The sequence below is a fragment of the Sulfuricurvum sp. RIFCSPLOWO2_12_FULL_43_24 genome (assembly GCF_001829605.1).
GTDB lineage: Bacteria > Campylobacterota > Campylobacteria > Campylobacterales > Sulfurimonadaceae > Sulfuricurvum.
In genome coordinates this window covers 1-41,889 of the sequence record NZ_MIBT01000122.1, presented here as the reverse complement: position 1 = coordinate 41,889, position 41,889 = coordinate 1, and the positions used below count along the sequence as shown (strand labels likewise).

Below are 41,889 nucleotides of genomic sequence, written 5' to 3'. Positions count from 1 at the left end.
AGAGATGTTCAACGGCTTTGCAGGCGGCGGACGCAAACAATCTCGTGCGGCAGCGGATAAATTCCCTCTCGATATGGGTGTCGAGATGCGGGTCAGTTTTAAAGAGGCCGTTTTCGGATGTGAGAAAGAAGTAACCTTTAGCGCAAAAAGTTCATGCAAAACGTGTAAAGGGACCGGAGCTAAAGAGGGGAAAATAACTTCTTGCAGCCAATGCGGCGGCAAAGGGCAAGTCTACGTACGCCAAGGGTTTATGACGTTCTCTCAAACCTGTCCTGCTTGTCATGGTGAGGGGACGATGGCGAGTGAGAAATGCGGTGATTGTAAAGGCAAAAGCTACACGGAGACCAAAGAGAGCGTCACGATCAAAGTCCCTGCCGGAATCGATACCGGAAACCGTTTACGCGTATCGGGTCGCGGCAATATCGGTAAAAGCGGTGTGCGAGGGGATATGTACGTGACATTTGAAGTCGAAGAAGACAGTCACTTTATCCGTAACGGAAACGACATCTACCTCGAAGTTCCGGTATTTTTCACCCAAGCCGTTTTGGGCGAAGATATTACTATTCCCTCTTTAAACGGCGAAGTCACACTCGAACTCGAAACAGGGACCAAAGACGGCCAACAGTATCGATTCCGTGGTGAAGGGGTCGCCGATGTTCATGGACGCGGGAAAGGGGATTTGATCGCACAAATCCACCTCACCTACCCAAATCGGCTCAATTCCGAACAAGAAGAGCTTCTCCAAAAGCTTCAAGAGAGTTTCGGAATCGAATCCAAACCTCATGAATCCCTTTTCGAATCAACCTTCGAAAAAGTAAAAGGTTGGTTTAAATAAACAGCCGATATTATTAATATAACTAATACGTTTTTATGGAAAGGCGTTTATGAAAAAAGACAAAAAACAGCTTTTCAGAATCTTTGCAACAATTGGAGTAATATGGACGGTCTTTATTGCTCTGATACTTGTCTATTTAACCTACCAAAAATATGAGCAAGTCAAAGAGCTCGCTCTGCTCGAAGCAAAAACCAGTATTAATAAAGATATTGCATTTCGAAAATGGGTGGCAACACACGGCGGTGTTTATGTCCCTATTACTGCAGAGCTACTCCCGAACCCCTATCTAAAAGTCAAACATCGCGATCTCAATACCACAACGGGAGTCCAACTTACCCTCATTAATCCAGCCTATGCATTACGTCAAATGACGGAACAATACAGCTCACTTTACGGTATCAGAAGCCATTTATCAAGCGATAAAAACATCAATCCAAAAAATATTCCTGATTCATGGGAAAAAAAATCGCTCAAGACACTCCTTAAAACCAGACAAGAAGTCTATGAATTTCATACCGTTGGAAACCAAAAGTCTCTTAGCTACATGATCCCTTTCTTTATAAAATCTGAGTGTATGAAATGTCATGCCGATCAAGGATACAAGATTGGGGATATACGTGGTGCACTGACCATCACCCTCCCTATGAACCGTTATGATGACGTATTTCAAAAAGGGCTTATAACAACCGCCCTCATTTTAGTTTGGGTATGGATATTGGGCGTATTAAGCTTTCACTGGGGGTACAAATCCTCCGTATCACGAATTCAGGAAAAAATCGACTTATACGAACAAAATCTTTTTTCCCTTGTCTCCTTGATTGAACAACGCGATAACTATACGGCCGGACATGGACGGCGTGTCGGTGAATATTCACGTCTTGTTGCAGCTCAAATGGGACTTTCACAAGAGATACAAGAAGAACTCTACCGTGCCGGTGCGTTGCATGATATCGGTAAAGTATCTATTCCCGATTCAATTTTACTCAAACCCGGTCTCCTTGATCCGATTGAACGGACACTTATTGAAGAACATGTGGATGCCGGTTATGCCCTTTTAAAACGGGTTGATATCTTTGCCTCGATTGCTGAAATCGTTCGATACCATCATGAACGTCTCGATGGAAGTGGATATCCCCATAAAATATCCGGTGATGCGATCCCTCTGCTCTCTCAGATTATGGCGGTATCCGACTGTTTCGATGCTATGACGACCAACCGAATCTATAAAGGGCGAAAGACGCTGCAAGAAGCGTTAGAAGAATTGAGATCCGTCCGAGGAATTAAATTCCGTGCCGATGTGATCGATGCAGCACTCATAACACTCAGTACCATCTCTTTGGAAGTTGCCCATTCTCAACGCCCTACTACCCCTATGGAGATGGAACGTTTCTCCTATTTTTACAAAGATTCCCTCACGGGACTTTATACCTCTGCCTATCTCAATTTTCTCTTTTTTGAACCGGATTTTAGCCAATATCGACAGCTATGGTTCATCAATCTCGGGAATATCGGTCACTTTAATAAAATATACGGATGGGACAAAGGGGATGATTTGCTTAAACATTATGCGCAAATGCTTCAAGAATATTGCCCACAACTACCGATTATCCGCTTTCAAGGGGATGACTTTATTATCTTTCGAAAAGATGAAGAGATACCCAATATTGATGATTTCTATGCCCAATGGCTCAAAGAGGTAGGGATAACCGTCTCGGTATCCGTTATTATGTTAGATGAAAAAATGGTTAGCAATTTAGAAACCTTACAATCATCTCTGGCGAAACGATAAAAGAGAAAATTTCGTTTAGATGATCCACTCCGACTCTTCGTTTATTGGCGGTGCAGGTATCATTTGGACAAAAGTACGTACTTCTTTAATCAGTTGAAGTTGTTTAGAGTTCAGCCATTCACGCAACAAACTTCCATTATGCAGATCATATCCGATGGTAAAAGCCGTTTTCATCAGCGTTCCCGCTTCTAATGCGATGGTATAAAGCCAAACCGCGTGAACCGTTATTGTGATATTTGCAAAACTCAGCTCCGCATTCAGAGTTTTCCCCTTTGCTGAGGATAAAGCAATTAAAAGTGCCGCATCGTCCGTTTGAATCGATACCCCTTTTTCCGAAACATCATGTAAAGAAGAGGTATATCTTTTACCGTTAATGCTCAGCATCATTTTATCTTCCAAAGAGGCACCGTAACGTATAACCTGACGTATATGGAAACCATCTGCAACCATCTGAAGATTTTTTAACCACACTACCGATTGATTCAAATCGTATTTGCTCACTTCACCCGAAAGCATTTTTTCCCGATTGCTGCCAATGAGCCATAAAATACCGATCGCAGCTGCGGAAAGCTGTTTCTTTTCAACTCTGATCGCAATTTCCCCATTGTGAGCATGGACGATTGTACAATCTCCTTTGATCGGAATCCCCTTATACAATACTACCGATGGGAAATGGTTCTTTTCCCAATTCCCCAATGCTTTATTCAATAATTGATAAGAATCATCACTTAGTTTGGCATCAACGGTTATTTTATCTTGACGCAGTTCTCTCAAAGAACGTGTTTTATCGATAGTATTAATCGATTCATCGGTTACGCGGACGATCACAAAAACATCGGTATTATCAAAATGTTGTTGATCGATCTGTAATATCCGATCACGATAAAGAAAAAAGCCGTTGCAAGATAAAAAATCACAAAGAGATTCGTGTGAGGCGTTCTCAAGTCCGACCATATCCCCTATGATATGGATAACTTCATCACTCCCGAGATTCTGAAGAAGCAAAACCGTACGCAGATGATCATTTACAAAAAAGAGTTTATGTTCTTTAAAAAACATCACCCCAACGGGGAGATGTTTATACGCGTCAAAAAGTTCTTTTAACGCTTCGCTCATTTATCGTGTACTCCGTTTCGGATAAGCCATCGCAATAACGATAGCGATTACAGCATAGGTCCACGGTACAAAATCCGGTACCGGGACAGGGTCACCTTTTGCATACGAGTGCATACCGGCAAGATAATAGTTTACCCCGAAATAGGTCATTAACACCGCAGTAAATGCCAGTAATGATACCACACTAAAGATATAGTCACTGTAAGCGCCTTTAATCATGCGTAAGTGGATAACCACAGCATAAACCAAAATTGTTACGAGCGCCCACGTCTCTTTCGGGTCCCATCCCCAGTAACGTCCCCAGCTCTCATTCGCCCAGACTCCCCCGAGAAAGTTCCCAATGGTTAGAAGGACCAAACCGACGATAAGACTCATTTCATTGATGGCATTAAGCTCTTTAATCGCGAGGTTCAAACGATTCGAATTTTTTTCATTTTTCAGGATGAAAAGTATAAGGGTAATCATCCCCAGCAACGCTCCCAAACCGAGGAAACCGTAACTCGCCGTAATCATTGCAACGTGGATAGCCAGCCAATACGATTGAAGAACCGGAACGAGGTTTGTCACCTGAGGGTCCATCCAGTTGAGATGAGCAACAAAGAGGATAAGCCCTGTCATAATCGCCGTTGCCGCCATTGTCATCATAGAACGTTTAGAGAAAATGAATCCGGCGAGTACGCTCGCCCACCCGATATAAATCATCGACTCATAGCCGTTTGACCACGGAGCATGTCCTGAGATGTACCAGCGCATAACTAAACCTGCAGTGTGTGCCGCAAAGAAAAGAACCAACAGAGAAAAAGAGACTTTACTCAACCACTCTTCTCGGAAAGCCGGTTTGATAATTTTGATAAAAGACAAGATGAGCAATGTGAATCCGACTACGAAATACAGAGGCCATAATTGTTCGAAAACATTCGCTTTGTTGTAGAAAATCTCCACTTTTGACTTGGTATCGTTCGGATAGACACTTGCCCCGACAAATCGTTGAAATTTATCGATACGCGCTAATGCTTCATCCGCCTTCTTCCAATCACCGCTCTTCATCGCTTCATCAATCGAGCCGAAATATCCGATAGCCAAAAGACGGACCATTTCGGATTCTTTCGGACTCAAACCTTGTAAGGCCTCAATCGTTGCGTCCCATTTGTGATTTTTATCATTCGCTTTAGGCCACATACGTACCAATGAGCCGGTATACACCATATAGGCGACATTTACCCGTTCATCCACCTGCAACAATGCTTTATCGAACTTATCGCGTTTACCCGGTGCTTTACGGTTGGCTTCATCAACGAGCTGCGCAAGTTTGTATCCGCTGATCTCATCGGGAAATTCAAAAAACTGTGCAAATGCAGCCGTTTTAGCCCCTTCAGGGAGTCCAATCAGTTTATTAACCTCTTTGTCTCCTGTACGGATAATCGCAATCTCACGCCACGCATCGGGACGAAGCATCATCCCAAGAACCACTTGGTTGGAAGAGAGCCCCATAAACGTATCGTTTCGGTTTAGTTTTGCCAAGATTTCATGGCTTAGCGTATCCATCGGTTTCATACGTCCGCTGGAATCTTGAACGATCAAATGACCGAATTTATCGGCATGCGCTTTATCAAATCCTTTGGCAACTTTAATGACCGGATTTTCAGCTTCGGCAGCGATAGAGTTGGTTGTCCCCAATGTCATAACGATGATCGCCAAAGCTGCGGCTGCTTTTTTCGTATCCAAAGATTTGAGTTTTTCACCCAAAGCTGCAAATCGACCATTTTTTACGATTAATACGCCAAACATACCGATAGCAAGTAATAAATAGCCGATATAGGTAATCAGCGTCCCCGGATCACGATTAACGGAGAGAACGGTTCCGAGTTCATCCTGATCGAATGACGATTGGAAGAAACGGTACCCTTGGTAATCAAGAATATGGTTCATGTAGATACGAAAATCAAATTTTTCCTGATTGGCAGGATCGATCACACTCACTTCACTTGCGTACGATGCCGGAGACATTGATCCTGGATAACGTTCTAACTCAAAATCGCGCAATGCGACTGCAAATGGAATTTTACGTTCGATTGAGCCGTAGGCAACCTCAATGACCATATCATCCAAAGCTACCTTTTTGCCTTCTCCAATCTCTCCAACAGATCCAAGTACCACGATACTCTCTTTTTTATCTGCACGTGAAAGCGTTAAAGTAATAGCGTCCTCTCCCTGCACCATAGGCCCTTTCGCAGGCTTCGAGACCAACTGCATCGATGCTTTAGGGAGGAAATCACGGAAAACAAACCCGCTTTGGGCACTTTGGAACAAAGTACGTTTCAGTATTTCGTGTTTACCTGCATTCAAAGAAGCCGTCTGCTGCGTATCCATACTAAGCGTCGAAAGAGCAGCCGGAGTCGTCACATACGCCTTCTCCCCTTCAACACTTAACGCAATCACCGGTTTATCAAAGGTTTTGTTGGAGTCAAAATCGATTACGATATCGTTCGCTTCAACAAACTCACCTTTTTTAAGGGATACTTGCTGTGCCCCCTGTGCTCCGGTAACCATTAGATTAAAGAGTGGAGACCCTTTTGGATCTGCAACTGCTTCATAATGGGCATCACCCATGTAGCTCTCTAGTTTCACATGAATTTGTTCGCCATCAACGTCCAAAATTCGCTCAAAATGGTTGGAAGTACGTTTTGAAAGAAAAAGATTCTCTTTGAAATCAAAAGTTTTCTCACCTTTGACTACGTTAAACGTTACGTATGGCTCAGCACTGATGATCACATCGCTGCTCTCACCTTCACGAATATGCATCGCCCCCTCATATCCCATGTAACGGGTTACCGCCGCACCGACAAGGATAATCAAAAAAGCGGCATGAAAGGTAAATACGAGCCATTTACCACGACGTGCCATGTTGAAATTTATAATATTGAGCGTCAAATTGACTGCCAATAATGCAAGAAGAATCTCAAACCAACGTGCGTTATAAATATCAGCTTTGGCTGTCATAGAGCCATAATCATTTTCGACAAATGTAGCATAGCCGATTGCAACGGCAAAAACGAGCATAAGAGCTGCCATGGTTTTCATGGAGCTTAGAAATGAGAGAACTTTGTTCATGGGTAACCTATGTGAAAAATATTTGGTATTGTAGTGGGTGTTGGGTAAATATTTGTTAATTAAAAATTAATACTCAAACTCCCTCAAGCAACATAGCCTCTGCAATCCGTTTAAAGGCCGCAATATTCGCTCCGTCAACGAAGTTTCGTTCCACTCCGTACTCTTTTGCAGTCAATGAAACCCGTTTGTATATCTGACGCATCAATTCATCGAGTTTACGATCCACTTTATCAAAATCCCATTTCTCCATTGAGGCATTTTGGGACATCTCAAACTCGCTCACCGCTACCCCTCCGGCATTCGATGCTTTGCCCGGGGAAAACAACACACCTTCTTGCTGTAAGAGTGCGATGGCTTCGGGCTCCGTCGGCATATTCGCCCCTTCCACTACTGCAACGCATCCATTCTCTATTAATTTTTGTGCATCGGATACACTAAGTTCATTTTGAGTCGCGCACGGAAATGCCGCGAAACACGGATAATTCCAAACCGCATGTCCGTCTTTAGGGTAATCTGATTTTTTGGTATACACAGCATGAGGGATTTCTCGAACATACCCTTCCAATGAGAGCCGTTTCCCCTCATCTTTGAGATGTCGTAAGAGGGGCAAATCAATCCCGTTCGAATCATAGATCGTCCCATAACTATCACTGCATGTCACCACAATGGCACCCAACTGTTGAAGTTTTTCGATGGTATGAAGGGCAACATTCCCCGCACCGCTCACCGTACATATTTTCCCTTCCAATGACTCTTGCAACTCTTCTTTTAACATTTCCCGTGCAAAATAAACGACGCCGTATCCCGTCGCCTGCGGACGCATGAGTGATCCACCGAAAGCATACGGTTTGCCGCTGAGTACCCCGTCATAATTTCGGGTAATGTGTTTGTACTCTCCAAACAGGTATCCGATCTCACGGCTCCCTACTCCGATATCACCCGCCGGAACATCGACACGTGCACCGATATAAGGGTGAAGTTCACGCATAAAGGCATGGCAAAACTTCATAATCTCGAAATCGCTTTTACCTTTGGGATCGAAATCCGATCCCCCTTTGGCTCCGCCGATCGGAAGACCCGTCAAAGAGTTTTTAAAAATCTGCTCGAACGCCAAAAATTTTAAAACCCCTGTCGTGACACTGGGATGAAACCGCAATCCCCCTTTGTAGGGTCCGAGAGAATTGTTAAACTGGATACGGTAGCCGTTGTTGATATGAACTTGATTGTTATCATCGAGCCATTGAACTTTAAACTGGATAACACGATCAGGAGTTACCAAACGTTCCAAAATGGCGAACTGCTCATAGCGCGGATCGCTTTTAACGATTGGCTCCAGTGAAGTAAGGACTTCACTCACCGCTTGCAGAAATGTATCATCGCTCACACAATTGGATTTTTCGAGATTGGCTAAGATTTTTTCGACCACGTTACTCTCCTGATTGTTATTTCAACTCACCCCAGTGATTCCCGATATGCATCGAGGTTTTCAGCGGGACACGCAGTTCTAAAATGCTTTCCATCACCTCGACAAAACGGCGTGCATATTCCTCTGCCATATCCTCATCCACCTCAAAAATCAGTTCATCGTGGATTTGTAATAGCATTCGGGCGCGAAGAGCCTCGGTGCGGATCATCGTATCGATTTTGTTCATCGAGAGTTTGATGAGATCGGATGCAGAGCCTTGGAAGACCGTATTGACCGATTCGCGCTCATACGCCGCTTTGAGCATCGGAGTGGCAGAAGCGAAATCAAAATAACGTCGTCTATGCAGCAATGTTTCAACATAACCCATCTCCTTAGCCTGCTCGACGATGCCGCTGAAATATCCCTTGACACTCGGAAACGTCTCGAAATAGCGCTCGATGATCTCTTTTGCCTCTTTCGTCGTAATCCCCAGTGTATCGGAGAGCTTTTTCTGTCCCATCCCGTACAATAGACCGAAATTGACTGTTTTAGCGATGTTACGTTTACTCGCGGCTTCGGTTTCACCGAAAAGGGCTATCGCCGTTTGCATATGGATATCGTGCCCCTCATTAAAGGCGTTGACCAACACAGTGTCTTCGCTAAAATGGGCCAAAAGACGCAATTCAATCTGCGAATAGTCGATTCCGATCAGTTTTTTCCCCTTAGGGGCAATAAATGCTTCTCGGATACGCATTCCCAGTGCCGTTTTGACGGGGATGTTTTGGAGGTTTGGATTTTTAGAACTGAGCCGTCCCGTAGCCGTACCGCTCTGAACAAACGAGGTATAAATACGGGAAGCGGGATCATTTTGCGCTAACGCAATCAACGGTTCGATATACGTAGAAAAGAGCTTATGATACTCACGGTATTGAAGCAACATCGCTATGACCGGATGTTCATTTTTCAATCCTTCCAAAACCTGCTCATCCGTACTGTATCCCGTTTTGGTTTTTTTGCCGTGCGGCAATCCAAGCGTTTCAAATAGGATAACTCCCAGCTGTTTCGGAGAATTGAGATTAAAGACCGTGCCGCACGCACTGTGGATTTGCTCGGTAAGCGTTGCAATCTCTAAGGCTACCTCTTTTTTAAAGAGTTCCAATACTGCCGTATCGACGGCAATCCCCTCTCTCTCCATACCCAGTAACGTGATGGTAAACGGAAACTCAACATTAAATGCTTCATCGAGTGCTTCCTGACCCCCTTTAAGCAATAGTTGCTCACGGAGTACGTCGTAGAGACGATAGGTGATATAGGCATCTTCTCCGGCGTATTTACACGCATCCTCGATCGCTACGGAGGCGAAGTTTTCCCCTTTTTTGACTGTGTCTTTAAAATGGATCATCTCATGATTCAAAAGATTCTGAGAAAGATTATCCATAGAGAGTGAGCGTGCCGAATCGGTAAGCCACGCCAACACCATCGTGTCAGCATAAATAGAGAGACGATCCACCTCTAAAAATCGGGTAACGAAATGGAGATCAAATTTGATATTATGCCCTATGACTTTATGGGTAAAAATTTCTTTGATCGCTTTTTTGGCAGAATCGGCAGTAACCTGATTCCCAACACCAAGATAGCTGTGATTCATAGGGACGTAATACCCCGTTTTACCATCCAGACTAAAACTAAACCCGACTAAATGGTCTTTAATAGGATCGAGTCCGGTGGTTTCGGTATCAAATGCCACAAGGGTATCTTCAGAGATCGAAGCAATGATACTCATTAAATCGGCATCATGATCAATCAATACACTGCATCCATCAATACTCTCACATTGTGTCGGTATAGGGGTTTTAACCTCATTTACAACCAACGAAGGTGAAGAAGATGATTGCGACTCTTCAAACAGTGCTTTCGCTTTAAGAGTACGAAGTACCGCATTCATCTCATAATGGACCAAATCATCGTAAATCGGTAAAAACGGATTATCAAAGTGCATCGAAAACTCAGAAAAATCGAGAGTCTCAAACACATCATCTTTAAGGCGAACCAACTCACGAGAGCGGAACGCATCATCCCTATAGGTTTCCAATAGCCCTTTGATCCGAGGCGGTGTCACCTCGTCCAGCCTCGCATACATCTCATCCAATGTCCCAAACTGTTCAAGAAGCTTTTGCGCCGTTACTTTTCCAATCCCTTTAACCCCGGGGACGTTGTCGGCAGTATCTCCAATCAGGGATTGATAATCAATAAACTGACGCGGATGAACCCCGTATTTTTCATCGCAATGGCGTTCATTCATCACTTTTTTGCTGATCGCATCGACCAATACAACCCGATCGTCATCGATCAGCTGATAGAGGTCTTTATCGTGGGAAACAACGCGTACCAAGAATCCGTGTTGTCGCGCTGCTCTCACAACCGAAGCAATCATATCATCCGCTTCATAGCCGCTCATGGAAAGCGATTTATACCCCATTTTATCGATCCAATCAATCGCGATAGGAAGTTGCATGACCAACTCTTCGGGTGCCGGAGAGCGGTTGGCTTTATAATTGGGGTCAATTTCGGCACGGAAGCTCGGCCCTTTTGCATCGAGGGCAAATATCAGATAATCACTGCTGTGATCTTTGTGCAAAGAGGCGATAAAGTTGATAAATCCGGTCAAAAGACCGGTAGGAAAACCGTGTTTATTTTTGAGCGGAGGAAGAGCATAAAAACTGCGGAAAAAAAATCCAAACGTATCGATAATGGTAACGACTTGCTGCGCCATTAATCGACTTTAGTTCACGTGCAATTTATCAAGAATCGAGTCAATCGCCGCTTGAAGTTTTGTCACATCATATCCTGCTGCTTCTGCCTTTTTAAGTCCAAAAGCTACTCCGTGTTCTCCGAACGGATCATTGATCGGAATGATGGTTTTCACAATATGAAGAGCCGTAGAAAACTCTTTGATCTCTTCAGGAGCATTTTCAGGATTATCGGAGTATTCAATCATCTCAACGAACTCTTTATCGAAATTCCAGTGGGTAAAGATCGCTGCTGTTACCGTTGCCGTCGTCTCTTGGATGTATGAGCGCTCAACAGAGGCGATGTCGATAGCCGAATCGATATCAGCCTTAAAATTTGTTGCCAAATCTTCTTGAATGACATCGCTGGCAATAATAATTTTTCCGGTCTCTTGTAAAAATGACGCAAGAAAAAGCTTATCCGCTTTTGCACGGTCGATTTTAGTATACCAGTTGTGCATCAAGGCCGCCTGCATCGATGAAATCTCAGCAAAATGGTCTGAAGTGATTCCATACGGTTCCATATCAACATTCAACAGTTTTCGTACCGAATTGCCAAGTCCGATTGAACGGGTCATACTCATCCCGAACAATGCGACCGCTTGACCGACATTGTTGATCTCTCGACGAAAGCTGTAAAGGGGTGAATTTGCCGCTTTGAGTAAGTTTGCAACGATCATCGGATCGGTCTCAACGGTTTTCACCAAATCATGAATCGATGAATTGGGATCGTTGCATACCCGCTGCATATCAATAACGGTTTTAGGAAGCGGAGGCAAAGATTTAATACTGTTTATAATCGAGCTTTTCATTAACATAATCCTCTACAAAAGCAATTGTGGTTATTATAGCCTATTTAGCTCAAGAGCCAAATATTTTCCGGTAAAACTTCCGGTTTTTTCCCAATCTCGAGCAACACATTCTGGATCACCCTGTGCGACGAGCAATCCGCCTCCGCTTCCCCCTTCGGGTCCCATATCGATGATATAGTCGGCATTTTTAATCATATCGAGATTATGTTCGATAACGAGTACCGAGTTCCCCAATTCCACGAAATTATGGAGGACCTTCGTGAGGCGGTTGACATCATCGAAATGCAATCCTGTCGTCGGCTCATCGAGGATATAAAGAGTATTCCCCGTATCGCGGCGGCTCAACTCTTTGGCCAGTTTGATCCGTTGTGCTTCCCCGCCGGAGAGGGTAACCGCATTTTGTCCTAGAGTAATATAGTCCAATCCCACATCGCTCAACGTTTGCAAAATTGCTTTGATCTTCGGGATCGGAGCAAAAAATTCCAACGCTTCCCCAACACTCATGTTGAGAACATCCGAAATCGTTTTCCCTTTGTACTCCACTTGAAGCGTTTGGAGGTTATAGCGGCTGCCGTGACATGAATCACATTTGACCATAATGTCAGGTAAAAAGTGCATCTCGATCTTGATCTCCCCTTCCCCCTGACACTTCTCACATCGCCCGCCCTTGACATTGAAACTAAAGCGTGACGCCGTATATCCACGAATCTGTGCCTCTTTGGTTTTAGCAAAAAGGTTACGAATCTCATCCATCACCCCGGTATAGGTGGCCGGATTGGAACGCGGTGTACGCCCGATAGGACTTTGATCGAGATAAATCACTTTATCGAGTTTCTCCAACCCCTCCACTTCGACCCCTGCAACGCGGTTGATTTTTCGGGCATGGTTGAGAATCTCACGAGTAACCGGAAGAAGCGTTTGTAAAATCAGCGAACTTTTCCCGCTCCCACTCACTCCCGTAACACAAACAAAATTATGCAGAGGAATTTTGACGCTTAAATCGGTAATATTATTAAGGGTGACATTGTTAATCGACATCCACTCTTTTTGCTCTCTACGGTAAAAATACTCGATCTTTTTCCGACCGGAAAGATACTGTGCGGTGAGGGTATCGCTTTTTTTCATCTCTTCGAGGGTTCCGGCAAAAACGACATTACCGCCGAATTTCCCCGCACCCGGTCCGATGTCCACGATATAGTCAGCATTCTCAATCGTCTCTTTGTCGTGTTCAACGACAATAACCGTATTCCCTTTCTCCTGCAAAGATCGAAGAGTACGGATCAGTTTTAGGGTATCACGCTCATGCAACCCGATACTCGGCTCATCGAGGACATACATCACCCCCGTCAAACCGCTCCCGATCTGTGAAGCGATACGGATACGCTGTGCTTCACCCCCACTGATGGTACGAGCATCACGGCTGAGGGAAAGGTACCCCAACCCCACATCATAGAGGAAGAAAAGACGTTCACGAATTTCATTCAAAATTGAAGAGGCAATCATCGAACTTTGATCGCTCAGATTTTCAAAGGTCTGAGGATCGGCAAACCATGCGTACGAATCTTTAAGCGGCATAGAGATCACGTCACCGATCCCTTTATCGGCAACGCGTACCGCCAATGATTCCCGCTTGAGCCGGTGAGAGTTACAAATATTACACGGTTTTTCAGACATATAATCGGCGAGATCTTTTTCATCTTTGAAAATATCATAGGCAATTCGGACGATCCCCGGCCACGTGCGTTTAATAGGGTGATCTTGCCATTTAAATTCTACTTCATCGACACTGCCGTGGAGAATCGCTTTCTTTTGATACTCTTCAAGGGTGTAAAACGGTGCGGTGATACTGATCCCCGATGCGGTACAAAACGCTTTTAGGAAGGTAAAGTAATACCCCTTGTTAAACCCGTATACGATTTTGATCGCCCCTTTCTCGATGGGAAGTTCAGAGTCGATGATTTTGTCATAATCGAGGGCATATCGGATTCCCAGACCATCACACTCGCTGCAGGCCCCTTTGGGAGAGTTAAACGAAAACGAGAGGGGTTCGAGCGGATCAAAACTCACTTTACAGTCAAAACAGGCACTATGCTCACTGTAGTGAATTAGTTTTTCGCTCATCCCTACTTCATCATGGTTTTGGATTTCGATCTCTACCTCGCCATAGGACTCTTTGAGCGCTTTTTCGACGTCTTGAGCCACACGATCATGGTTGTCATCTTTGATGATCAGACGGTCAATCACCACTTTAAGAGTATGCTTTTTGGTTTTTGAGAGTTCGATCTCCTCATCAAGGCGTACCATGACCCCATCCACCATCGCACGAACGTATCCCTTGTGCCGAAGCGATTCAAGAATATCGGCGAAGGAACCTTTTTTCTCCCGAACGAGCGGTGCCAAAATAACGATTTTTGCCCCATCAGGGAGTTTCAATACCTGATCGATAATATCCTGAGCCGACATTTTAGAGATTTTTTTACCGCAGAGATGACAGTGCTGAATTCCAATACGGGCATACAAAAGGCGGAGATAGTCATAGATTTCGGTGATCGTCCCTACCGTTGAGCGGGGATTTTTGGAGGTGGTTTTCTGATCGATTGCGATGGCTGGGGTGAGCCCTTCGATTTTATCCACATCCGGTTTGCCGACACGATCCAAAAACTGCCGTGCGTACGAAGAGAGTGATTCGATGTAACGACGTTGCCCTTCAGCATAAAGGGTATCAAACGCTAACGTCGATTTTCCGCTTCCGCTGATTCCGGTACATACGATCAGTTTATTTTTTGGAATTTCCAATGAAATGTTTTTGAGATTGTGTTCTCGTGCACCAATAATTTTTATTTTATCCATAACTATTTACCCCGCGATCAGTTTGTATGCCGTAATGGCAAAAATAAATACGTAAAAAACGATCAATATCTGTTTGTATTGGCTTATTTTAACAAGATTTAAAAGCCAAATCCCTATCATTATTCCCACCAGAGAGCTGAGCGCCATGATCAATCCGGCATGCACATTAATCATCCCCAGCCAGAGCAAGGTTCCAAAAGCCGAAGCAGAGGTGAACATGACAAAGAAAAGCCCCACTGCCGATGCTTTTTTCAGAGGAAAGCCCATAAAACTCACCAATATCGGAGTCATAAGGATAGATCCCCCTACTCCTAACATCCCGGAAAACACCCCTATTCCACTTCCAATGACCGTGTAAAGAGGTCGATTTATCACTTCAGATCGTGTCGGGACGGGATTGGAGAACGCTAAGCGCCCCAAAGTAAACGCCACGATAGTTAAAAAAAACCATTCTAAAATCGTCGCATCCAGTACTTTGACCAAGAAGCCTCCAACCATTGCTCCGAGTATACCGCCGTATCCGAAATATTTGATATCATTTACGACATAAGTCTGCTTTTTATGGTGAATCCAAGCCGCCATTAACGACCCTGCCACCATCTGCATCACCGATATACCGATCGCTTCTTTGATACCGAAACCCAAATAAAGTAAAATGGGGACACTGACCGTACCACCGCCGATTCCGAAAAATCCCGAGAGTGTGCCGACCCCAATCCCTAAAAGAGCTAATTCTATCGTCATATTTTTCTTTCAGTAACATTTTTATCGCGCGATTATACTCCCTTCGTCCTTCAATAAAACCCCTTCTAGATAACCTGATTTTACGCTATAATCAATTCTCATACTGTTGTTAGACACTTTCTGGGCAAAGCTCATAAAGTGGCAGGGACAAATGTCCCTACAACCCCCTAAAGCTTCCCGCATCTTTCGGATGCGGGAGAAATTAACGAGAATGAGGATAACGATGTTACCGATCATTGTTCATGCAGCTGAGAATTTTTGCCTCCACCAATTACGCCTCCCCTTTGAACGAATCACCGACTTTCCTCAAAAGAGAACACTTCTTGCTTATATCGATGTTGAATCACATGATAAAAGTTTACATCGGGTCTATATCGGATGCGATGACACTCTGATCCAATTCATTGCGGAAACATTTCTGGGTGAAGATGAGAGCGATGAACAGACACTTATTGATATGCTTTTGGAGACAACCAATATGATCGTCGGAAGTGCAAAAGTACTGGCTGAAGAGTCGTATGAAACGACCATGAGTATTATGACCCCTTTTTTCGTCTCAAATGGTGATACTGAAGGTGATCTGGATGGAATACAACACCTTAGCGTCGAGAACGGCGCAATGACAATTGCATTGAAAAGGCTTTAAACTATGGATGAGACTGTAGCAACCTCGGGAGGTTCACTTCCCAATCACCCCTTTGATGCCGCCAAAGAGCTTTCATGGATGGATTATGAAGGATTGCTGGATATGGAGGTTGAGTTTGTCGCCGATTTAGGACAGACAACCCTCTCGCTCGGAGATATTCTAAAACTGGAAAAAGGGTCTGTCATCGATTTGGGCAAACCGGCCGGTGAGAGCGTAGAATCGTATGTTAATCGCCGTATCATTGGTAAAGGTGAAGTTATGGTGTATGAAAAAAACTTAGCAATCCGTATCAATGAGGTACTCGATTCGAGTGCCGTACTTTATTACCTTTCAAAAGAGAGACTATGAGATATTTACTTCCCCTTCTCCTTCTGCCGGCACTGTTATGGGGTGCCAAAGTTCTAAGCTACAATGTTTATGATCGTAACGATCGCGTCGATGTCATGCTGACATTCGATACCCCCTATGAAGGGGTACTTCGACAAAATCGTCAGGGTGATACCGTTATAGTCAAACTTGAAGAGGCATTTATTGAAGCCCCGAAACTTAAGGATGTTAATTCTAAATATTTGGGAAAACTCTCCATTGCACCGCAAGGAGATAACATTGAAATTACGGCACAAGTCAGTAATGACGTTACCATGCAAGCCTCAAAGACATCCGATTCGTACGGTTTGAGACTCCGTTTTATGCATCCGGTAGTCTCCGATATCCCAGAGGTGATTCCTCCGGTCGACGAAACTGCGGTTGAAGGGCTTCCGACCAAAAGTGACAGCGAATTCGAACAGAGCTATTATGTCGTCATCGCTATTTTGCTGATCGGAATCGGTATTTTGTTCTGGCTCAAACAAAATATTGCCAAACGGGCTGAAACTATCCACAGTGAGCCAAAAACACCGTGGCTTTTTAATAAATTCTCTTCCGAAGCGAAATCTTCTCCTGCAGCACCGATTAAAACCTCCACGGATATGGGCGGTGTTCATATCCGGTTCCAAAAAACCCTTGATCCTGCCCATACCGTAGCAATGCTTGATTACGGAACCATGAGCTATTTGGTACTCTTAGGAAACAACACACTTTTACTTGACAAGTTCCAAGACAACATCCCGATTACTCAAAACGAATTTGAAAGTCTTTTACAGTCTAAACATCGTGAGCTTGACGGATACTTTCAACTTGCACCTGCACAAGATGAAGCTTTTGATTCTTATAAGGAAAAAGCCTCAGGGGTGTATTAATACCCCTTTCCCCTTTTATTTCACATTTCCTAAATCATAACGGGTGTAAACATCATACGCTTCTTCACCGCCGGTACTCGATAAGACTTCACGGATCAATACTGCCGCTTCTTTACGACTCCCTCCGGCAAACCCTTTTGCGTAAATCTCCGCCAGCGTGATCTTAGCTGCCGGTTCACCCTGCGCTACCGCCATTTTGAGATAATAGGCTGCTTTGTCAAAATCTTCAGGAACTCCCATCGCATTGGCATACGCAAATCCGGCACTCACCTGAGCGGGTAAAATCCCCGCTTCAGCCGCTTTGGAATAATACGCTGTTGATTGGGTAAAATTCCGCACTACCCCTTGACCGTTGTAATAGAGAGTCCCCAAAGCATAAAAACAACGAGGATCATCCTCACTTTGGATAAACCAATCTTTGGCTTCCTCAAATCGCTTTGCACTGTAGGCATTCATTCCGGCATTGTAAAAATCTATTTCCAAAATCATCTCCTTTTTGTGCGATTGTAGCCAAAGAGACTAATGGCAGACTATAACAAACGATTTAGTCAAAAACTAAAAAATCTTAATCAGCACTCGCACATTGCTCATTGTCATTCAGTTTATCTGTTTTTTTGTAACGTTTTGTTACTATTATGCTATAATTTTATCGATACCAAAAGGAAGACGCGGTGAATCTCTCGGCCGTACCGCCTTTAATTAGGAACGGGTCTTAGAAGGGGATGAGAGTCCTTCGCCTTTTGGCTTCACAAACTTCCGAAAATCAAAACAGCTTTTTTCTTTTCCACTTTTCTTTTCAACCGTTTCAAATCCAAATCACTTGTTTTTCTAAATGACGTTAAAAAAATCGTTTCTCCCGATACCGTTGCTTTGAGAGCAAAATAGTATTTATCCTCTTTGATATGGACGACACCCACCGTTTTTTCACCATCTTGGACAACAACGTGATGATTCATTATGATGTATGAAAGTTTCTTATAGTCATTAATATCCAAATCTCTATGATGATTTAGATTTTTGATCAAACTGACTTCACTGATCACAACATAGGAAACTTTCGCATTGATTATATCAATAATGATTTGATCGATCATACCGATAATGGAATGACCGTCATCATCTTTTGGTAAAGTGTGAAAATAATAGATGATTTCACTATTCATTGAGACACTATTTTATTGTACATTGTCATTCAACCTATTCCTATTTCCTATTTCTCTCTCGCTCCCACTCAGGAGAGTGGAAGTGTACAGTGTCAGTCTGCATTCCCACTTGAAAAGTGGGAACGAGAGATTTTAATTCAGATTGTTCCCGTTTTTCTTCAACGTATCTAATAATTTTTGAGTATCAACCACATATGACATTTCTTTTAAAGACCCTAAACCAAATTGTATATTTTGACTTTTACAACTAGACTCTAAAACAATTCTATGTTCACTTTGATGTTGATAACTACTTAGTTTCTTAAAAATCCCCATTTCACCGTTATATGTTGTTTCATCAGCATAAGTAACCAAATCCATATAAATATTATCTTCTTCAGCAATAGCATTTTTAAGTAAACTGTAAAATTTATCGAAGTCTTTAAATATAAATGCAGAATCCCCGAGATCTAAACATCTTCTATCAATACAATTAACACCATTCTCAAAATGCTGTTCTCGTAAAGCATATGTGCAGTATATAAAAGGATTATAAGCATTTGATTCTAATATTTTGATACCTCCGATCGGTTCAATATCTCTTCCATTGATGCTCATTTTAGTTTGTTCAGCTTGAAAAAGATGAGAAATACCTTCGTTTTTATCGCCTATTTCAGGATGCTCAATTTTTGGGTAGTTATAAAGCCTCTGCATAAATACAGTTCCATTTTCATACAAGTCCTGAATATATCTTTTTGCACCAAATTTTATAATAGAAATAACTTCATTTTCCATGCTATTCATCTCCCCTCCACAATCCCAATTTCACCCTCCTTCGATCCATACAACGCACACATCATTACACACGATGTGATGGAGTTTAAAATAGAAGATTTAAAAATTGACAAATTTTGTGCCTCACTGTTAAAGTGAGGATATTATAGCGAAAGGAGGAAGTTAAAAGAGGATTTTAGCACTCACACTTCATATCAGAAGCTTTGAAACCTTCACCGATTTGTCGGTGAGTGAGAAAAAACTCATCGACTACGGCACGGAAGTGGATCGGATCATCGATGCGATTTACCAGATCGCGTAATACCGATGCACCCTCGTATCCTTTTGAATAAGTGTGAATGTGTTTACGAAATGTCACAACTCCTCGTCCGCCGTAACAGCTTATCATGCCGTCTAAATGTTCCATAATGATCGCGTGTTTGATGAGCGGATCTACAGTAGCGCTTCCGGTTTTAAGCTGATGAAAAATCCACGGTGCTCCGACGGCTCCGCGCCCGATCATTACACCATCGGCTTTGGTGTGTTCCAACACCCATTGCGCTTTCTCAAAGGAGTCAATATCGCCATTAGCAATCACAGGAATACCAACAGCAGCTTTAATCTCAGCGATCGCGTCATAATCGACGGGAGCTTTAAATTTTCCCGCACGGGTACGCCCATGAACCGCTAGAAAATCAGCGCCGCAATCTTGAACCAGTTTGGCGATCTCAATATGGTTTTTACTTTCAAATCCAAGTCGAATTTTAACACTCAACGTTGACTTATTGGAAGTTTTTTTAATAGTTTCAATGATCCGGGCCATCCGAGGCAAATCGTTTAAAAGTGAGCTTCCTGAACCGTGAGAAACAATTTTAGGGACAGGACATCCGCAGTTGAGATCGATAATATCAATATCTTCAACACCATTGAGGACTTCGACTGCACGACGAACAATATCCTCTTCTGAACCTGCAATCTGCACGGAGTAAGGATCTTCGTTCGGGCTTCGTTCCAACATACGAATGGTTTTTTCCGAACCGTAAGCAAGTGCATTTGAGCTAATCATCTCGCTCACCGTCAAATCGGCACCGAATTTTTTAACCACATTACGAAATGGCAAGTCCGTGTATCCGGCAAGGGGGGCAAGCGCATAAACAGGAGTTTCAAAAGAGAGTTTAGGAGTCATAAAAAATTACCTTGGAGGAGAAGATAGCGATAAACGCTATCTTATAATGATGTTATTTAGCAATTGCGGCGTAAAAAGATCGCGATATCGTAGTGTTTGTTTGCACGTTTGAGATCACGATACGCTTTGAAAATTTGATAATCGTTGTTCGACGTATTGTTCAAAATCTCATTTGCTGTATCAATCATTTGTAAATCGTAAAGAGTGTACAGATACCCTTCCATTGCTTCGTCATTATTTTCGCTTAGTACTTCAAACAGCCTAATACGTTGTTCAGGAAGCATGTTTTTAGACATTCCTGCCGAAATATCGATCCAATCGTTACTGTCAAGTTTAAGTGAGCTGAAAATTGTTGCCAACTCTTCATTAGTGATTTGAATACCGTTTTCTGCCGCATTGATTCGCTGAACGAAATCGATCAAAGATGCTTTCGTAAAGAGATGCTTAAACTTCATCACCGATCCGACCGATGCCGTTTTTACATACGATGCATACGCTTTAGCGCAAACGATTTCACCGTAACTGTCAGGGCGTGAGAGGACAGAATCTGCATCCATCTCTCCGCGTTCAAAGCGGTTCAAATTATTTTGAATAGCAATCGATGTTGTTGAAGACAAATGGAATTTTTTGATATCCACTTTTTTCTTCTCTTTAACATCACGCATTAATTCAAGAGCTTCATCGATTTTTTCGTTTCCAACCGAACGAAGGGTTTCGTAGGGAAGGATCAGAGCATTGTCGATAAGTTTACCCATGAGTTTATAGGCATCGCTTTTGTAAACGTAATTGCGTTCATTCACCCCAAGCAATGAGTCACGAAGCGCATCGATCATTTTCTCGTGATCTTTATTCAAACGACGAAGTTTGAAATTTCCGACCAACGCGTAAACACCCATATGTAGCAAACTGGCAAGGTACATAATAATCAGTGGAACAACCACCCAAAAAGCTACCGGAAGATTTGGAAAATGCATCCCTAATAAATCAAAAGATATTGATTCATTATCAATCGAATAGACCGCAGCACCGACTAAGATCATTAAGATAAGTGAAGCAATGGTGTACCGTTTTAGTTGCATTTTCTCTCCCTTTTAGTGTTTATTTTTTTCAACGATCGGACGACATACAATACAATATTTTGCATGCGGTTTTACTTTTAAACGCTGGAAACCGATATCATCTTCACACATTTCACAAATACCGTATTGTTTGGATTTGATTTTATAAAGTGCCGCTTCAATCTCTTCGAGTTCATGCATCTGTTGTGATCCGATAGCATTTTCAACCATGTTGTCATTGCTGGCAGATGCATAGTCACCTTCGTCATTCAGTTCCATCTCACGTAACTGATTCATTTCGCTCTCGACGCCGGTAAGATTTTTGATAATCTGAGCTTTACGCGTCAGTAATATCTCCTCGAAATACTGCAACTCATGGTCTCTCATCAATGCTCCTCATTTGTGGTACGGATGGTTTGCTAACAGTGAATAGGCGCGATAGACTTGCTCTAGCAAAACAGCTTTTGCGATCTTGTGACTCATCGTCATCTCAGAGAGACTAATCGCTACATCGCATTGCTCTACAAAGCTCTTTTCAAAGCCGTAAGCGCCACCTATAAAAAATTGCAACGAAATTTTATCACTTATAAGCTTACTAAATGCAAAACTATCGAGTTTTTTTCCATCAGGATGCAACGCAATCGAGTAATTTTTACCCAGCATCGGTGATAATAATTTTGAATACGCCGCTTGAGATGCTTCAGCGCTGATGGTATGCGCTTTTACGACCTCTTTAGGAAATAATTCTATGTCCTCCACTTTGGCAAAGCGGGAGATCATTTTCATCTGTTCTTGATAGAGGGGATCGTACAGTGAACGCTCTTTTTTCGCAATCGTAATGATGGAAATGTTCATAACAGTCCACTCCCGATTACTTTGTACGTAACGTATTGAAATACATCATCAAGTTTAACACCACCGATAGCGGCGACCGGATGCTTAGAGTGTGCCGCGATCTCATCGAGTTTATCCCCTAGCACTTTGGCTTCCGATTTCGTCGACGAAGCACGATAAGCCCCTAATCCGATGTAATTCAAATCCAATTCATTTGCAATTGCAATCTCATCAGCGTTATGCGTTGAAAGACCGATAATTTTATCCTCACCGATTGCCATTTTTAGAATTTTAATTGCCCGAGTGGGATCAGAATCAATCGCAGCCAAATCATCTTGACCGATATGTACACCGTCACAAAACGTGGCAAGCTCATAATGGTCGTTAATGAGTAAAAAGCCTTCCCATGTTTGGCGAAGAGCAATTAAATCTGTTTTAATCGCAGCAATATCAGCGTATTTGTTTCGGTATTGAAGAATGCTCGCCCCTAATTCTTTGGCACGAGTGGCAAAAGAGAGGAGTTCAATTCCCCTCTCACAGAGCATATCAGCATCACAAAGAGCGTAAAGCTGCATTATGGGAGGAGAAGTTTAAGCATATCACTCAGTGTCTCTTTGAGTTCACTGCGTTCTACGATCATATCGATAGACCCTTTTTCGAGGAGGAATTCGGCACGTTGGAACCCATCAGGTAAATCAGAGCCGATGGTTTGTTTAATAACACGCTGACCCGCGAATCCAACCAATGCACCCGGCTCAGCGATGATAATATCACCCAGTGTTGCGAAAGAGGCACTTACGCCTCCCATGGTAGGGTCCGTGAGCAATGAGATATACGGAAGTTTTGCAGTAGACAATTTTGCCAATGCCGCTGATGTTTTTGACATTTGCATAAGGGAGAAGGTACTCTCTTGCATACGTGCACCGCCGCTGGCACTGACGATGATCAATCCCATACGTTTTTCTAATGCGCGATTTACCGCACGAACGATTTTTTCGCCCTCAACCGAACCGAGGGATCCGCCCATAAAGTTAAAATCAAATACCACAAGCTGTGCGGGAACCGAGTTAATCGTACATTCACCGCTTACCACCGAAGAGTAAGTACCGTTTTTAGCGAATCCTTCTTCAACACGTGCCGCATAGCTTTTTTTATCCACAAAATTAATCGGGTCAACCGGGCGAAGATTGCCGTCAAATTCAACAAAACTCCCCTCATCGGCAATGAGGGCTAAACGCTCTTTAACCCCGATGCGAAGGTGAAACCCGCATTTAGGACATACATGGTTTTGTTTTTCAATCTCTTTGTAATACATCAGTGACTGGCACGAGGGGCATTTTACCCAGTGAGACGGAGCCTCACTCTTGGTGGGTTGTTTTTTCTTTTCGGAGTCCCCGAACAGGTTAAATAGACTCAAAAATACTCCTTTTCTACAATCAAACGTATCTGCTCAAAAAGCTCTTTATCCGCACTTATGAGGATATATCTATCATCGTTAAACACATGCAAGTGTTGACTTAGATAAAGTCCGGCTTGGATATCGTAAGGTCGCATTGTACCCAAAAATAGCACATATTTCACATAAGGGGCATAGGCGAGCGAGAGAGCAAGGGCTCCGGGAGAACGAAATTTCAGCTTTTTTTCCATCAATTTTTTAATCAAATCAGGGTGTTCAGGAGCTTTTTCAAAAAGACCGATTTTTGCCGAGGAATTGGTCGAAATTTGAAATTTTTGAAAAGAATTATGCAATGTTGTATGATAATATTCATCCATCGTACGGATAAAAATCTCACCGTTTGCGAGATTACATACGAGTGCTTCAGTCGTTTTCCCCCTGCACATACGGGCAATCGAAACTCCATAATACGGGAGTTTGGAGACAAAATTATCACTTCCGTCAATGGGATCAAGAAAAATATTGGTAGACGATTCAGGAGACATCCATCCGCTCTCTTCGGAAAAAATCGATCCGAATGAAGAGAGATGAGAAAAGCAGATCGCTTCGGCACGCAAATCAACACCGTTGCTGATATCACCGCCGAAGCCTTGTTCATAATGGGTAAATAAAGAGAGATCTCCCTCTTCAATAAGCGCTTTTATCTCGTGACAAGCACGGATAGAAGCCTCGATAAAATCGTTCATTAACGAAGTAAAGATTTTACGATTGAACGAGCCGCTTCACGCCCGTCATAGGCAGCAGTTACCACCAAATCGGCACCGCGATAACAATCCCCTCCAGCATAGATACCGGCAGTTGTCGTCTCGTGTTTATCATTAATGATAATACCGCCCCATCCGTTTACTGTAATTCCGTTTTCCGCTAAAAATGGCGGCACACACGGATCAAAACCGAGTGCCATAATAATGACGTCAGCGTTGATATTAAAATCACCCCCTTTGACCTCTTCCATTTTTTGACGACCGGATTCATCTTTGGAACCCAAAACGGTTTTTGCCATATGGATACCGACCGCTTTTCCATTTTCGCCCAAAATAACCTCTTTCGGAGAAGCATGGAAAACAAAATCCACCCCTTCTTCGATCGCATTTTTGTACTCTTTAACCGAGCCCGGCATGTTATGCGCATCACGGCGGTACAAGCAGGTTACGTTTTTAGCCCCTTCGCGTTTCGCGGTACGGACACAGTCCATTGCCGTATCTCCACCACCGACAACTACAATATCAAGGTCTTTAAAATCGAACTTTTTATCGTAGGCGAGAGCGAAATTTTTACGCTGAATTGCACTCAAATATTCTATTGCAGGATATACATTGGATGCATTTTCACCGGCAATTTTAGCCGCTTTGCTTTTGGTCGCACCGATTCCGATAAAGACCGCATCATGCTTGTCGGCAATGGCATCAAATTCAATATCTTTGCCCACTTCGCAATTCAAAACGAGTTCCAATCCAGCATCAAGCAAGAGATTAACACGACGCTCAACGATTTTTTTATCAAGCTTGAAATTCGGGATACCGTACGTCAGTAATCCTCCGGCACGATCACTGCGCTCATACATGGTAACCGCAATCCCTGAACGAAGCAAATACGTAGCGGCAGAAAGCCCCGCAGGACCTGAACCGATAATTGCCACTTTTTTGTCTGTGGTAATCCCCGGAAAGTACGGTTTTAACCCTTGTTTAAAACCCTCTTCATTGATAAAGGTCTCAACTGAACCGATCGTTATCGCTCCGTGACCGTCGTTAAGGGTACAATCTCCTTCACAAAGGCGATCATGCGGACATACACGCCCCATCACTTCAGGAAACGGTGATGGCTCGTTGGAAAGGTTAAATGCAAATTTCAAATCTTTTTCCGCGATGGCTTTGAGCCATTGAGGAATGTAGTTGTGCAACGGACATTTATTCAAACAAAACGGGTCACCGCACTGGATACAACGATCACTTTGTGAAGAGGCATCGCTCGCACCCATCGGCTCATAAATCTCGCTAAAATCTTTTAGACGCTGTAAAACAAGGCGTTTCGTGGGGTCGATACGCTCAATCGTTAAAAATTCTCTCATATTTCTTAGTCCCCTTTATCAGGATTGAGTGGCAATTTGGTTAAGTTTTTTGGACGAACAAGCCAGAAATTTCGGATTTCGACACGGAAATTTTTGAGCAATTCTTGCGCCATTTCACTCTCAGTTTCAGAAACGTACTCTTTGAGAAGACGTTTAAGATAGTGGCGTGCTTCATCTCCATCATCGGTATCGATACGGAGGGCATCGATTAACTCACGGTTAACGTTTTCAACAAAACTGTGATCTTGGTCATAAACGAACGCAAAACCGCCGGTCATACCCGCACCGAAGTTAATCCCTGTTTTTCCAAGAATCACAGCGACACCGCCGGTCATGTATTCACACGCGTTGTCCCCTGTCCCCTCTACGATGGCAAGGGCACCGGAATTACGGACGGCAAAACGTTCACCGACTGAACCGGAAATAAAGAGTTTACCGCCCGTCGCGCCGTAAAGGCAGGTATTTCCGCCCGCAGCAAATGCCTCACCTTGATTTTGAGAGCGGATAACGATTTTACCGCCATGCATCCCTTTACCGATATAGTCATTCGCTACACCTTCAAGATGGATAGAGACACCGTTGATCAAAAATGCACCCAATGCCTGACCTGCAATCCCTTTGAGCTGGAGACGGATCGTATCGGATTTAAGACCGCCATCGCCGTAGTACTGTGCTATCTCACCACTGATACGTGCGCCGAAACTGCGGTTTAGGTTACAGATATCACGGACGATACGGATTGGACGTTCAGGGTTTTTAATTGCATCCATCGCTTCGATGAGAACTTCTTTTTCAAACTCATTCGCATCAAACGGTTCATTGCTCGGTGATTGACAGGTATTAACACCCTCTTCACGGTGCAATACCGCACTGAAATCAAATTTTTTCGCGAATTCATTATCAATAACACGAAGTAAATCACTGCGTCCTACCATTTCTTCTATCGTTTTATAACCGAGCCCAGCCATAATTTTACGTACATCTTCGGCTAAATAGGTGAAATAGTTGATCAATTCTTCAACCGTTCCGTTGAAAAACTCGCCCCGTAATTTTTCATTTTGGGTTGCGATACCGACGGAACATTTGTTCACGTGACAGATACGAAGCATTTTACATCCGATGATAGTAAGTGCCCCCGTACCGAATGCGTAGCTTTCTGCACCCAATAATGCCGCTTTAACAATATCCATACCCGTTTTGAGTCCACCGTCGGTTTGCACATGCACAAGACCGCGAAGATTATTCACTTTAAGGGCGTTATGAGCTTCAGAAAGACCGAGTTCCCACGGATTCCCCGCAAATTTGATCGATGTGAGCGGAGCCGCACCGGTACCGCCATCCCCGCCGGAGATAATGATTTTATCGGCGTATGCTTTCGCAACACCTGCCGCAATCGTACCGACACCCGCAGAAGAGACGAGTTTAACCGCTACTTTTGCATTCGGATTGACCTGTTTCATGTCGAAAATGAGCTGTGCCAAATCTTCGATCGAATAGATATCATGGTGCGGCGGAGGGGAAATCAAAGTCACACCCGGCATCGTATAGCGAAGACGTGCGATAAGACCGCTTACTTTATGACCCGGAAGCTGTCCACCCTCACCCGGTTTTGCCCCTTGGGCTACTTTGATCTGAATCTCTTCAGCTGAGCGGAGATACGCCGGAGTAACCCCGAAACGACCTGATGCCACCTGCTTGATTTTGGAGTTTTTGAGTGTGCCGAAACGAGCCGCATCTTCACCCCCCTCACCCGAATTGCTTTGTGCGCCGATGGTGTTCATCGCCACCGCTATACACTCATGCGCTTCCGGTGAAATTGAACCCAAGGACATTGCTGCCGAAGCAAAACGTTTAAAGATTTTTTCTTTCGGTTCAACTTCTGAGATATCGATAGGCGAACGGTCTGATTTAAACTCGAAGAAGTCGCGGATGAATTTTTGTCCGCGACCGTTGACCAAGGCACTGAGTTTATCGAAATCTTCACGTTTACCGGTTTTCGAAACACGGTGAATCGCATGGATGACATCCGGGTTGAAATCGTGGTGCTCTTGCCCGTTGTAAAATTTATAATATCCGCCGATTTTGAGAGGAAAGATTCGGTTGAATCCGCCGACCTCAAACGCATCTTTGTGATTACGATCCAAACGTACATCAATATCGTCGTAGGTAAGTCCCGGGATCATGACATATGATTCTCCGAAGCATTCATGAACAATCTCTTTACTCAAGCCGATGACGTCAAAGAGCCCTGAGTTACGGTACGATGCAATCGTCGCGATCCCCATTTTGGACATAATTTTAAGCAAGCCCGCATTGAGTGCATGATGAACCGCTTTGAATGCTTCAGAACAACTCACATCCGTGACGCTTCGTTCAGCACGTGCGGCTACGGTAGCAAAAAGAAGAGTCGGATAAACCGCGCTCGCACCGTACGCGATCAAAGTTGCCGCACCGTGAGAATCGATCACTTCCGACGTACACGCGACAATCGATGCCAAATGACGGATACGCTCATCCAACAATGCACGGCTGATACGTCCGACCGCCATCGCCATCGGAATCGCTTTATGATCTTTGTCAAAGCCGCTGTCATCGAGGATAACGATACGGACACCCTCTTCGCGTACCGCTTTAATGACTTCTTCTACCAAGGCTTCAAGAGCCGGTTTCAACGCACCGCTGTAAGCCGTTGAAAACTCTTGATTGGTATAGAATGATTGGTAGCGCGGTGATTTTTTATCCCCGAACGATTTTAAGACTTCCAGTTTTTCACGAATGATAATCGGTGAAATCGCTTTCAGACGATTCGCATGAGAAGGGATCTCATCCAAGATGTTATGGGTTTCACCAAACCCGGTATTCAAGCTCATGACCACTTTTTCACGGATCGGGTCGATCGGAGGGTTGGTCACTTGGGCAAAACGTTGTTTGAAATAATCGGAGAAATGACGCTGTACTGTACTAAATGCCGCCAGCGGAGTATCATCTCCCATTGATCCGACTGCTTCTTTGCCGTCACGCATCATCGGCTCGATCACTTGTTCAATCACCTCTTGGGTAATATTGAAATAGCGTTGACGCTCTACCAAATTGGAAGCATCGTACTCACAGCGGGTAACGTATTGTTCTTCTACATGCTCTTGGAGATAGATCATATGATCATTGAGCCATTTCATGTACGGATTAGAGGATTTGAGATATTGGTTAATATCTTCGTCTTTAAGGACTTTCCCGAATTTCAAATCCAAACCGATCATTTGACCCGATTGTAAACGTCCGCGTTCTTTGATTTGATCTTCTGGAATATCGATAACTCCGTATTCACTTGCGATAAGAAGCGTATCATCATGGGTAATAATGTATTTAGAAGGTCGAAGGCCGTTACGGTCGAGTACACATCCGATATAGCGCCCGTCTGTCAGAGAGAATGCGGCAGGACCGTCCCACGCTTCGAAAACGGTAGAGTGGTATTCGTAAAATGCACGAAGCTGAGGATCCATATGAGGAGCATTTTGCCACGGAGCCGGTATAACCGCACGCGCCGCTTTAAAGAAATCCATTCCGTTGATGATCAAAAACTCGAAAAAGTTATCGGCACTCGCACTGTCCGACCCGCCCGGTTGGAGGATCGGTAAAAGTCGCGCGATCTCTTCGTCGGTGAACACTTCACTTTTAATCGATTCGGATTTGACCGCAACGTTAAAACGGTTGGCTTCGACCGAGTTGATCTCACCGTTGTGGGCAACCGCACGGAACGGTTGAGCCAAACGCCATTTTGGAAGGGTATTCGTCGAGAAACGTTGATGAAAAAGGGCAAAAGAGATTTTAAAATTTTCGTTTTGTAAATCAGTATAAAACTCTTTGATATGCGTCGGCATAATCAAACCTTTATACGAAACAACACTAGCCGACATGGAGGCAATGTAAAAATCCTGATCTTCTACGAGGGCATGCTCGATCTCTTTACGGCTAAGATACAACAACGCATCAAAACGCTGAGATGCCATTAATGAATTCGGGGTAATAAAAATATGGTGAATTTCCGGCAACGTTGTAAGTGCCTGTTCTCCAAGCGCATTGGTATCTACCGGTACAACACGGTCCAAAACCACTTTGAGGTCATTATCATTACAAATTTTTTCAAAACGCTCTAAATTTGAAGCATTACGGGTAAAGACCACTGCTACTGCATACATTTCAGGAAGTTCTACCCCTGCGTCTTGTGCAGCTCCTCGCATAAACTCATGCGGAAGAGATAAAAGCAATCCGCTTCCATCACCGGTTTTACCATCTGCAGCAACCGCTCCACGGTGCATCATTCGCTCTAACGCAGTAATCGCATTTTCTAAATTTTCATGCGAAGGACGGTTTTTGATATTTGCAATCAATCCAAATCCGCAGTTATCTTTAAATGATCGTAATAGGTCTTGGTATTCCACTCTAATCGTCACCTTTCACCAGAAAATTTCGGCAAATTGTTATTTTTTAATCTCTTTTTAAACATAAGTAGTTTAAAGAGGGATGAAATTTTCTTATTTTAGCGTCTACAAGGTTAAAAAAGGTTAAAATAATAAATAATTTTTGATGATTTAGAAAAAAATGTGTAGAGTAGAGCCAATAGTATGCAGGGATTCATTATCAAACTCACCCGAGTACGTGAAGAAGATATGATCGTCACCATAATAGCCGAGGAAAGCTTACAGACCCTTTATCGCTTTTACGGTGCTCGCCATAGCCCTATTAATATGGGCTTTAAAATCGACTTTGAAGCAGAACATTCACTCAAATCCTCGATCTCCAGAATGAAAGATGTCATCCATCTGGGCTTTTCATGGATGGGTGAATATGAACGGCTCCGTCTGTGGCAGCAGTTTATCACCCTCTTTCATCCTCATCTCAAAGACTCCGAATCCATCGGAAATTTTTATTTTGATCTCTTAAACGAGGCCGCACTGCGATGGAAGGATCAAAATCCAAAACGGGTTGCCATCGAAATCTATGTTCGCCTTCTTGACTACGAGGGACGGCTACACCGTGAACCAAACTGCTTTTTTTGTGATCATCCTATCGAGCATGAAATTTCATTGATACGGGCTTTTTTACCCGCTCATCCGAACTGTTCACACACTTTATCTATCAATCCAAAAGGGCTGGAATGGCTTTACAGCCACGCCTCGACTCTTTTTTTGGATGATCAGGAAATCGGGCGCTTATGGTATATACTGAATGAGGGATTATAGGACCATTTTTTGCTTGTTTATCCATATTCAGATAAAATGAGAAAACAATGCGTCAACATAAAATAAGAGAAGCCGTTTGGGCAAAATATACCCCTTCCGCTCCAAAAGTATCAACTTCTCGATATGTCCCTACAAAAACTAAAGGGTCAACACTCCAAGAATTTTACGACGAAGTGCATGCCAAAAATCTTCTCCACCAAGAACATTTTTACCAAAACAAAAATGCTCAGGAAATCGAAACGATCATGGCTCAGAACCGCCGTTTAATCGATGCAAAACGCGCTCCTAGAAGATAAAGGGATTTTAGTATCAAATCTCATAATAATGAGGTTGATACGATTGGTCTAGTTCGGAGAGTTTCATTCCAAAAAGTCCTCTCATTTTTTCCTCGATATCTCCCCAGAAATATTCCAGAATCAAACTCGATCCGGTATTCCCCTCGATTTTATAAAATGGCCCTTCCAAAGCCTCAATGATCTCTATAACCTCAATCTCATGGCTCCCTCGGGAGAGTTTATATCCGCCCGAGGCTCCTCGAATACTGCTCACAAGATTGTTACGGCGCAAAATCGAAAGAAGCTGCTCAAGATAGCCGTGTGAAATTTGTGTCATTGCCGATATTTCTCTCACCTGCATCGCCCGCGAATAAGGGGCATGAGAAAGAACATGCATCGCTGCCAATCCGTAAATCGCTTTAGATGAGAGAGCCGCCATTACTCAAATCCCTTAGGGTACAGTTTTTTAGCAATATAATAAATCTTACATGCAATACAATACCCAAATAAGAGTTCCAAAGCAGCACAAAATAGAAATATGCCGGAAATAAACGCTATCGCAACATCAGCACCGATCCACGAACTAATTAATAAAGCAATCGTAAATCCCGTACCGAAAAATGCTGCAAGACGTTTTGCCCCTGCATCTTCCATTTTAACTTCGAGGGAAAGGGTTTTCTGAATAAATAGTGAACTGATATTGATCGGACTTAGATGTTTATAACCATACAATCGAAGGATAAAATCTACGATCAGTAAAATCAATACAATCGGACTTTGCGTCACTAAAAATGCAATAATGCCTAGAATTACAAATAAAGTATTGATTCTTGTAACCGTAGCATCAACGTGTCGAAAAATTAAAGGGCATTGTTGAGCCATTGTTTTCTCCTAAATTTTTCACAATATTAATATACCTTTTTCTTATTGTCAAGTATCCATATCATTTTACTAAGGTATAAAATTTAAAACAAAAAAAAAGGGGACGTATCCCCTTTACTCTTATGAACGTGTTTTTACTAACTCTCGCACTTTTTTCTCAACATTCATGAGTGAATCAAATGGCTTTAGAATATAGTGATCCGCACCGATTTTATGACTTTGCAATACTTTGTCCAGTGTGGAATACGCTGTCATCATAATAACAACACACTCAGGATCTTTCGCTTTAATCGCTTCTAGAACACTCAAACCGTCTTTTTGCGGCATCATAATATCCAGAAGCACCCCATCGTACTCACCAGAACGAAATCGAGCAAGAGCATTCACCGGATTATCAAAATAGGTGACATGAATATCTCCGGAGCGTCCCAGAGCTTTTTCCAACATCATTCCGATAGAAGTCTCATCATCAATTATCATTAAACGGATCATTTTTCCCCTCCAAACAGACTTTTAATGGCGCTTCCCATCATATGTTCATTTTTTTCTGCAACCAATACATCCAGCGCTTCAAATACCTCTTGACTCGCTGCCTCAATGGTTTTGATTCGCTGTTCGATCTGGGTTCGAGAACAGAGTTTTTTGCCGTCACCGCAATCGGCGATCAATGCATTGGCGTGCGCATGAACCGTAGCATGCGGTCCTTCCAGACGACTGTAGGATTTAAGCATTCCAAACTGCTCTTTTCCGACACCGTTATCATACCATTTACCTAAACGGCATGTATGATGATCGACCGCTTTAAAGATATTTTCTTGGCCAAACAAGAAAGCATATACATTATTTTTGTAGATAACATGGTCGATTTTTGCCAAATTACTAAAGATATAATTACTGATGTCCATAATTTCAAATACACTTCGTGAGGAATTACGTTGAAAAATTCCCATTCGATCCGACATCTGGCTTACTTCGTCTTTTGTACTGGTTACAATCCCAGATAGCTCTTCGGTCGCTGTTTCAATCTCATTGGTATCTTGCTGCATCGACTGAATGACAATTTCAATCTCTTTGGTCGCTTTTTGGGTCCGTTCGGCCAATTTACGTACCTCATCGGCAACAACCGCAAATCCTCGACCGTGTTCTCCTGCCCGCGCTGCTTCGATCGCGGCATTCAAGGCAAGGAGATTGGTTTGATCGGCGATATCTTTGATCAATGCCACAACGTTGGAAACTTCATGCGATCGATTGACGAGATTTGCCGTTGTCGAGAGTGTCCCCTCCATTAATTCGGCGAGTTTATTCATATCTTCATCGACATGTTTGGCAATTTTTAGCCCCTCATCCGAGCCGCGTGCCGTTTCATTCGACTGTTCAACCATCTCTTTGAGTTTCTCTAAAATGTCTACAAAAACATGCTGAGTCGCATCCAATGCACCGCGTATGCTTTTTTGGTGCATCTCCAGCAATCCACCCTGCTCCGCTCCAACCACTGAGGATTTGGTAAGGATAAACCCTTTTACGCCATTACTCAAACTTTTGCTCACTACCGAGGCTTCACATTCACCGACAATAATTTCATTATTGCCTTTCGTGAGTTCTCGAATAACACTCTCTTTGTTGGTAATCGATTCAGCCCGGGTATTATAAAAAATTGCTTCATCGCGTTCATTTAAGATAATTACTGCCTCTTTAAGGCTCAATGACGCTATCTCTTTGTATAAAGCAAGCTCTGCTTTCAAAATATCCCGCTCAACCCGTAAAAGATCCGCTTCTTCTTTATATTTTGCCGCTTCTTTTCCAAAAAACATTATTTCTCCTCCTTATACTTTTTCAAACTGATTTCAAATACGGCACCATTATTTTCATTGTCAGCACGAATACTCCCTCCGTGTTTGTCAATAATAGCTTTTGCGACGTTTAGCCCGATTCCCATACTCTTTTTTTTCTCTCCGCCGATCGCGAAATCAAACAGAGTAGCCAACATCCCTTTCGGTATCCCTCCGGCATTGTCGCTGATGGTTATCGTCACATCATCATTTTCACATTTAAGCCAAATATCAAGCCGACGATTCTCATAAGGTATTATACCTTTCTCAAATTCATCCAAAGAATTATTAAGGATGATAATCCACACTTGTTCCAAACGTGTCGATATCCCCATTGTCATACAGCTTTTTGGGTTATATTTCGTCCTCAGTGAAAACAGTTGACCGTTTAGTCGGATAGGGACAATGTGTTTTGCACGGTTCATAACGATACGCAGTCCGTAAACAAGGGTCATGTCCACACTGCACACATCCATTGTTTCTTTCCCTGTACCGGCGAATTCGTACATCGATCCGACAATGAATTCTATCCTCTCAATCCCCTCATCGATCGGTTTGAAATAATGCTCTGATTGCTCAATTTTTCCATCACACGCCCATTTCAGTAGTTCAAGGTTCCCTTTGATATAAGTTAAAGGGGTGTTGATTTCATGGGTAATAGCAGCAGCCAGACGCCCGACACTCATCAGCTTTGCATCACTGATTTTTTCTTCTTTAAGGCGTTCAAAATCGCTCACGTCAACAAAATAAAGAATATGATATTGTTCATTTTGAATCAACGGATTCGTCATAGAACTCATATGAACCGTATAGTACGATTTATTATTATTTAAATCGATAGAGATGATTCGCCCGTTAATATTCCCTTTTTTCAACTCTTTGACAATAAATTCAAGCCCATCTTTTTGAGAGTATTTGTCGGATAATATAGGTTGCAATCCCTGTTGCGATTCAAACATCCATGACCATAAATCACAACTCTCACTCAACGCTTCAAAATTCTCATACCCATTAACGTCCAAAAACTTTCGATTGACCATGATCGCCTCGTATCGATGATCAAATAAAATAGCCAAAGAGGTATCATAATCGATCAGTTGTTTCATACTCTCCAAAATGGCTCGCTTCATCTCGCTGACGTCATGCCCGATAAAAACGATCTCTTCGATATTACCACGGCTGTCTAAAACCGCATAAATAGTAGAGTCAACCGTAATCGTCTGGTTTTTCGCTCCAATAATTTCAATGATTCCGCGATAAATTTCTCCGGCTTGCAAGTGGGCTCGAACCAATGTTCTAAGATAGATCCAAAAGCGCCGTTCGACAAATCGAAGCCAATAGTGTCCTACCATCTCTTCAGGAGCCATCCCGATCAATGCCCCGAGCAGTGAATTAACCTCTGCAATCATTCCATTATGGGCGATTCGGATCACCAAAGCGGTTTTTGAGATCGATCCAAACATCATATTAATTTGTCGGTAGGCTTTTTTCGCCTGTTTGGCTTCAAGAGACTGGGAAATAAGACGCTCAACAACTTTTTGAACTGCGCTGGGCAACAAAGGTTTGAGGAGATATTTATCCACACCGACATCGATGGCCTGTAAAAAGAGATCACTCCCGTGAGCACTCGAAATGACGACCGTTTTAATGGCAGGATTTTGAATCTTGCTACGGCTGATAGTCTCAAAAATTTTACTGTTCATCTCCATCGGATGGAGAATTAAAAGATCGATTTCATCATACAGTTCGGGGAAATCGTTACGAATATTCAACTCTGCATCGAATTCTTTTAAGACATTAAAAAATGGATCTTGATCGGCTAGATTATAATCTCCGATTGTCCAATCGGTTACGTAGACGATTTTTATGACTTCAACCATAGATTCACATTGCTTTTTTCAAATAATACCTTGTTTTTATTCATCTTTGTGTTAATTCTCTTTTAGATATAATTGTGATATTAATTAGCAATTAGGAGTTTATGTATGAAAAAATTACTGCTCATATTACTTGCGTGCACTGCACTTTGGGCTGATGACGTATATGAAGGTGATCTCACCGCTACCGAAGCGCATGAGATGCAAAAAAAAGGGGAAGCGATCATCGTTGATGTCCGTACGACCCTCGAATTCATCTATACTGGGCATGGAGAAGGTTTTATCAATATCCCCGCTTACGAGTGGACCTATATTCCAAAATCGGTTGAAGAACGGGTAAAAAGTGCCGAGTTTGAACTCAAAAATGATAAGACGAAAGGGCATATTGAGATCCAAAAACTCTACGATGCCAAAGAGGTATTCAATAAAAATTTTATGAATGATGTGATGAAAGCAATGAAACTACGCAATGTTAACTCAGTCATTTTGGTCTGTCGAAGCGGACCACGTTCGAAAGCGGCGGCGAACTTCCTCGCCAAAGAGGGGATTAAAGCCTACAATCTTGATAACGGATTTATGTTCGGATGGAAAGAGGCAAAATTACCGTTTGACGGGTATTGATTTACCCGTTCGCCACATCTCGTTCCCAAGCTCCAGCTTGGGAATGCATACTCTACCAAAACTTTTCCACCCCAATTAATCCATCAATTCCATCATAATCACGCGCACTTGAATACCGCCAATACTTCGCCTCATCGACATATCCTCTTTTGACTGGATTCAAATGAATGTAGTTGATTCTCTCAACCATCATGGCATCACTTTGAATCAATTTAGGAGCGAATCCTTCTTGCCATAGTTGATAATCACTTTGTGCTTTATGAGCTTTTTTATAGAAAGCTAATTGATCTAAAATCGTTTGTACATTATGAGTCTGCAAAAGGTTTATTATCTTTTTTGCCGTAAAACTTTTAAATTTTTTGATACTTTCACCGAGATCATCGCTTTGTACGACCATGTGGAGGTGATTTTCTAAAATGACATAAGCATAAATTTTTAGATTATCATTTTGTTGCAAATGCGCTAGGCTATCGATGAGAATTTGTACACTTTCGGTACGGGTGAAGATCGGTATCCAATGCAAGACGGTACAAGTTACAAAATGGGGATAAGTCGGTTCATGTATTTTATATCGACTTCGTCCCATTTGAGTTTCCTCTATTTATTTCAATTTTGAATCTCGCTCCAAGCTCCAGCTTGGGAGTGTATATCTTCGTTCGCTCTATCTACATTTGTATGCATTCCCAACGAGGACGTTGGGAACGAGGGAAATCATATCGAGCGTTTGCTCTACATTTTACGTTTGTTCAATTTTTTATCCCTTTTTTTATTTTATAATTTCGATAAGTAACCCTATAGCAATAATAATTGCACCTGATTTAGCCAATATCCTTTTATTGATAACAGTAATGATCTTATATGTTAAACCATGCCAAAAACCAATATCTTTCCTTACTTCAATTTCATCCTCACCTTTTTTCTGTGCTTCTTTATTTTGCTTTGAACAACAAGTATGACCTCGATATTCAAGCTCAAACCAAAATTGGATCAATACCAATCCTCCGCCTATTATGTATAAAGTCGCTGTATCCATATTTAATTCCTGGCATTTAATTTTTTCATAAAATTTTTCACGCCGCTCTCCTTGTATTTTCCCCTCGCTCCCAAGCTCCAGCTTGGGAGTGTATATCTTCGTTCACTCTATCTACATTTGTATGCATTCCCAACGTGGATGTTGGGAACGAGGGATGATTAGCTCCTTACACTTTCAATTTGGTGATAATATTTGTGACACGAGTCCGTGGACTTAATCCATATGGACCTTCCATACCGTCAAACCCGTAAACTTCCAAAGCCTCTTTTAGCACTTCGATTACACTTTTATCAGAAAAATATTTTCCCTCGCTCCCAAGCTCCAGCTTGGGAGTGTATATCTCCGTTCGCTCTATCTACATTTGTATGCATTCCCAACGAGGACGTTGGGAACGAGGGATGAATCAATATTGATATCTTTTAGAATATTGATAATGTCCGTCGTGCTATTTGCAGATGATAAAACTGCATTGGCTTCTTCGAGAGTATTATAAAGTGCCATCATCGATCCTTTCTGCAATCGCGAAGAGCAACAGTGAAGTCTGGAGTTTGTAACAAGACTCCTTCATTGCCATAAATTTGCAATGCCTCTTCTAATAGTGCAATTAAAGCATCGGTTGAGAGATGGTCCAATACATCAGGACAGAGAGAGAGAGAGAGAGAAGATCCCAAACAGCGTTGTATGTTGTTCCATTTATCTCTTTCTTCTTTGAATACTCAATTCTTACTTCCACGCTTTGCCCTTGAGCGTAAAATGTCCATATCTGCTCATTAGAAAATGCATGATCAAAAATACTATCATCACGAATAAGAGCTGTTTGTATCAGCCAAATCTCTCTCTCTGTCGATAGTCCAGTCTTTTTTATTAGGTAACTTTTGATGCGAAGCATCATGATATTTTCCCCATAATGCATCTAAACCGTATTTTTCTTTATCCTCTTGAGATATATACTCATTTACAAATGCCATTGTTTTTCTCCTATTTTTATATATTTTATTTTTTGTTTAGGCGGCAAAAATTGCCGATGATTTTCTAGGTGTATTATCTCTTATTCTACACCCCTTTTGCGCTCTAATGCACGTAACTGTATCTTTGCGAACCATCCATAACTCATCCATAGCATCGCCGCACATATCCCGAGCACAAAAGCAAATACGGCGATCATTACACCCATGTTGATATGTAATAATGCCTGAACCAATGCTTGTGATTCGCTTGAAAAGGCTAAAAATAAACCTACCATAACCGATGAGACCAAGGTACTTATTCCCAGTGATCCAAATACAAGTACGGAACGTTCTTTTGATGTAGGGATACGTCCATGATCGTTGACGAAGTGGCCTATGGCAAATGCTGCTGCCGTTACGAGCGGAACCATCGACATACCTGCGTTATTGATATGTAAAAATTCCGCTATCAGCACTATTGCTACCGAAGCAATTATATACATGAATGTAAAGCGGATAAGATAACCCTTGAAATTGATAGAAGTTTCCACTTATTTCCCCTCCTGTGGTAGATTTAAAGCCAATGCATAATTCCCACCCGTCTGAACAAATCCCAGCCGTTTCATATAGCGATCCATTTTGGCTAAATTCGTTCCACTATTGATTCCCTCGCTCCCAAGCTCCAGCTTGGGAGTGTATATCTTCGTTCGCTCTATCTACATTTGTATGCATTCCCAACGTGGACGTTGGGAACGAGGGATAATTTCCGGCTTCTGCTAACTTTTTCGCTGATGCATACTCGTTAGTACGTAATTGCTGTACGATCATTACAATACTTAAAATGAATGCAATTCCCATAAGCCACTTTTTCATGCCACTCTTTTTTTTGATTAAAATCAAATTAATATAAACAATTATTTATAGTATCTATTTTTTGATAACATAGAAATATATTTTGTTTAAAATTTTAAGAACAGATAATTTATTTGAATTCCCAATGAGAGGAAAGTGTTATAGATTCCCGATCGAGCCGGGAATGACAGGAAAAGATCCCTCGTTCCCAAGCTCCAGCTTGGGAGTGTATAGCTGTTAATCACTTATTGCCTGTATGCGTTCCCAACGTGGACGTTGGGAACGAGGGAATCTTGATAACGGATTTATGTTCGGATGGAAAGAAGCGAAATTACCGTATGACGGGTATTAATAGCGTTATCTTCGGATAACGTCACTCTCTCTTACGTATAAATTTTCACCCGCACCGGTCGGAGTCCATACCCGATTGACAAAATACCCCGTAATATGAACCCATCCGTTTGACGGATTTCCGGCCGTAAACGATCGTCGAGCTTCCCATGTATCAACCTGTGAGCCACCCGGGGCATTGTAAATCGGAGCATTGGAAGCCATACGGTAGGCAGAAGAAAAGCCCCCTTTCTTAGGGGTAGAAGCGGCCGATACAACCGAAGTTTTAATGTCAGGAGTTTGAGCAATTTTGCTCATTTTCGGCGGTGTCAGTTTCCCTTTTTTTGCTTTTAGTTTTTCCATTTGTGCTTCATTTTCAGCCAATTTTTGCTGCAATGCACGGTTCAGTTTTTCGGTTGCATCCGATTCTTTGGTTACGATTTTTTCATGTACGACCGGACGATCTTTATAGACCACCTTCTCGACAATCTTCTCCTGAACAATTGGGCGATCTTTATAAACAACCTTCTCGATCACTTTTTCCTGAACGACCGGACGATCTCTGTAAAGCACTTTTTCAACGATTCTCTCTTGAACCGTCACTTTAGAACCTTTTTTAAGATTGGCAATGGTTGTCTGTGCGGCGGAAAGTTCACGCTGCAATGCCACAATTTTATCGGTGGGTTCGACTACTTTGGTAACCACTTTCTCTTTAGTACTCGGTTTTGGAGTATTTTGCAGTTCAACGATCAGGGCATTGGCACGAGAGAGCTCATTTTGAAGAGCCTTGATTTTACCGCTTTGATCGGATACAGGGGCAACATTTTTTACCTCTTGCACATTTGCAACGCTCGATGTTTTCGTGTTACGGAATTTATCAACCTGCGCTCTCGATTCTGTTAGCTCTTTTTCCAATCGCGTCCGTTCTTTGGCTGTTTTAGCAATCACATTCTCGAGCCGCTCAATGTCAAATTTTGCTCTGCTTAACGAATCCGTGAGATTTTTGCGCTCGATACGGCTTACTTTTGCCGTATTGGTTTGCTCTGTGAGCATTTCATTGCGCTCTACCTCTGCCCGATAATTTTTATCGCGTGCAGTAAGTGTCTGTTCCAAACTTTGAACCACCCCTCTTTTTTGGGAAATTTCACGTTCGACTTCGGTATTGCGTTTTTTAAGACGGGTAAGTTCCGAATAGCTTTGTTTTATTTGCCCTTCCAAATCGGCAATACGGCTTTTGTACCCTATTACCTTCGTATTCAATTCTTTGCGCTCTTTTTCAGACTGTGCGTATACTTTTGGCTCTATTCCTAAAACAGTACTTTGCCCCGCTCTGCACTCTTCGTATTTTTGACGAAGTTTCGCAACTTCATTCACTATAGCGCCGCTTTGCTCCGTTGCTCCGAATAAATAAACTGCCGCTAAGGTACTCAGTAAGATAGCTTTCACGCCAATCCTTTTTTGGTTAGCTTCACACCCATCTCTAAATGGTGAGTGTAGGGGAATTGATCAAATGCCGACATAGCCGTAATCGTATGGGTTTGAGAGAGTATCTCCAAATCACGATACAGTGTCTCAGGATTACATGAGATATAGAGAAGATGATCGAAACGTGCCGCAAAAGCACACGGTTCTTCTCCTAAACCTGCTCGTGGAGGATCGACAAAAAGAGTCTTTAGATGATAATCGCTTACTTTTAGCCCTTCCAAACGGCGGAATTCACGTCCCCCATCGAGTGCACAGGTAAACTCTTCGGCACTCAGACGAACGAACTCAATATTTTCTACCCCATTAAGAGCCATGTTCTGTTTTGCCGCGTGGATCGATGATTTTGAGATTTCGGTTGCCAATACCCGTTCAAATCTGGTCGCAAAAGGGATCGTAAAATTTCCGGCACCGCAGTAAAGTTCGAGTAGATCGCCGCCTATCCCCTCCAATTGAGAGAGTGACCACTCTATCATCTGCTCATTGACTCTCGGATTCGGCTGGGTAAAACTGTTCTCGATATGGATATAGCGGTACTCGCGCCCAGCAATCTGCAGTTTTTCGGTGACATAATCTTGGGAAAGAATCAGTTTTTGTTTGCGGCTTCGTCCGATGACGTAGACCCCTAGCCGTTTTTCGAGTTCACGTGCTTTATTCTGCCACTCTTC

40 protein-coding genes are annotated in these 41,889 nt (G+C 42.8%); 8 read left to right on the top strand and 32 right to left on the bottom strand.

What is annotated here, in order from left to right; all coding sequences use genetic code 11:
* Together A3G19_RS11465 and A3G19_RS11460 are read left to right on the top strand one after the other, a co-directional pair.
* Nucleotides 1–835 (top strand): DnaJ C-terminal domain-containing protein (locus A3G19_RS11465; protein ID WP_294872994.1); only part of this gene is annotated, 835 nt, incomplete at its 5' end.
* A 49-nt stretch (nt 836–884) separates the two neighbouring features.
* A complete protein-coding gene (locus A3G19_RS11460) occupies nt 885–2,624 on the top strand; it encodes an HD domain-containing phosphohydrolase (RefSeq protein WP_294872992.1) in 1,740 nt (579 codons plus the stop codon).
* Nucleotides 2,625–2,639: 15 nt separating this feature from the next.
* Here the strand turns inward: A3G19_RS11460 and A3G19_RS11455 are convergent, their stop codons facing one another.
* The 7 genes from A3G19_RS11455 to A3G19_RS11425 form a co-directional block, all read right to left on the bottom strand.
* The gene (locus A3G19_RS11455) at nt 2,640–3,740 is read right to left on the bottom strand and encodes a hypothetical protein (protein WP_294872990.1); all 1,101 of its coding nucleotides are present in this window, start codon (nt 3,738–3,740) and stop codon (nt 2,640–2,642) included.
* Nucleotides 3,741–6,851 carry a cytochrome c biogenesis protein CcsA gene (gene ccsA, locus A3G19_RS11450; protein ID WP_294872988.1) on the bottom strand — a complete coding sequence of 1,037 codons (3,111 nt, stop codon included), beginning with the start codon at nt 6,849–6,851 and terminating at the stop codon, nt 3,741–3,743. It abuts the gene before it with no gap.
* 73 nt (nt 6,852–6,924) lie between these two features.
* Complete coding sequence (gene gdhA, locus A3G19_RS11445) at nt 6,925–8,277, bottom strand: NADP-specific glutamate dehydrogenase (protein ID WP_294872985.1); 1,353 nt, start codon at nt 8,275–8,277, stop codon at nt 6,925–6,927.
* 16 nt (nt 8,278–8,293) lie between these two features.
* The gene (polA, locus tag A3G19_RS11440) at nt 8,294–11,029 is read right to left on the bottom strand and encodes a DNA polymerase I (protein ID WP_294872984.1); all 2,736 of its coding nucleotides are present in this window, start codon (nt 11,027–11,029) and stop codon (nt 8,294–8,296) included.
* A 9-nt stretch (nt 11,030–11,038) separates the two neighbouring features.
* Complete coding sequence (locus tag A3G19_RS11435) at nt 11,039–11,857, bottom strand: HDOD domain-containing protein (RefSeq protein WP_015653396.1); 819 nt, start codon at nt 11,855–11,857, stop codon at nt 11,039–11,041.
* 33 nt (nt 11,858–11,890) lie between these two features.
* Nucleotides 11,891–14,707: an excinuclease ABC subunit UvrA gene (uvrA, locus tag A3G19_RS11430; RefSeq protein ID WP_015653395.1), complete on the bottom strand. Its 2,817-nt coding sequence runs from the start codon at nt 14,705–14,707 to the stop codon at nt 11,891–11,893.
* Nucleotides 14,708–14,713: 6 nt separating this feature from the next.
* Nucleotides 14,714–15,451 (bottom strand): sulfite exporter TauE/SafE family protein, encoded by a 738-nt coding sequence (locus A3G19_RS11425; RefSeq protein WP_015653394.1) that lies wholly within the window; start codon nt 15,449–15,451, stop codon nt 14,714–14,716.
* Between the two features lie 223 nt (nt 15,452–15,674).
* Here A3G19_RS11425 and A3G19_RS11420 point away from each other — a divergent pair, with 223 nt between their 5' ends.
* From A3G19_RS11420 to A3G19_RS11410, 3 genes are read left to right on the top strand one after another with little or no spacing between them, the layout of a single operon-like run.
* The gene (locus tag A3G19_RS11420) at nt 15,675–16,097 is read left to right on the top strand and encodes a chemotaxis protein CheX (protein WP_015653393.1); all 423 of its coding nucleotides are present in this window, start codon (nt 15,675–15,677) and stop codon (nt 16,095–16,097) included.
* 3 nt (nt 16,098–16,100) lie between these two features.
* Nucleotides 16,101–16,445 (top strand): flagellar motor switch protein FliN, encoded by a 345-nt coding sequence (gene fliN, locus A3G19_RS11415; protein WP_015653392.1) that lies wholly within the window; start codon nt 16,101–16,103, stop codon nt 16,443–16,445.
* Nucleotides 16,442–17,335, top strand: coding sequence for a hypothetical protein (locus A3G19_RS11410; RefSeq protein WP_015653391.1), 894 nt, complete (start codon nt 16,442–16,444; stop codon nt 17,333–17,335). The genes fliN and A3G19_RS11410 overlap by 4 nt, the downstream gene beginning before the upstream one ends.
* Nucleotides 17,336–17,350: 15 nt before the next feature.
* Here the strand turns inward: A3G19_RS11410 and A3G19_RS11405 are convergent, their stop codons facing one another.
* The 12 genes from A3G19_RS11405 to gltB all read right to left on the bottom strand — a co-directional run bounded on the left by A3G19_RS11405 (nt 17,351) and on the right by gltB (nt 30,292).
* Nucleotides 17,351–17,818: a tetratricopeptide repeat protein gene (locus tag A3G19_RS11405; RefSeq protein WP_015653390.1), complete on the bottom strand. Its 468-nt coding sequence runs from the start codon at nt 17,816–17,818 to the stop codon at nt 17,351–17,353.
* 263 nt (nt 17,819–18,081) lie between these two features.
* On the bottom strand, nt 18,082–18,498 hold the full coding sequence (locus A3G19_RS11400) for a hypothetical protein (RefSeq protein WP_294872981.1): 417 nt from the start codon (nt 18,496–18,498) through the stop codon (nt 18,082–18,084).
* A gap of 132 nt (nt 18,499–18,630) precedes the next feature.
* Nucleotides 18,631–19,272, bottom strand: a complete 642-nt coding sequence (locus A3G19_RS11395) for a hypothetical protein (protein ID WP_294872979.1) — start codon at nt 19,270–19,272, stop codon at nt 18,631–18,633.
* 175 nt (nt 19,273–19,447) lie between these two features.
* Nucleotides 19,448–20,437: a tRNA dihydrouridine synthase DusB gene (gene dusB / locus A3G19_RS11390; RefSeq protein WP_015653387.1), complete on the bottom strand. Its 990-nt coding sequence runs from the start codon at nt 20,435–20,437 to the stop codon at nt 19,448–19,450.
* 56 nt (nt 20,438–20,493) lie between these two features.
* Nucleotides 20,494–21,516, bottom strand: a complete 1,023-nt coding sequence (locus tag A3G19_RS11385) for a hypothetical protein (RefSeq protein WP_015653386.1) — start codon at nt 21,514–21,516, stop codon at nt 20,494–20,496.
* Between the two features lie 12 nt (nt 21,517–21,528).
* Nucleotides 21,529–21,882: an RNA polymerase-binding protein DksA gene (gene dksA, locus A3G19_RS11380; protein ID WP_015653385.1), complete on the bottom strand. Its 354-nt coding sequence runs from the start codon at nt 21,880–21,882 to the stop codon at nt 21,529–21,531.
* Between the two features lie 9 nt (nt 21,883–21,891).
* Nucleotides 21,892–22,350, bottom strand: a complete 459-nt coding sequence (locus A3G19_RS11375; protein ID WP_015653384.1) for a 23S rRNA (pseudouridine(1915)-N(3))-methyltransferase RlmH — start codon at nt 22,348–22,350, stop codon at nt 21,892–21,894.
* Entirely contained in the window at nt 22,347–22,904 is a 558-nt protein-coding gene (locus tag A3G19_RS11370; RefSeq protein ID WP_294872976.1) for a thiamine phosphate synthase, read from the bottom strand. Before A3G19_RS11370 ends, A3G19_RS11375 begins: the two co-directional genes overlap by 4 nt.
* Entirely contained in the window at nt 22,904–23,746 is an 843-nt protein-coding gene (gene accD / locus A3G19_RS11365) for an acetyl-CoA carboxylase, carboxyltransferase subunit beta (RefSeq protein WP_294872975.1), read from the bottom strand. Before accD ends, A3G19_RS11370 begins: the two co-directional genes overlap by 1 nt.
* On the bottom strand, nt 23,743–24,471 hold the full coding sequence (locus A3G19_RS11360) for an inositol monophosphatase family protein (RefSeq protein WP_294872972.1): 729 nt from the start codon (nt 24,469–24,471) through the stop codon (nt 23,743–23,745). The genes accD and A3G19_RS11360 overlap by 4 nt, the downstream gene beginning before the upstream one ends.
* Nucleotides 24,471–25,853: a glutamate synthase subunit beta gene (locus A3G19_RS11355; RefSeq protein WP_294872968.1), complete on the bottom strand. Its 1,383-nt coding sequence runs from the start codon at nt 25,851–25,853 to the stop codon at nt 24,471–24,473. Before A3G19_RS11355 ends, A3G19_RS11360 begins: the two co-directional genes overlap by 1 nt.
* Before the next feature lie 5 nt (nt 25,854–25,858).
* The gene (gene gltB, locus A3G19_RS11350) at nt 25,859–30,292 is read right to left on the bottom strand and encodes a glutamate synthase large subunit (protein ID WP_015653379.1); all 4,434 of its coding nucleotides are present in this window, start codon (nt 30,290–30,292) and stop codon (nt 25,859–25,861) included.
* A gap of 183 nt (nt 30,293–30,475) precedes the next feature.
* On the opposite strand from gltB, the gene recO reads away from it, so the two are divergent.
* Nucleotides 30,476–31,093, top strand: coding sequence for a recombination protein RecO (gene recO, locus A3G19_RS11345; protein WP_294872966.1), 618 nt, complete (start codon nt 30,476–30,478; stop codon nt 31,091–31,093).
* Between the two features lie 47 nt (nt 31,094–31,140).
* A complete protein-coding gene (locus A3G19_RS11340; protein ID WP_294872963.1) occupies nt 31,141–31,389 on the top strand; it encodes a hypothetical protein in 249 nt (82 codons plus the stop codon).
* Between the two features lie 13 nt (nt 31,390–31,402).
* Here A3G19_RS11340 and A3G19_RS11335 read toward each other — a convergent pair whose 3' ends face one another.
* The 5 genes from A3G19_RS11335 to A3G19_RS11315 all read right to left on the bottom strand — a co-directional run bounded on the left by A3G19_RS11335 (nt 31,403) and on the right by A3G19_RS11315 (nt 35,959).
* Entirely contained in the window at nt 31,403–31,807 is a 405-nt protein-coding gene (locus A3G19_RS11335) for an Rrf2 family transcriptional regulator (protein ID WP_015653376.1), read from the bottom strand.
* Nucleotides 31,807–32,250 (bottom strand): DUF4395 domain-containing protein, encoded by a 444-nt coding sequence (locus tag A3G19_RS11330; RefSeq protein WP_015653375.1) that lies wholly within the window; start codon nt 32,248–32,250, stop codon nt 31,807–31,809. The genes A3G19_RS11335 and A3G19_RS11330 overlap by 1 nt, the downstream gene beginning before the upstream one ends.
* A 120-nt stretch (nt 32,251–32,370) precedes the next feature.
* The gene (locus A3G19_RS11325; protein WP_015653374.1) at nt 32,371–32,742 is read right to left on the bottom strand and encodes a response regulator; all 372 of its coding nucleotides are present in this window, start codon (nt 32,740–32,742) and stop codon (nt 32,371–32,373) included.
* Nucleotides 32,739–34,061, bottom strand: coding sequence for a methyl-accepting chemotaxis protein (locus tag A3G19_RS11320; protein WP_294872960.1), 1,323 nt, complete (start codon nt 34,059–34,061; stop codon nt 32,739–32,741). The genes A3G19_RS11325 and A3G19_RS11320 overlap by 4 nt, the downstream gene beginning before the upstream one ends.
* Entirely contained in the window at nt 34,061–35,959 is a 1,899-nt protein-coding gene (locus tag A3G19_RS11315) for an ATP-binding protein (protein WP_294872959.1), read from the bottom strand. Before A3G19_RS11315 ends, A3G19_RS11320 begins: the two co-directional genes overlap by 1 nt.
* 105 nt (nt 35,960–36,064) lie before the next feature.
* Here A3G19_RS11315 and A3G19_RS11310 point away from each other — a divergent pair, with 105 nt between their 5' ends.
* Nucleotides 36,065–36,577, top strand: a complete 513-nt coding sequence (locus A3G19_RS11310) for a rhodanese-like domain-containing protein (protein WP_294872956.1) — start codon at nt 36,065–36,067, stop codon at nt 36,575–36,577.
* A 52-nt stretch (nt 36,578–36,629) separates the two neighbouring features.
* Here the strand turns inward: A3G19_RS11310 and A3G19_RS11305 are convergent, their stop codons facing one another.
* The 8 genes from A3G19_RS11305 to trmA all read right to left on the bottom strand — a co-directional run.
* Nucleotides 36,630–37,163: a transposase gene (locus tag A3G19_RS11305; RefSeq protein WP_294872953.1), complete on the bottom strand. Its 534-nt coding sequence runs from the start codon at nt 37,161–37,163 to the stop codon at nt 36,630–36,632.
* A 180-nt stretch (nt 37,164–37,343) separates the two neighbouring features.
* Nucleotides 37,344–37,610, bottom strand: a complete 267-nt coding sequence (locus A3G19_RS11300) for a hypothetical protein (protein WP_294872950.1) — start codon at nt 37,608–37,610, stop codon at nt 37,344–37,346.
* 351 nt (nt 37,611–37,961) lie between these two features.
* Nucleotides 37,962–38,111 (bottom strand): hypothetical protein, encoded by a 150-nt coding sequence (locus A3G19_RS11295; protein ID WP_294872948.1) that lies wholly within the window; start codon nt 38,109–38,111, stop codon nt 37,962–37,964.
* Nucleotides 38,112–38,214: 103 nt separating this feature from the next.
* A complete protein-coding gene (locus A3G19_RS11290) occupies nt 38,215–38,343 on the bottom strand; it encodes a hypothetical protein (protein ID WP_294872945.1) in 129 nt (42 codons plus the stop codon).
* A gap of 67 nt (nt 38,344–38,410) precedes the next feature.
* A complete protein-coding gene (locus tag A3G19_RS11285) occupies nt 38,411–38,578 on the bottom strand; it encodes a hypothetical protein (protein ID WP_294872943.1) in 168 nt (55 codons plus the stop codon).
* 80 nt (nt 38,579–38,658) lie between these two features.
* Nucleotides 38,659–39,108: an ABZJ_00895 family protein gene (locus A3G19_RS11280; RefSeq protein WP_294872941.1), complete on the bottom strand. Its 450-nt coding sequence runs from the start codon at nt 39,106–39,108 to the stop codon at nt 38,659–38,661.
* A gap of 658 nt (nt 39,109–39,766) precedes the next feature.
* The gene (locus A3G19_RS11275; protein WP_294872939.1) at nt 39,767–41,185 is read right to left on the bottom strand and encodes a hypothetical protein; all 1,419 of its coding nucleotides are present in this window, start codon (nt 41,183–41,185) and stop codon (nt 39,767–39,769) included.
* The coding region (trmA, locus tag A3G19_RS11270) for a tRNA (uridine(54)-C5)-methyltransferase TrmA (protein ID WP_294872936.1) at nt 41,182–41,889 on the bottom strand (708 nt) is incomplete at its 5' end. The genes A3G19_RS11275 and trmA, both read right to left, overlap by 4 nt.

Excerpts from the sequence above, each read along its gene's own strand:
- A3G19_RS11295 (WP_294872948.1), bottom strand. The coding sequence starts at position 38,111 with ATGGCACTTTATAATACTCTCGAAGAAGCCAATGCAGTTTTATCATCT.
- A3G19_RS11435 (WP_015653396.1), bottom strand. The coding sequence starts at position 11,857 with ATGAAAAGCTCGATTATAAACAGTATTAAATCTTTGCCTCCGCTTCCT.
- A3G19_RS11425 (WP_015653394.1), bottom strand. The coding sequence starts at position 15,451 with ATGACGATAGAATTAGCTCTTTTAGGGATTGGGGTCGGCACACTCTCG.
- A3G19_RS11325 (WP_015653374.1), bottom strand. The coding sequence starts at position 32,742 with ATGATCCGTTTAATGATAATTGATGATGAGACTTCTATCGGAATGATG.
- A3G19_RS11300 (WP_294872950.1), bottom strand. The coding sequence starts at position 37,610 with ATGGATACAGCGACTTTATACATAATAGGCGGAGGATTGGTATTGATC.
- A3G19_RS11375 (WP_015653384.1), bottom strand. The coding sequence starts at position 22,350 with ATGAACATTTCCATCATTACGATTGCGAAAAAAGAGCGTTCACTGTAC.
- A3G19_RS11460 (WP_294872992.1), top strand. The coding sequence starts at position 885 with ATGAAAAAAGACAAAAAACAGCTTTTCAGAATCTTTGCAACAATTGGA.
- A3G19_RS11360 (WP_294872972.1), bottom strand. The coding sequence starts at position 24,471 with ATGAACGATTTTATCGAGGCTTCTATCCGTGCTTGTCACGAGATAAAA.
- A3G19_RS11355 (WP_294872968.1), bottom strand. The coding sequence starts at position 25,853 with ATGAGAGAATTTTTAACGATTGAGCGTATCGACCCCACGAAACGCCTT.
- A3G19_RS11400 (WP_294872981.1), bottom strand. The coding sequence starts at position 18,498 with ATGAATAGTGAAATCATCTATTATTTTCACACTTTACCAAAAGATGAT.
- A3G19_RS11420 (WP_015653393.1), top strand. The coding sequence starts at position 15,675 with ATGTTACCGATCATTGTTCATGCAGCTGAGAATTTTTGCCTCCACCAA.
- A3G19_RS11285 (WP_294872943.1), bottom strand. The coding sequence starts at position 38,578 with ATGGCATTTGTAAATGAGTATATATCTCAAGAGGATAAAGAAAAATAC.
- A3G19_RS11330 (WP_015653375.1), bottom strand. The coding sequence starts at position 32,250 with ATGGCTCAACAATGCCCTTTAATTTTTCGACACGTTGATGCTACGGTT.
- A3G19_RS11385 (WP_015653386.1), bottom strand. The coding sequence starts at position 21,516 with ATGCAACTAAAACGGTACACCATTGCTTCACTTATCTTAATGATCTTA.
- A3G19_RS11315 (WP_294872959.1), bottom strand. The coding sequence starts at position 35,959 with ATGGTTGAAGTCATAAAAATCGTCTACGTAACCGATTGGACAATCGGA.
- A3G19_RS11335 (WP_015653376.1), bottom strand. The coding sequence starts at position 31,807 with ATGGCGGCTCTCTCATCTAAAGCGATTTACGGATTGGCAGCGATGCAT.
- A3G19_RS11310 (WP_294872956.1), top strand. The coding sequence starts at position 36,065 with ATGAAAAAATTACTGCTCATATTACTTGCGTGCACTGCACTTTGGGCT.
- dksA (WP_015653385.1), bottom strand. The coding sequence starts at position 21,882 with ATGAGAGACCATGAGTTGCAGTATTTCGAGGAGATATTACTGACGCGT.
- A3G19_RS11410 (WP_015653391.1), top strand. The coding sequence starts at position 16,442 with ATGAGATATTTACTTCCCCTTCTCCTTCTGCCGGCACTGTTATGGGGT.
- A3G19_RS11455 (WP_294872990.1), bottom strand. The coding sequence starts at position 3,740 with ATGAGCGAAGCGTTAAAAGAACTTTTTGACGCGTATAAACATCTCCCC.
- A3G19_RS11395 (WP_294872979.1), bottom strand. The coding sequence starts at position 19,272 with ATGGAAAATGAAGTTATTTCTATTATAAAATTTGGTGCAAAAAGATAT.
- polA (WP_294872984.1), bottom strand. The coding sequence starts at position 11,029 with ATGGCGCAGCAAGTCGTTACCATTATCGATACGTTTGGATTTTTTTTC.
- A3G19_RS11370 (WP_294872976.1), bottom strand. The coding sequence starts at position 22,904 with ATGCAGCTTTACGCTCTTTGTGATGCTGATATGCTCTGTGAGAGGGGA.
- A3G19_RS11340 (WP_294872963.1), top strand. The coding sequence starts at position 31,141 with ATGCGTCAACATAAAATAAGAGAAGCCGTTTGGGCAAAATATACCCCT.
- A3G19_RS11305 (WP_294872953.1), bottom strand. The coding sequence starts at position 37,163 with ATGGGACGAAGTCGATATAAAATACATGAACCGACTTATCCCCATTTT.
- ccsA (WP_294872988.1), bottom strand. The coding sequence starts at position 6,851 with ATGAACAAAGTTCTCTCATTTCTAAGCTCCATGAAAACCATGGCAGCT.
- dusB (WP_015653387.1), bottom strand. The coding sequence starts at position 20,437 with ATGACTCCTAAACTCTCTTTTGAAACTCCTGTTTATGCGCTTGCCCCC.
- A3G19_RS11320 (WP_294872960.1), bottom strand. The coding sequence starts at position 34,061 with ATGTTTTTTGGAAAAGAAGCGGCAAAATATAAAGAAGAAGCGGATCTT.
- recO (WP_294872966.1), top strand. The coding sequence starts at position 30,476 with ATGCAGGGATTCATTATCAAACTCACCCGAGTACGTGAAGAAGATATG.
- fliN (WP_015653392.1), top strand. The coding sequence starts at position 16,101 with ATGGATGAGACTGTAGCAACCTCGGGAGGTTCACTTCCCAATCACCCC.
- uvrA (WP_015653395.1), bottom strand. The coding sequence starts at position 14,707 with ATGGATAAAATAAAAATTATTGGTGCACGAGAACACAATCTCAAAAAC.